The organism is Chloroflexota bacterium (genome assembly GCA_018648225.1).
In the GTDB taxonomy this organism is placed as follows: domain Bacteria; phylum Chloroflexota; class Anaerolineae; order Anaerolineales; family UBA11858; genus NIOZ-UU35.
In genome coordinates, this window is sequence record JABGRQ010000099.1 from 1 (window position 1) to 42812 (window position 42812).

At 52.8% G+C, this 42812-nt stretch carries 34 protein-coding genes and 1 tRNA gene; 19 read left to right on the forward strand and 16 right to left on the reverse strand.

All coding sequences use genetic code 11. The annotated features are described in order from the left end of the window. Nucleotides 1-187: 187 nt before the first annotated feature. From mrdA to HN413_09055, 4 genes are read right to left on the reverse strand one after another with little or no spacing between them, the layout of a single operon-like run. Entirely contained in the window at nt 188-2278 is a 2091-nt protein-coding gene (gene mrdA, locus HN413_09040; GenBank protein MBT3390544.1) for a penicillin-binding protein 2, read from the reverse strand. Beyond that, entirely contained in the window at nt 2275-2778 is a 504-nt protein-coding gene (locus HN413_09045) for a hypothetical protein (protein ID MBT3390545.1), read from the reverse strand. Before HN413_09045 ends, mrdA begins: the two co-directional genes overlap by 4 nt. 59 nt (nt 2779-2837) lie before the next feature. Further along, nucleotides 2838-3686 (reverse strand): rod shape-determining protein MreC, encoded by an 849-nt coding sequence (mreC, locus tag HN413_09050; protein ID MBT3390546.1) that lies wholly within the window; start codon nt 3684-3686, stop codon nt 2838-2840. Between the two features lie 14 nt (nt 3687-3700). After that, nucleotides 3701-4762: a rod shape-determining protein gene (locus tag HN413_09055; protein ID MBT3390547.1), complete on the reverse strand. Its 1062-nt coding sequence runs from the start codon at nt 4760-4762 to the stop codon at nt 3701-3703. 560 nt (nt 4763-5322) lie between these two features. On the opposite strand from HN413_09055, the gene glmS reads away from it, so the two are divergent. The 4 genes from glmS (at nt 5323) to HN413_09075 (ending at nt 11164) form a co-directional block, all read left to right on the forward strand. Beyond that, on the forward strand, nt 5323-7164 hold the full coding sequence (gene glmS, locus HN413_09060) for a glutamine--fructose-6-phosphate transaminase (isomerizing) (protein ID MBT3390548.1): 1842 nt from the start codon (nt 5323-5325) through the stop codon (nt 7162-7164). A 281-nt stretch (nt 7165-7445) separates the two neighbouring features. Then, complete coding sequence (gene deoC, locus HN413_09065; GenBank protein ID MBT3390549.1) at nt 7446-8405, forward strand: deoxyribose-phosphate aldolase; 960 nt, start codon at nt 7446-7448, stop codon at nt 8403-8405. A gap of 17 nt (nt 8406-8422) precedes the next feature. Then, nucleotides 8423-10852: an aldehyde dehydrogenase family protein gene (locus HN413_09070; GenBank protein MBT3390550.1), complete on the forward strand. Its 2430-nt coding sequence runs from the start codon at nt 8423-8425 to the stop codon at nt 10850-10852. A 108-nt stretch (nt 10853-10960) separates the two neighbouring features. Then, nucleotides 10961-11164 (forward strand): hypothetical protein, encoded by a 204-nt coding sequence (locus HN413_09075; protein ID MBT3390551.1) that lies wholly within the window; start codon nt 10961-10963, stop codon nt 11162-11164. A gap of 1 nt (nt 11165) precedes the next feature. Here HN413_09075 and HN413_09080 read toward each other — a convergent pair whose 3' ends face one another. After that, entirely contained in the window at nt 11166-12293 is a 1128-nt protein-coding gene (locus tag HN413_09080; GenBank protein MBT3390552.1) for a hypothetical protein, read from the reverse strand. Between the two features lie 64 nt (nt 12294-12357). On the opposite strand from HN413_09080, the gene HN413_09085 reads away from it, so the two are divergent. The 6 genes from HN413_09085 to HN413_09110 all read left to right on the forward strand — a co-directional run bounded on the left by HN413_09085 (nt 12358) and on the right by HN413_09110 (nt 17338). Then, nucleotides 12358-13104, forward strand: coding sequence for a Crp/Fnr family transcriptional regulator (locus HN413_09085; protein MBT3390553.1), 747 nt, complete (start codon nt 12358-12360; stop codon nt 13102-13104). A gap of 79 nt (nt 13105-13183) precedes the next feature. Beyond that, a complete protein-coding gene (locus tag HN413_09090) occupies nt 13184-15238 on the forward strand; it encodes a nitrite reductase (protein MBT3390554.1) in 2055 nt (684 codons plus the stop codon). Nucleotides 15239-15314: 76 nt separating this feature from the next. Further along, nucleotides 15315-15542, forward strand: a complete 228-nt coding sequence (locus tag HN413_09095; protein ID MBT3390555.1) for a DUF1858 domain-containing protein — start codon at nt 15315-15317, stop codon at nt 15540-15542. Nucleotides 15543-15545: 3 nt separating this feature from the next. Continuing rightward, nucleotides 15546-15845: a metal-sulfur cluster assembly factor gene (locus HN413_09100; GenBank protein ID MBT3390556.1), complete on the forward strand. Its 300-nt coding sequence runs from the start codon at nt 15546-15548 to the stop codon at nt 15843-15845. Between the two features lie 94 nt (nt 15846-15939). Then, entirely contained in the window at nt 15940-16254 is a 315-nt protein-coding gene (locus HN413_09105; GenBank protein MBT3390557.1) for a cupin domain-containing protein, read from the forward strand. A gap of 10 nt (nt 16255-16264) precedes the next feature. Beyond that, a complete protein-coding gene (locus HN413_09110) occupies nt 16265-17338 on the forward strand; it encodes a hypothetical protein (GenBank protein MBT3390558.1) in 1074 nt (357 codons plus the stop codon). 36 nt (nt 17339-17374) lie between these two features. On the opposite strand, the gene HN413_09115 is transcribed toward HN413_09110, so the two are convergent. Both HN413_09115 and HN413_09120 read right to left on the reverse strand, forming a co-directional pair. Beyond that, nucleotides 17375-17464 (reverse strand) — tRNA-Ser (locus tag HN413_09115). A gap of 54 nt (nt 17465-17518) precedes the next feature. Continuing rightward, nucleotides 17519-18844, reverse strand: a complete 1326-nt coding sequence (locus HN413_09120; GenBank protein ID MBT3390559.1) for a glycoside hydrolase family 1 protein — start codon at nt 18842-18844, stop codon at nt 17519-17521. Nucleotides 18845-18954: 110 nt separating this feature from the next. Between HN413_09120 and folK the strand changes: the two genes are divergently transcribed. The 9 genes from folK to HN413_09165 all read left to right on the forward strand — a co-directional run bounded on the left by folK (nt 18955) and on the right by HN413_09165 (nt 30491). Further along, complete coding sequence (gene folK, locus HN413_09125) at nt 18955-19437, forward strand: 2-amino-4-hydroxy-6-hydroxymethyldihydropteridine diphosphokinase (GenBank protein ID MBT3390560.1); 483 nt, start codon at nt 18955-18957, stop codon at nt 19435-19437. 54 nt (nt 19438-19491) lie between these two features. After that, nucleotides 19492-21060: a hypothetical protein gene (locus HN413_09130; GenBank protein MBT3390561.1), complete on the forward strand. Its 1569-nt coding sequence runs from the start codon at nt 19492-19494 to the stop codon at nt 21058-21060. 3 nt (nt 21061-21063) lie between these two features. Further along, nucleotides 21064-21660: a hypothetical protein gene (locus HN413_09135; GenBank protein MBT3390562.1), complete on the forward strand. Its 597-nt coding sequence runs from the start codon at nt 21064-21066 to the stop codon at nt 21658-21660. Then, entirely contained in the window at nt 21657-23057 is a 1401-nt protein-coding gene (locus tag HN413_09140) for a hypothetical protein (protein MBT3390563.1), read from the forward strand. Before HN413_09135 ends, HN413_09140 begins: the two co-directional genes overlap by 4 nt. Nucleotides 23058-23340: 283 nt before the next feature. Next, nucleotides 23341-24516, forward strand: coding sequence for a hypothetical protein (locus HN413_09145; protein MBT3390564.1), 1176 nt, complete (start codon nt 23341-23343; stop codon nt 24514-24516). Between the two features lie 7 nt (nt 24517-24523). Next, nucleotides 24524-26449: a selenocysteine-specific translation elongation factor gene (selB, locus tag HN413_09150; protein ID MBT3390565.1), complete on the forward strand. Its 1926-nt coding sequence runs from the start codon at nt 24524-24526 to the stop codon at nt 26447-26449. Next, nucleotides 26446-27543, forward strand: coding sequence for a peptidoglycan bridge formation glycyltransferase FemA/FemB family protein (locus tag HN413_09155; GenBank protein MBT3390566.1), 1098 nt, complete (start codon nt 26446-26448; stop codon nt 27541-27543). Before selB ends, HN413_09155 begins: the two co-directional genes overlap by 4 nt. A gap of 110 nt (nt 27544-27653) precedes the next feature. After that, complete coding sequence (locus HN413_09160; GenBank protein ID MBT3390567.1) at nt 27654-28625, forward strand: D-cysteine desulfhydrase family protein; 972 nt, start codon at nt 27654-27656, stop codon at nt 28623-28625. Nucleotides 28626-28835: 210 nt separating this feature from the next. Next, nucleotides 28836-30491: a DEAD/DEAH box helicase gene (locus tag HN413_09165; GenBank protein MBT3390568.1), complete on the forward strand. Its 1656-nt coding sequence runs from the start codon at nt 28836-28838 to the stop codon at nt 30489-30491. Nucleotides 30492-30588: 97 nt separating this feature from the next. On the opposite strand, the gene HN413_09170 is transcribed toward HN413_09165, so the two are convergent. The 9 genes from HN413_09170 to HN413_09210 form a co-directional block, all read right to left on the reverse strand. Next, the gene (locus tag HN413_09170) at nt 30589-32073 is read right to left on the reverse strand and encodes a glycosyltransferase (GenBank protein ID MBT3390569.1); all 1485 of its coding nucleotides are present in this window, start codon (nt 32071-32073) and stop codon (nt 30589-30591) included. Nucleotide 32074: 1 nt separating this feature from the next. After that, entirely contained in the window at nt 32075-32707 is a 633-nt protein-coding gene (locus HN413_09175) for a uridine kinase (GenBank protein ID MBT3390570.1), read from the reverse strand. Nucleotides 32708-32721: 14 nt separating this feature from the next. Continuing rightward, nucleotides 32722-33525: a trehalose-phosphatase gene (gene otsB, locus HN413_09180; GenBank protein ID MBT3390571.1), complete on the reverse strand. Its 804-nt coding sequence runs from the start codon at nt 33523-33525 to the stop codon at nt 32722-32724. Between the two features lie 59 nt (nt 33526-33584). Then, nucleotides 33585-36731: a beta-phosphoglucomutase family hydrolase gene (locus tag HN413_09185; protein MBT3390572.1), complete on the reverse strand. Its 3147-nt coding sequence runs from the start codon at nt 36729-36731 to the stop codon at nt 33585-33587. 35 nt (nt 36732-36766) lie between these two features. Next, a complete protein-coding gene (locus HN413_09190) occupies nt 36767-38449 on the reverse strand; it encodes a DUF3459 domain-containing protein (protein MBT3390573.1) in 1683 nt (560 codons plus the stop codon). Between the two features lie 82 nt (nt 38450-38531). Next, nucleotides 38532-39884 (reverse strand): beta-glucosidase, encoded by a 1353-nt coding sequence (locus HN413_09195; GenBank protein ID MBT3390574.1) that lies wholly within the window; start codon nt 39882-39884, stop codon nt 38532-38534. A gap of 2 nt (nt 39885-39886) precedes the next feature. Beyond that, the gene (locus tag HN413_09200; protein ID MBT3390575.1) at nt 39887-40372 is read right to left on the reverse strand and encodes a hypothetical protein; all 486 of its coding nucleotides are present in this window, start codon (nt 40370-40372) and stop codon (nt 39887-39889) included. 106 nt (nt 40373-40478) lie between these two features. Further along, nucleotides 40479-41591 (reverse strand): carbohydrate ABC transporter permease, encoded by a 1113-nt coding sequence (locus tag HN413_09205; GenBank protein MBT3390576.1) that lies wholly within the window; start codon nt 41589-41591, stop codon nt 40479-40481. Then, nucleotides 41591-42787: a sugar ABC transporter permease gene (locus tag HN413_09210; protein MBT3390577.1), complete on the reverse strand. Its 1197-nt coding sequence runs from the start codon at nt 42785-42787 to the stop codon at nt 41591-41593. Before HN413_09210 ends, HN413_09205 begins: the two co-directional genes overlap by 1 nt. Nucleotides 42788-42812 lie beyond the last annotated feature (25 nt).

Here is a 42812-nt window from a genome sequence, read left to right on the forward strand (position 1 = left end):
TCATAAATGATGAATAGAGTTGTTTCCAAACAACTACCATTTTGGCATCCCCCGCTTGCGGCGGGAAAAAGTCGCGAAAAAGAGTGTGCATTGGGTGCTGCACCCAATGCACACTCTTTTTCGCGAAATCTTGATTGCGAAGGCGTAAGCCTGTTCAATCAGTTTTTTAAGGAACAGGTCTAATATGCTATGGCGTGCCCAGGGCGACATCAATCGATTTAAGCTCAAAATACGCTTCGATGACACGCCGCACCACTGGCCCGGCAACACTGGCGCCTTCACCGCCGTTATAAACGAATGCGACGACGGCAATTTCTGGGTTGTCGTAGGGTGCGTAGGCCACCGTCCAGGCATGTGTGGGCCAGTTGCCCGGTTTGCAGAGATTTTTTTCAGCTGCGAATTCATCGCAATATTCGGCGGTGCCGGTTTTCCCTGCGGCGGCAATATCAAGCTTTTGGAAGCCGACCGCGTCAATGGAAAGTGTGCCCTGGGTTACAGCCAGTCGCATCCCTTCTTGCACCTTTTGAACAACCCAAGGGGCTACCGTGGTTTGCTCGCCGGTTAGTTTGGCTTCACACCCCCCCGGTTCTACAGGCTCATTGAAAATATCGATCACCGGGTCTTGGGTAATGTCCCAACGAACATCGGGTTCAAAGCTCTGTACTACTATGCCATTCGCGTCGATGATTTCGTGTACCAGAGTAGGACGCATAAGCACGCCGTCGTTGGCGATGGTTGCTGCCGACATAAGCACTTGCAAGGGGGTAGCAATGACAAAGCCCTGACCCACGCTGGCAATATAGGTATCGCCGATCGCCCAGTTTTCGCCGTGGGCAATACGCTTCCAGGTGGGGTCGGGGATGGTGCCATCCGATGCGTCGGGAAGTTCAATGCCAGGGTATGAACCGTAACCCAGGGCGCGGGCATAGGTTCCCAAACGGCAGATACCAAGACCTTCGGGGATTTCGTCTTTGTAGCCACCACCGAGTTTATAGAAATAAACGTTGCTGGAATTTGAAATGCCGCCCAAAAAATCGAGTTGCCCAAACCCAGCCCGGTTCCAGTCTACAAATTCGCGCTGGTAACCGGGGTCGTTGGGGCTGAATTTCTCGGTGATGACAATCGTACCGGGTGTATCGATGACCTGCTCGGCAGTAACCACCCCCTCGTTGAGCGCGCCCACTGCTGTAGAAAGCTTGAAGACAGAACCCGCCGGGAGTTCGGCGCCCACCGCATGGTTCAGCAGCGGGTCGCGCACATCAGCCAGGAGTTGCTGGTAATAATAGGCTGGAATAATGCGCGCCATACGATTATTCTCATAAGTCGGGAATGAAACCATGGAGAGGATTTCCCCGGTTTGGGGATTCATGGCAATGGCTACACCGCTGGTAATTCTTAGCTCATTGAAATATGCGTTCCAACCACCGATTTCGCCCAGCAAAACCGCTTCGGTAGCTTCTTGCAGGCGCGTATCAATGGTCAGGGTGATATTTTGTCCGGGGATGGGTGCAATCGGGGGGTGAATATCGCGCACAATTTGTCCGGCAACATCCACCTCCACCACGCGTTTGCCCGGCTTGCCGCGCAGAATGGTCTCGAAATAACTTTCAATTCCCGCATAGCCGATCTTGTCCCGATTGGGGATGAAGCCGCGTTCGCGATAATAGGTTTCGGTGGCCTCCGAGATGGGGCCCAAAAAACCGATGATGGATGCGGTCAGTGAGCCAGTCGGATAATCGCGTATCGGTTCAATTTCAATGAGAACGCCAGGCCAGTCTACGGCGTTTTCTTCGATGATCATTGCCAGCGTGCGATCAACATTGCACTTGATTTTCACTGTGCGGTAGGGCGTGCTGGTGATGCCATAGTCGGCCAGTTGAGCAATGCCGTGCTCAGAAACACACGGTACATAGGGCGTTTCGATAGAGATTTCTCCCTGGTTGACTGGCACGTCAATGATTTCGGAGAGTTCGCGAAAGATTTCCTGAATTTCCCCCGGATCATCGGGAAGTTCTGCGGGCAGGATTGAGACATCGTATGAAGCGATATTGCGTGCCAACACAATTCCATTTCGGTCGTAGATCACGCCGCGCAGGGTGGGTAAGCTGATCTCGCTGATGCGGTTTTCTTCGGCCAGGGCAATATGCTCTTCGTAGCTAACCACCTGAAGATTGACCAGCCGCACAATATACAGGGAAAATATCAACGCAATCGCGATAATAAACGCTAAAATACGCCATCCCGTGACTTGATTTTTGAGAATACCTGATTCGTTCATATTTGAATAATTTCTGGATGCAACCAACCTGCAAAATCTCGCACAATCGCATAAACTGGCGCGGCGAGCAAAATATTTAGAAACAAGCTGGGCAAGGTGATAATCTCCAGAGTTTCCAGCCAGGGCAGGGGTGTCCCGGCAAGGCTCAATGACAAGGCAGTGGTGATGTGACTGATAAGTGTGCCCAGCAATGTGAGCGCAAACATGGCTAATAACGGTGTTTGCCAAATGCGTCTGCGCAGCAAGAGCGCCAGCGCCGTGGTAGCAAGATACCCGATCAACGGAATATAAAAATTAAGCGCCGATGCCAACCCGATGAATGCGCTGCCAATCAAGGCCCAGTGCCAGGCTGTGCGCACGCGTTCTTGCAGCGACCAGGCGATAATTACCAATAATACCAGATCGGCGCTGCCTTGCAGTAGCGGTATGCGGCTAACAATCGCGGTTTGGAAAATTGCCAAAAGAGCAAAGACAGGAAAGGCAGCGAGTACAGGAATCATGATTTGGGGGCAGGAGACGATAAAGGGCGCAGGATTGAAAAAGTGGGGATACCCGAACTTTAGGGTGCGCCAGGCGTGGGGATGAGTGGGGAAAGATCAACCGGTTGGAAATTGGTGATTACCAGAACGATTTCCAGGTTGGAGAAATCGACCACGGGTTGCATGGATGCACTTTGGAAGAGGTCATAATCCTGGCTGCGGACGCCAGTGACTTGCCCGATGAGGATATTAGGTGGGTAGTTGCCACCCAACCCCGAGGTGAGTACCAACTCTCCGGGTTCAATGGTTACAGCCTGAGGAATCAAATCCAGGCCAATATCGCCGGTAATCGAGCCAGAGAGAATTGCTTCAGCGCGTGTAGGCTCCAGACGCACATTCACAGTAACGGATGGATCGGTAATTAATTGCACAAGCGCAGCCGAAGCCGTGACTTGCGAAATTCGCCCCACCAGGCCTTGTTGCGTTACCACGGGCATGCCGCGGCGCAACCCGTCATCGGAGCCGCGGTTGATATGAATATATTTTACAAAGGGGCTGGGATCACGCCCAATAACGCTGGCACCAACGTATTGATATTCGGGATACGCGCGGGCGAAATCAAGCAATGCCGATAAGATACGAAATTCGCCAAGTTGTTGTTGCAGTTCGATAATTTGGGTTTGTAAATGGGCGACTTCGGCGTTAAGAGCTTCGTTTTCACGGGTGAGTTGGGCTACATCGCGCGGCGCACTCAGATAAAACTGCACCGCCTGGAAGCGTTCCGAAACCCAGGTTTGCACAGCGATAACCGGAGAGAGTGTCAACCGTGACAGTGGTGTAAGATAACCACCCAAAGCCAATATCACCAGGCCAACCGCGATCAACGAAAGTGTAATCGTTGGCCACGGTATTCTTGATTTGGGGTTCATAATCGAAGCGGCAATTATCCTCTGCCGTCGCGCCCCAGCCCAACGAAGAGCGAATTCCACATGGGGAGATTTTCAAGTGCAATGCCGGCACCGCGGGCTACACAACTCATGGGGTCTTCAGCTACCCAGGCACGGATATTCAACTCGCTCGTCAGGCGCTCATCCAGGCCCTGTAGCAAACTGCCGCCGCCAGCCATACAGATGCCCATATCCATCAGATCGGCCACAATTTCGGGGGGGGCTTCATCCAGCGCATCTTTAACAGTATCAACAATAATTTGTACCGAACTCGACATGGCTTCGCGTAATTCAACTGATGAAACTTCGATAGCTTCAGGCAGCCCGGAGAGCAAATTGCGTCCGCGCAGGCGCACCGTTTTTTCTTTGGGTAAATGGTACGCAGAACCGGCCGCTATTTTTGCATGTTCAGCCATACGCTGTCCAATCAGCAGGTTATATTTATTTCGCACATATTGGATGATGTCTTCATCCAATTCGTCGCCAGCCACACGCAGCGAGCGCGATACAACCACGCCTTTCATGGAGAGAATTGCCACATCGGATGTGCCGCCGCCAATATCGACCACCATGCTGCCGCGTGTTTCGCTAATTGGCAAACCGGCACCCAAGGCCGCGGCTACCGGCTCTTCAATCAGGTAGACTTCGCGCGCGCCAGCTGAAATTGCGGCATCGTAGACGGCGCGCTTTTCAACTTTGGTGACGCCCGCGGGAATACCGATCACCACCCTGGGGCGGGGAACCGGTACAATGCTTTGCTGGTGCACTTTACCAATAAAATATTCCAGCATAGCCTGAGTGATCTCGAACTCTGAAATTACACCATCACGAACTGGACGAACGGTGAGTACGTTCGCCGGAGTTCGGCCAACCATTTCTTTTGCTTCTGCGCCAATCGCTAACGGCTCACGGGTGCGTTTGTCGATCGCCACCCACGAAGGTTCGCTAATTACAATCCCTTTTCCGCTAACATTGACCATAGTATTGGCAGTACCCAGATCAATGCCAATATCTAGCGAAAAGAATCCGAGTAGCCAGTTGAGTGGATTAAATGCCAACTTAGGCTCCTTGCTTTTTAGGGGAAATTTCCCGAAATACTGGGGCGATTATACCAAGCTTTGTGAATTAAGTGCTAATAAGGGATGAGAACCAGATGTGGATCAAATTGCGCATAGACATCTTGAGTAGGTGTTGTAGCCCTGTCTGCAACTCTCACATCCCTTTGCGAGTTGCCATTCTCTGGGTATAATTCGCGCCTACATTCGAGTAGGGAAAGACAGCGCATGGACCAAGTTCGCCAGATAATTGTTTCTCATCGAGATTATCATTGGTCGAACTTGGTTGACGAGGATGAGGGTTCCCCATTGCAAGATGGGGCTAACCCCGGCGAGAGTCGGGGGAAAATCGAAAGATCAGCGGAAGCCCTCCGGGAGTGCCACAGCCCGTTATCCTTTCCCTCCAACGAACGCCGTAAAAAAATCTTTGGGTAACCGAAGCGACAAAGCCGCGGCGAGTGGCGATTTCAGTGATCAGCTTTCAGTATCCGGTGACAGCAAGTTGTTTTGGTGTCCATTGGATACTGTATACTACTCACTGATAACGGATACGGAGGAACCCTATGTGTGGAATCGTTGGATATATTGGCCCGCAAGATGCTACCCCTATCATCTTGAGCGGCCTTAAACGGCTGGAATACCGCGGCTATGACTCCGCGGGGTTAGCCGTTTTGCAGGACAATCAGATCGAAGTGCGCCGCGATGCTGGCAAATTGGCGCGGCTGACTGCGTTGGTGGGAGAAGCCCCTTTGCATGGCAATATCGGCATTGGGCATACGCGCTGGGCTACCCACGGCGAACCCAATGCTCGCAATGCCCACCCGCACATGGGTATGACCGGCGATGTGGTGCTGGTGCATAATGGCATCGTTGAGAATTTCATCGAATTGCGTAGCGAGTTGGAAGCCGAAGGGGTTGAATTTAAGTCAGATACCGATACGGAGGTCATCGTTCATCTCGTCGAGCGGTATCTCTCCGCAGAACATGGTATTACCGAAGCTGTGCGTAAATCACTCAATCATTTGCGCGGGGCGCATGGCGTAGTTGTCATGTCTCGGCTGGAACCAGACAAGATTGTTGCCGCGCGCATTGGCAATGCTGGCGGTGTCGTGATTGGCCTGGGCGAAGGGGAGACCTACGTGGCCTCAGACCTACCCGCAATTTTGGAGCACACGCGGCGTATGATTTTTCTGGAATCACGCCAGATGGCGGTGGTCACGCGCCAGGGAGCACAGATCACCACCTTGGAGGGGCTGCCGCTCCCCCTGGATGTGCAGAATGTCCCCTGGGATCCGGTATCCGCTGAAAAGGGCGAATACCGCCATTTCATGCACAAAGAAATCCACGAGCAGGTGCGTTCGCTCACCGATACGATCGCTGGTCGGGTTGATTTTGAGGCCGGGCGCATCCGCCTGCCCGATCTCAATCTGACCCCGGAGTTGGCGCGCCGAATCAATAAAATTGTGATTACCGCCTGTGGAACGGCGGCTTATGCCGGGATGGTTGGCAAAGTACTCATCGAGCGCATCGCCCGCGTGCCCGTTGATGTAGAAATTGGCTCGGAGTTTCGCTATAGTGAGCCGATTGTCGGGCCGGATGATGTCGTGCTGGCGATCAGCCAATCGGGCGAGACGGCGGATACGCTGGCGGCGATGGAAGAAGGCCGCAAAAATGGGGCTATTTTATGGTCGATTGTGAATGCGATTGGCTCACAGGCCATGCGCATCGCTGATGGCTTTATCTCGATGCAAACCGGCCCAGAGATCGGCGTAGCCTCGACGAAAGCCTATACCGCGCCCCTGGTCGATTTGTATATGCTGGCAATTCTATTGGCCGATTTACGCGGCGTGATCGATGCGGACACGCGCAAAAAATTGGTCGCGGATTTACGCCTGATCCCCGATCTGGCCGGAAAATGCCTGGATCGGGAAGCGCAGGTTGAAAAAGTGGCTCAGGCGCTGGTTGACGCGCGTCACGCGCTTTATTTGGGGCGCGGCATTAATATGCCCACAGCCTATGAAGGCGCTTTGAAACTCAAAGAAATATCCTATATCCACGCCGAAGGGTATCCGGCGGGCGAGATGAAGCACGGCCCGATTGCGCTGATTGACAGCGAGATGCCGGTGGTGGTGATTGCGCCGCGCGACCCGTGGTATGAAAAGATGTTCAGCCAGATTGAGCAATCCAAAGCCCGCGGGGGGCGCGTGATTGCCGTGGCGACTGAAGGCGATGAACTTATTCCCCCGGTGGCGGATCAGGTGCTTTGGGTACCCGAAACCCCCTGGATGCTCAGCCCGGTGACCACCGTGATTCCGCTGCAAATGCTAGCCTACCATATCGCAGCTTTGCGCGGCCTGGATGTGGATCAGCCGCGTAATTTAGCCAAATCGGTGACAGTCGAGTAATTTTTCTTCTTCTAGATGCCGCCAGCAGTGAGCCTGGATAATGCGATTGTGTCAAGACGAAACAAGCCAGCTTTATATAGTTGGCTTGTTTCGATTCTGGCCGAAGCTGGATTGCGGGTAAGATGATTTCCCCGATATAATAGATAGGATAGGACTTGCGCAAAACGATGAAAAATATACCGAAAATAGAAGTGTCTTTTGCGAAAGTGCCTAAGCCCTGCAAAAGACATGAGAGTTCTTGTTTTTACAAATGAAAGCACTATCACAAAGGATTGTAGTGTATGGTAACAGAACATGAACGTAACCCCGGCGTAAAGCTGGATTTAGACTGGATCACTGGGACACAGGTCAATCGCAGCGCGGTAGAGCGGCGTACAGCCACGCTGCCCACGCGCCGCTCGGTGAAGAAAACCTGGCAGGCGGCCTGGTTATTGCGCGCAGTCACCTGTATCGACTTGACCACCCTGGCCGGTGATGATTCCCCGGGGCGTGTGCGCCGCCTGTGTGCCAAAGCGCGTCAACCCTTGCGCCCTGATTTGATCAAAGCGTTAGGCGTCGAAGATATGAATATCACCACCGGGGCTGTGTGTGTGTACCCGGCGATGGTGCCTTATGCTGTCGAGGCCTTGGACGGCACACAAATCCCGGTTGCTTCTGTGGCAACCGGATTCCCCACCGGCCTGACTCCGCTGCCGCAGCGAATCGCTGAAATCGAGCAGGCGGTGGTCGATGGCGCGCATGAGATTGATATTGTCATCACCCGTCATCATGTGCTGACCGGAAATTGGGCCGCGCTCTATGATGAGATTCAACAGTTCCGCGCCGCGTGCGGTGAAGCGCATATAAAAGCCATTTTGGGGGTTGGCGATCTGGCCACCTTGCAGCAAGTCTATCGCGCCAGCATGGTCGCCATGATGGCAGGCGCCGATTTTATCAAAACATCCACGGGCAAAGAAGGCGTCAACGCCACGCTCGAAAACAGCCTGGTGATGGTTCGCGCGGCACGTGATTATCTGGAGCGCACCGGCTACAAGATCGGTTTTAAGCCCGCTGGAGGCATCCAAACCGCCAAGCAGGCGCTGGCCTGGCAATTTCTGATGAAAGAAGAACTCGGCAACGATTGGCTCAAACCAGACCTGTTCCGCTTTGGCGCCAGCAGTCTGCTGACGGATCTTGAACGCCAACTTTCGCATTATGTCACCGGACGCTACGCCGCCCGCCACCACATGCCGATGGGCTAGGATAGGAGTACGCATTTATGGAACTCAAAGAGGTATTTGAAACAATGGCTTATGGTCCTGCTCCCGAATCGCCAGCCGCGGTCAACCAATGGTTGGATGACCATGAGCGGAAATTTGGTCTATTCATCAACAATCAATGGCTGACCTCCGAAGGGGCTGATTATTACCCCAGCTACAATCCGGCAACCGGCGAAAAACTGGCCGATACCATGCAAGCTGGTCAATCTGAGGTCGATGCCGCCGTCGCCGCGGCGCGCAAAGCCTACACAACCTGGAGTCAGACTCCGGGGGTAGCGCGCGCCCGCTATATGTATGCCATCGCCCGCAATATTCAAAAACACCATCGCTTGCTGGCGGTACTCGAAAGTATGGATAATGGCAAACCGATTCGTGAATCACGCGATATTGATGTGCCCCTGTTGGCGCGCCACTTTTACTACCATGCAGGCTGGGCGCAGCTTATGGAGAAAGAACTGCGCGACTACCAATCGGTAGGTGTCATCGGCCAAATTATCCCCTGGAATTTCCCGTTGCTCATGCTAGCCTGGAAGATTGCCCCGGCGATTGCGCTGGGCAACACCGTAGTGCTCAAACCAGCTTCGTACACCCGGCTTTCGGCGCTGCTATTTGCCGAAATCGTCGCCGAATCGGGCCTGCCGCCCGGTGTCGTCAATGTGGTCACAGGCAGTAGCAAGGCGGGCAGTATGCTCGTCGAACATCCCGATGTCGATAAAATTGCCTTCACCGGTTCAACTGATGTTGGCCGCATCCTGCGCCGCCAGACGGCAGGCACGGGCAAGAAAATATCACTGGAACTGGGCGGCAAGTCGCCGTTCCTGGTCTTTGATGATGCCGATCTGGATGGAGCTATCGAAGGCGTGGTCGATGCCATCTGGTTCAATCAGGGGCAGGTTTGCTGTGCCGGTTCACGCCTGTTGGTGCAAGAGAATATCGCCGAAGACTTCCTTACCCGTTTGAAAGCGCGCATGAATAAATTGCGTGTTGGCGATCCGCTGGATAAAGCCATTGATATGGGCGCGATTGTGCATCAATCGCAGTGGGATACAGTCGACGAGTGGGTGAAGGTTGGTGCCGCTGAAGGGGGCGACGTGTACCACGCCCAGGTGGATCTGCCCGAACAGGGCTGTTTCTACCCCCCCACATTGATCACCGGCCTCGACCCCGCGGCGGAGATTATGCAAGAAGAGATCTTTGGCCCGGTGCTGGTCTCAACGACTTTCCGCTCACCATCCGAAGCCATCGCCTTGGCGAACAACACCCGCTATGGTCTGGCGGCCAGCGTCTGGAGCGATAATATCAATCTGGCGCTGGATGTTGCCAGCAAGATCAAAGCTGGCTCGGTTTGGGTCAATTCGACCAATCTATTCGATGCCGCTTCGGGGTTTGGCGGCTACCGTGAGAGCGGTTTTGGCCGCGAAGGTGGCGAAGAAGGTCTGTACGAGTATCTACGCCCGGCCTGGCAAGCGCGTCCACAGCCCGCGGAAGAATTTGATGTTGAAACTGAGTGGGGCGGCACAACCCCTGCCCACCCCTTGATCCCCACAGGGAAAACCAGCAAAGCCACCCCCGGCATCGACCGTACCCCCAAGATGTATATCGGCGGGGCGCAAAAACGTCCCGATGGAGCCTATACCCGCGCGGTATTTGATCCGAAAGGCAAACTCATTGGGCAAGTTGGCGACGGCAATCGCAAAGACATCCGCAACGCCGTTGAAGCCGCTCACGCCGCCCATAGCGCCAAACCCGGCTGGGCGATGCGCCACGGGCACAACCGCGCGCAAATCCTGTACTTCATTGCCGAAAACCTGCACGCCCGCGCCGATGAATTTGCTGCTCGCCTGCGCGCAACGACCGGGCAAAGCGAAAAAGCAGCCCGCGCTGAAGTCGAAAAATCGATGGATCGTCTGTTTACCTACGCTGCTTGGGCCGACAAATATGGCGGCAGTGTGCAGGAAACCACGCTGCGTGGCATCACGGTGGGGGTCAATGGTCCGGTTGGTGTCATCGGTATCGCCTGCCCGGACGAATACCCGCTTTTAGGTTTCATCTCGTTGATGGCTCCGGCGATTGCCCGCGGCAACACTGTGGTCATGATCCCCAGCCAAAAATACCCCCTGAGCGCTGTAGACTTCTATCAGGTACTGGATACCTCTGATGTACCTGGCGGCGTGGTCAATATCGTCACCGGCGATTGCAATCATCTGACGAAAACCTTGATGGCGCATGAAGATGTGGACGCGTTGTGGTATTTTGGCACTGCCGCGGGCAGCTACCATGTGGAGCATGAATCCGCAACCAATATGAAACGCACCTGGACGAACTACGGCCAGCCGCGCGATTGGCTGAACGATGAACAGAGTGCGGGGCACGACTTCTTACACCACGCCACTCAGGTCAAAAATATCTGGGTGCCAACGGGGATGTAGAATTCCGTAACAGATTAAAAGTCCCCCGGTGTTGGTTGCCGGGGGATTCTCGAATACGATTTGGTAGGTGGTTAAATATCAGAAGCTCATTTCAGCCAAGAAATTGTAATGCCCTTTATTGAACAAGTTAATCACCATGCTACGGAATTAGAAAAGCGCACCGAAGAACTACACCGCATGGTCAACCTGATGGCCGGAAGTGAAGTGCGTATGGCCGAGTTGAAGAAAGCCATTAAGTGCTTGCGAGTACAGTTATCGGATGCTGGAATGACCTCGGTGGCCAACGATCCGCTGCTTGAAGAGCTGCGCTAGTTCAATCACACGGCTGACCCTCGCCGCACTCCCAGGCCTCACACCAGGTTTCGCCTTCTGCATTCCCATCAAATTGATTGTCTTTCAATTGGATGATGCTTTTATCTTCAATAGGGCACTGTCCCCAATTCCAGATTGAAATCCCGACAATATTACTGCGAAGCACATTTTCCTCAACCACATAGCCAAATGAATCGTTGGGGTATTGCACATCCTCATCGCTGAGCACAATCCCGGGCCCATGATTATTGGCAATCTGATTGCCGCGCAGAGTGATAGTATGCCCGCCATCCACCCAGATGCCGCCATCCCAGTAGTCGCCATTGGCATCGAGTTCGTTATCCTCAATGCGATTGTTTTCGACCAGGATGTCAACGCTGTCTTCTACCAGAATCCCGCCGCCGACGGTATCATGCACGTAATTCTCGCGAATGATGACGCGGGTATTGCCATAGGTGTTAATCCCCGTTCCCAGGGTGAACTCCTCCCAGCGTTCCTGGTTGGGTCCGTTATTAGCCGATTCATTGCCTTCAATGAGAATATTTTGCGCACCCAGCACATTCACACCAAAACCCTCGCCATCATGATCGGGGTCTGTGGATGCACGCCCGTTGGCGAAGAATTTATTATCTCTGATTGTGATGTCGGAACCCAACAGCACCAGCAGCCCCTCATCGGTATAGTTTCGGAATTCCAGACCTTCGATGATGATATTTTCACTTTCTACCAGGGCGATGCCCATTGTGCGTTTCGATTCGCCCTCTAGCACAGGGCGGCTGACTCCCTCGGTGTGGGCGCGAATGATAATTGGTTTGGTGCTGTCTCCGAAATCCCCCAGTATGACAGATTCGCGATACTCCCCTGGTAGAATCTCCAAGATTTGCCCCGGTCGTAGATTGCACATCGCCACGGCCAGCGTCCCCAAGGGGGAATCAATTGTCCCGGGGTTGGCGTCAACACCTTCGGGCGAGACAAAGATCACCTCACCGGGCAACGGCTGCGCCTCCTCACCGAGACATTCCACCCCGTTTTTAAAATGAATCCCCACCAGTCCGCCATCCCCGTTACAGGCTGGCGTGAAGACCATCACCAAAAGAAGCATGAATTGTGTGAAAAGTTTTGCTTTCACCGCGCACCTCCTGATTGTCAACTTCATCTATGATCATACCTGATTTTTCGATTAGAATAAAGCCATGCAACTCACTGTAACCGAGAGAAACTACGCCCGCAGCGCTGCAATTTTCAACGGACTTTCTGAAGCAGAATTTGATCGGGTACTGAATGCGGCAAGCTGTAAGCCATTGAATGCAGACGCGTTTTTTTTCATGGAAGAAGACCCTGCCGAAGCAGCGTTCGTGTTGATTGAAGGCAAAGTAAAACTGGCACAGGTTACTGTGCATGGGCAGCAGGTGATATTGGGGTATCTGATCCCAGGCCGCGTGTTTGGCATAATTGCGGTACTGAAGCGCATGAGCTATCCGGTTTCGGCGCAAGCGGTGGGGAAGTGCAGGGCGTTGGTGTGGGACCGCAAAACATTGAATCAATTGATGGAAGATTCACCGCGCATCGCGTTAAATGCGATGCGGATCATGGCGGGGCAAATTCGCGAGTTTCAGAACCGTGTGCGCGAATTATCTACGCAACAAGTAGAGCAGCGTATTGCGCGAGCCGTTTTACGGCTGGCGCGTCAATCGGGGCGAAAAATAGATGCGGGCGTAGTGATCGATTTGCCGCTCTCCCGGCAAGATTTGGCTGAAATGACGGGCACAACCATGTACACAGTCAGCCGGGTACTGAAAGAATGGTCATTACGAGGAATTGTGGATAGCAAGCGTCAGCAAGTGACAATTCTGGCTCCGCATGGATTGGTAGTTATCGCAGAAGATATTCCTTCTGTTGAGGGGCCAGGCAAAGTGGATGATGATATTTGTGATCTCTAGGGGTGTAATGCTGCTAATCGGCCTGATTTGATCCGAATATTGCGCTAGCGCAAAGACAAAGTAACCTGGCTTCAGTAGAATGATAGAAGCTTTTAAAATACAAACTCTACTGGAGGTTTTTGCCGTGAAAAAATATCTTTTTATTTTAATTTTCATATTTAGTTTAGGTGTTTTTGTCAGCGCATGTAGCTCGTCTTCGGGTGAACTTGACCCGGAAGAAGTTGTCATTGCCTTTCAGAGCGGTGGGTGCATCGCGTGCCACGTGATCCCGGGTATTCCGAATGCGAAGGGGGCGATTGGCCCAGACCTTTCTCACGCAGGTGTTGTGGCTGCCGAACGCATCCTGGCCGCGGATTATACCGGCACCGCTGAGACCACTGAAGATTTCTTGCGTGAAGCTGTCTTGGAGCCAGATGCCTACATCCCGACAGATTGTCCGGCTGGCCCTTGCCAACCCGGGCAGATGCCGGCAACATTCGATGATTTGTTGTCGAAAAAACAGATCAATCTCATTGTTCAGTATCTGGCGAGTCTTCCAGAAGGTGTGTCGGTGATGGGCGATGTGGGCGATGTAGGCATTGCTATGGTGGTGCCGACCCTGTCTGAAGACGAGTTTGATCATGCCACGCAAATATTCTTTGAGCGTTGTGCGGGTTGCCACGGTGTGCTGCGTAATGGCGCTACAGGCCCGGCATTGACGCCCGATAAAACTTTGCCGCAAGGCACAACTGCGCTGGCTTCGATCATATTCAACGGTACGCCGCGCGGTATGCCCGACTGGGGAAAACAAGGCACACTAACGGAAGAAGAAACTGATTTGATGGCAAGATTTATCCAGAACGAGCCGCCGCAGCCGCCCGAAATGTCTTTGGAGCAAATGCTGGCGACCTGGAAAGTGTTCGTGGAGCCAGAAGATCGTCCAACTTCGCCGCAGCACAATCGCAATTGGGAGAACTTCTTCGCTGTGACCTTGCGTGACGCGGGGCAGGTGGCGATTATTGATGGTGATACCTATGAAGTTGTAAACTACGTTAATACCGGTTATGCCGTTCATATCTCGCGTATGTCGGCGACAGGGCGGTATGTATTTACCATCGGACGTGATGGCAAACTGGCTCTGATCGATCTGTGGATGGAAGTCCCCGACAAAGTTGCCGAAGTGCAAACCTGCTATGATGCCCGCTCCGTTGAAACCAGTAAATATAATGGCGAAGAGGGTGATTTCACCGATAAATATGCTGTAGTGGGTTGCTACTGGCCGCCGCACTTTGTTATGATGGATGGCGAGACGCTTGAACCCTTCAAGGTAGTTAGCACCCGTAGTTACACTTATGACACTGAGGAATATCATCCTGAACCGCGAGTTGCCAGCATTGTCGCCTCGCACTTCAAACCGGAATGGATTATCAATGTTAAAGAAACCGGTCAGGTTTGGATGGTGAACTATGCTGACCCTGTTAATCCTTCGATCAAGATGATTGAAGGAGAGCGATTCTTGCATGATGGCGGCTGGGATTCGACAAAACGCTATTTCATGGTGGCGGCGAATCAGGCGAATACGATTGTAGTAATTGATGCCTTGGACGGTGATCTGGAAGCTCTTGTGGGTACTCCGGCAGTGCCGCATCCTGGGCGTGGCGCCAACTGGATTGACCCTGAATTTGGGCCAGTGTGGAGCACATCCCATCTGGGCGAAGGTTCGCTGATTGCCATTGGCACAGACCCCGAAAACAACCCTGATAGCGCCTGGCAGGTCGTACGCAATATTCCATTGCTGGGCGGGGGTGGTTTGTTTATCAAAACACATCCCAACAGTCAATGGATATGGGTAGATCATGTCTTGAACTCGGACGAAGCCATTCAGCGCACGATCTGTGTGATTGCCAAGGCAAATCCCACCGAAACCCATAAGTGTTGGGAAGTGGCCGATTATGGGCGCGCGGTGCATTTTGAATATAATATGGATGGCACCGAAGTGTGGGTCAGCGTGTGGGGAACGGCGGATATCCCGGGCAAGACTGGTGAGATTGTGATTTACGATGATGCTACGCTGGAAGAGGTTGCCCGTATCCCCGATCTCGTCACCCCAACGGGCAAGTTCAATGTCTATAACACGATTCATGATATTTACTAGAAATATTAAAGATTGCTAGAATCAAAAAAAATGTGCGCAGATTACGACTGCGCACATTTTTTCTGTAGGGTATAAAATGAATGATGGCATGATAAACTTGGGTATGTTCGTCGCCGATATTATGAGTACATGGCCACAAACTGTAAAGGTATTTCTTAAATATCGTATGACCTGTGTAGGCTGCCAGCTTTCAGAATTTGATACGCTAAAAGATGTTTTATTGAATTATGGATATTCTCCGGATAAAATTCTGACAGAATTAAACGCAGCCCTTCGCGACAATACACCTTCATCGGAAAGATAATCTATGACAGAAGATCAAATTTTGGACACGCTACGAAGCGTGATGGACCCCGAGGTTGGTATCAATATCGTTGATATGGGGCTGGTGTATTCGGTTGAGATAAAGCCCGAAGAAGTGTATATCCAGATTACCATGACCTCCCCAACTTGCCCCCTGCATGGTGTGATTACGCGTAATATGGATAAAATACTGCGGAGCACGTTCCCGGAGCTTGGCGCAATGACGATTGAGTTGGTGTGGAAGCCGCCCTGGACGCCGGATCGATTGTCAGCGGATGCAAAAAAACAGCTTGGGTGGAATTGACCGAGCACAAATAAAAGATAGTTTTTTCTTTCCGATGTGTAGCTTCTGCCCTTCGTGGTGATCATTTACTATTTTGTCTACAGGAGTATCGATGATGAATCCATTTTTTTATACTGAAGACCTGCGTGCGCTGTTGAACGAAATTCCCGCTGATAGTATCGTCAGCCGCACATATTATGAGAATGATGAAATAAAAGCGATCTTGTTCGGATTTGCGCCAGGGCAAGAACTTTCGGAGCATACTGCCGCACGACCTGCAATTTTGCATTTTTTGGAAGGCCAGGCCGACTTGACTCTGGGCGATGAGAAAAAGCTTGCCAGAGCGGGAACCTGGGTTCATATGCAACCCCATCTCCCCCATAGTATTGTTGCTAAGGAGCGTCTGGTGATGCTCTTGCTGCTGTTGTAATACAAGGCGCATGATGAAAACAAACTTATATCGTCTTCCCTTGATGCTAATTGCGCTGGTGATCTTGACCGCCGCGGCCTGGGCTGGGTTGATTCGTTTGGGGTGGCGTTTGCCCGCACTTCAACCTACCCTCGCGCTTAACCACGGCCCCTTGATGGTGGCGGGCTTCTTTGGGACGCTGATAAGTCTGGAACGTGCCGTTGCGATGGGCAAACGCTGGACGTATCTAAGCCCGTTGATGAGCGGTCTGGGTGGTTTGTTAGTAGCCTTTGGTGTGGATGGATTGGCCGGGCCAGTGTTGATTACATTGGGGAGTGTATGGCTGGTGTTGATCTTTGTGGTTGTGCTTCAACAACACTGGGCTGGATATACCGTGGTCATGGCCGGAGGCGCATTGGCTTTGTTTATTGGCAATCTGCTGTGGTTGCTGGGCTGGCCGGTGCATCAATTTGTACTGTGGTGGGCCGCTTTTCTCATCCTGACGATTGCTGGTGAGCGCCTGGAATTGAGCCGCATGGTTCAACTTTCGCGTCGTCGGCAGATTGGCTTTGCAGTTGTGACATTGATTTATGTGGCTGGTTTACTGGTGCTGCTCCCTGCCTGGGATTTAGGAGTCCGCATCACAGGGGTAGGAATGATTGGCCTGGCGCTTTGGCTACTGTTATATGATATTGCGCGCCGGACTGTCAAACAAACTGGCCTGACGCGTTTTATTGCCGTTTGCTTACTCAGTGGTTATGTCTGGCTGGGGGTATCGGGTGTTGTCGGCCTAATATATGGCGGTTTGCAGGCCGGACCTATTTACGATACGATGCTGCACGCCATCTTTTTGGGCTTTGTATTTGTGATGGTCTTCGGCCACGCGCCGATTATTTTCCCGGCTGTATTGGGTTTCGATATTGACTATAAGTCCTATTTCTATCTCCCGCTGATTTTGCTCCATGCTTCGTTGATACTGAGATTGGGAGGTGAAATGCTTGGCTGGGGCTGGGCGCGCGTGTGGGGTGGCTTGATGAATGAAATTGCAGTGCTACTGTATTTGGGGATGATCGCCCCGATAAAAATAGTCCGAAAAAAGGCATAGAGAATTTTTTACTCTATGCCTTTTTCGGACTTCTTCTGGCGGAGAGGGAGGGATTCGAACCCTCGATACCTTGCGGTATACGCGCTCTCCAGGCGCGCGCACTAGGCCAGACTATGCGACCTCTCCATATTTTTTTGTGATTGTGATCCCCTTTCAGCGGGCGGCATTATACCATAAACGCTACCCTGGGAATAGGATTTCTGAAAGCCCTGGAGCGAATTCCGCGACCATCTCTGATGAGAGCGCATTTTGTGAACAGATGGCTGCGTAGAGATCGGCGCTGGGGCGTTTGCGTCGTGCCTGGGTCTCGATATCCAGTTCCCATAGTCCAAAGCGCTGTGTCCAGCCGCGCTCCCACTCGAAGTTGTCCACCAGGCTCCAGTGATAGTATCCCTCGATGGGCCAGTTGAAATTGATGCCTCGCCAGAGTTGATGAACATGCTGGATTAAATAGCGGCGGCGCATCGCATCTTCGGGGTCTTCTACACCGTTTTCGGTCACGAAGATCGGTACCTTATACTGTAAACCCCAATGTAGCGCCTGATAAAAACCCTCCGGCTGGTTGGCAATAAACCCCGTTGGACTGACCTCGGCGCCGGGCTCGTAGTAGCGTTTGCTGAATAATTCGTTCGTCGCGAAAAGATTGAAGGCCACCAGTTCGCGCGTATAGTAATTGATCCCTAGAAAATCCTGCGTACCTTTGGCCTCCGGCACACGCTGTCGGCGACCGATGAACTGCAAAACCCCATCAGATGCCGCTCGCGGGAAGAAATCGTTATACAGGCGCGAGAGCAACCCGGCAATCCAGCGGTCTGGGGGCATCCATTGGCGTGCTGGTAACATACCGCGATAATTGACCGCCATTCCGACGCGCGCCTCAGGTTGTAACTCGTGAATGGCGTGATAAGCTGCTGCGTGGCCGCGTACCAGATTTTCCATTACTTTGAAGGCGGCGCCCATATCCTGTTTGCCGGGGGGAAATTCGCCAAAAATATAACCGATCGTAGCGTAAACATTGGGCTCGTTAATCGTACACCAGAGGTTTACATAATCGCCCAACGCGTCAACAACTTTGCGCACATAGGCCTCGAAATAAGCAACCACTTTCTCATATTCCCAGCCGCCGAAATGCATCAGCCATAAAGGATCGCTAAAATGGTGTAGCGTTACCATGGGGGTCATACCGCGCTCTTTCAGTCCGCGCAACATCTGCCGATAATGCTCAAGTGCATCTTCATTCCAGCGATCCACCGCAGGCTGCACGCGGCTCCATTCAATGGACAAGCGATGGGTGTTATGCCCAGCCTCGGCGGCGCGGTCAAAATCTTCTCGCCAGCGTCCGCCCCACCAATCGCAGGCCAGACCACACGAATGCCCCTCAACAACATGGCCTTCTTGCTCCCAGTAATGCCAGTTGTTATTGGTGTTATTGCCTTCTACCTGATGTGAAGCCGTCGCGGTTCCCCAGAGAAATCCTTTTGGAAAGTGAAAAGTTGCCTGAGCCATAGTTTTTCCTATTCGATCACGCATTCTGGAATTCAGTTTTGGATTATGGCTATTGTAGTCTGCCGCACAAATTTTGACAATCTTGCGCGCGGTTATGGTATCTTTAAGCTATGCAAAAATCAATCTACCTGGCATTGGGAACCAATTTGGGGGATCGGGCGCTGAATCTGCAAGCCGCGCGGGACGCGCTGCCGCCGACTGTAAAGTTGGTTGCTGCTTCCCCGGTGTATGAGACACCTCCCTGGGGGGTCAGTGACCAACCCGCTTTTTTGAATCAGGTCGTCCACGTCGAGACCGAGTTATCCCCATTGGAATTATTACACTATCTCAAAGAACTCGAAAATCGTCTGGGACGCGAGCCATCCATCCGTTATGGCCCCCGTCAAATTGATTTGGATATTCTTTTTTACGGTCATGAGGTTATTTCATACGAAAATCTGACTATTCCTCACGCGCGCCTGCACGAGCGCGCCTTTGTGCTTGTCCCCCTGGCCGATTTAGCCCCTGAGTTTCGACACCCGCGGTTGGGCGCAAGCGTGATTGAAATGCTCGCCAAAATGGATACAACCGGAGTGGAGAAAATATCATCGTAGCGCACTTGCCGAGATGTTGCCGGTAGGCTATTATTCTGTGTTATCTGAAATCCCATGCTATTACTGATTGCCTTATTACTTCTTTTCATTATTCCACTTGTGCTGCTGGTGCTGGAGAATACCAAACTCCGTGCCGGGTATCTTTGGTTTTTAGCGCTAGGCTCTGCATTGGCTGTCTGGGTGTTGGTGATGTTTTCACGCGTGCAATTTCCCATTCAAATTGTGTTGATGCGCTGGCAGCCCGATACCTTATTTATGTTTACGCCAACTTTGCTGCTGGATGAAATTTCCTGGACGTATGCAGCGGTATTAGCTGTGTATCCCCTGGCGATTCTGCTGACTGATATTATTCAAGTGGAGAATATTGACTCGCAGGCTTGGGCTGCTACGCTAGGAATTGCCGGACTAAGCCTGCTGGCGGTGTTGGCAGAAAACCCACTTACCCTGATGCTTGCCTGGACGATGATGGATTTGGCTGAAATGGTGATGCTATTACAGCGCGTGTCGCATAGCCAGCAGCGTGAGCGTGTGATTATTACGTTTTCGGTTCGACAAATGGGGGTTTTTATTTTACTAGCCGCGGCGATGGTAGCTCAGGTGCGTGGAGAATATCTCACATTTAAAAATATCCCCGCCGATATCAGTGGGATTTTGCTGTTGGCGGTGGGGTTGCGCCTGGGTGTGTTGCCCCCGCACCAGCCTTTCTTTCAGGAACCGCCGTTGCGCCGCGGTCTGGGGACAATGGTTCGGCTGGCTTCTGTTGCCAGCAGCCTGACCTTACTGGCGCGCCTCGCCGTTGTTGGTGTTCCAGTAAGCTGGCAACCCTATTTATTAGTGGTGGCTGTGCTGGCCGCTTTATATAGCGGTTTTGCCTGGATTCAGGCCAAAGACGAATTGGATGGGCGGCCATTCTGGATTTTAGGTCTGGCAACGTTTTCTCTTGTAGCTGCAGTTCGCAACATGCCTGCGGCGAGTATCGCCTGGGGAATTGCTTTGTTATCTGTGGGTGGAATCTCGTTCCTGGCCTCGTACCGGTCGCGTTCTATCTCTGTCATTACCATATTTGGATTATTGAGTATTTCCGCGCTGCCCTATACGCCGCTATGGCCTGGGGTCGGTTTATATGGACAGCTAAATGTCGGTTTTTTAGCAGCTTTCATAGTTTCGCATGTTTTGATGTTGGTGGGCTATTTACAACATTCGCGACGGCGTAATCCTGAAAATGAAAATATAGAACCTTGGATGAAAATACTCTATCCTTTAGGTTTGATACTACTTGTTATGAATCATTGGGGTATTGCCTGGATGTCTGCTGCGCTTCAGCCTGATGCATTGTTGCGTTCCAATTTCTGGTGGATTGGCTTTGTGGTGATTGGCATTGTGGGGATTGTTGTCTTACTGGCTTTACGGAGAATCTCTTTTCAGCAGCCAATTTTCTCGACATTGCGTAGTGTGCTTTCGCTAGAATGGATGTATCGATTGTTTTGGTGGCTTTATCGTACCCTGGCGCGCGGGTTTGGCATCCTATCGAAAATCTTTGAGGGCGAGGGGGGTATTCTATGGGCAATTCTAATCTTAATATTGCTGGTATCCATGATGCAGCAAAGCGGAGGCACTAGTTAGCCGATGAATATTGCATCTCTTGCTCCTTTTGCCGTAGCAATGGCTATACTAACATCCGTTCTGCTTCTGGTGAGCCGCGATTGGCGTGTAAGCATCAGCGCGTTAGGCGCGCAATACGTGGCGGTTTTCATTTTGATTATGATCTCCTGGCCGTTTGAATACGCGGTGATTAAACTCATCGCCGGGTGGATCGCTGCCGCCGTGTTGGGGGCGGGGCTTGCCGAACAAGTGGACGCCTGGGAAGATGAGCTGGGGCCGTATCTCAGCGGAATTTTATTTCGCATATTCTTGGCTGGGCTGGTATTATTTTTCGCTTTTTCGGCAGCTCCTGGAGTGTCGCGCTGGGCGTTGCGGGCGGCTAATTTTCAAATTCGCGCTGGTTTGATTCTAATGGGGATGGGATTACTGCACCTGGGGCTGACAGCCCAGCCGATTCGCAGCATATTAGGATTATTGACCGTACTGGCTGGCTTTGAAATCATCTACGCCACAATCGAAACTTCGCTGCTGGTGAATGCGATCCTGGCAGCAATTACGCTAAGCTTGGCATTTACGGGCGCGTATTTGCGGGTAGCCCCTCTTATGGAGAGAGAAGAATGAGCGCGCCGCTAATCTGGATTGTTTTTCCCATAGTTATTGCCGGCATAATGATTGCATTGTCGCGCCAGCGCAGATTGGTTTTCTTTAGCAGTATTTTCATGGCTGCTTTTTTGGCGCTTTTAGCCTGGCAGTTGAAAGTGGATGAAGTTATCATAGTCGGTTCGGGGGCATTCAAAATTCAACCAGACCTATCGGTGGCAGGGCGCCAGTTCGTGATTTTCAACACCGACCGGCCCAGGATCATGTTCTTTTACAGTATGTTGGTTTTCTGGTTTGTTGGCACAGCAGCAATTCGGGTGCCACGTTTATTTATCCCCTTAGGATTGTTGTCAACAACTGTCTTTATGGCTGCCTTGGCGGTAGAACCGCCACTCTTTGCTGCATTATTGAATGAAATTGCCGTTTTGATCACCGTGTTTATGCTCATAACCGTTGGAGAGCGCATCAATCGCGGCCTGGTTCGTTTTCTGATTTACCAGACCATCGGTATGTTATTGATTTTGATGGCTGGTTGGTTCCTTGAAGGGGTGCAGGTTGATTCTGGCAATATTGTGGATATTTTGCGTGCCGCGGTATTGTTGGGATTGGGGTTTGCGTTGCAGTTGGGACTTTTTCCGTTTCATAGTTGGATTCCAATGCTCTTTGAAAAAGCGCATCCCTATATAACAACGTTTGTTCTATCCCTATTATTGAGCGTCGAAACAATATATATTGCTGGTATGCTGTCGCGTAATCCCTGGTTGCAGGAAATGCTTGATATACGCGCCGTGCTCCACTTTGTTGGCATTACGATGCTCGTTATTGGTGGCTTATGGACAGCTTTCCAGAAGAATTTATCACGTATATTGGGTTTTACATTTCTTGTTGCGATCGGCCAGATCGTTTTGATGCTCAGCATTGATGATGGGATTCAATTCTTTTATGCCTTCTCAGCGCCTCGTATCCTTGCTCTGGGGATTTGGGCTGTTTCCCTCTCTCTATTACGAAATCATGTGTCGGATATGCGCTTTTCATCCGTTCAAGGGATAGCACGCCGTTTCCCTATGATCGCTGGCGCTGTCGTGGTTGCTCAGTTCTCTCTTGCGGGTATGCCATTATTAGCTGGATTCCCCATAGCCCTTATTCTGTGGGAACAATACGCTACATCCGAATACTGGCCTGTTTTATTGAGCATTTTGGGCAGTGCCAGCTTGATGATCAGCGGATTCCGTACATTGGCGGTCTTTGTGATGGGTTTGGATGAATTGAAGCATGAAGATAATTTTAATCAATTGTTTGTGCCACGCGCGATCTTATTGATAGGGGTGTCCTTCCTGTTTCTAATGGGATTGTTTCCGCAATGGTTTATACCGGCTCTTTTGTCAATCTCAACAATGACTGCCCCTTTAGTACCATAGGGCAGGTATTCGAGCACACTCTTTTTTGCGGATTTTTTTTACTGCGAGGTATCCGCCTGAGCTGTAATGTTCATGCTATAATTCTCCCGCGAATATAATTATAAAGAAATGATGACTGTTCAGCTTCGAACAGTAAGAGGCCGAAAAAGGGGTGTGCGTGGGGGGCGTACGCCCCCCACGCACACCCCTTTTTCGGAATTCTCTAAGGCTTTTGAACACGCCTAACGTCAAAGATGTGTTTTATATTGTTACAAGAATTCTGCAAAACCGGAGAAATCCACCTATGGACATATCACAACTTGAAAAGCGCATCGACTGGTTAGATGATGAGCGTCGCAAAGACAAGAATACGATTGCGCAACTCAAAGATCGCGTCGTTACGCTGGAAGGCAAATTAAGAGCCGCAGAGCATGAAAATAAAACCCTGTTGAGTGAAATGACTCATATCAAAACGGCAATGGGGCGTCTGGATCGTATGGATGATGCACTGACCAGCAATCGGGCTGATTTTACCCAGCTTGTTGCTCAACAAAAACAACAAGCTGAACAACGGGAAACCGAACTTAAGAAATTATTACGAGCAGATATTCAAGGGCTTGAGGCCAATTTGGCAGATGCGCAGAAAACTTTAAAAGGGCTACCTGCCATGCGTGAAAGTATTGATGCTCGCGAGGCCGAAGAAAAACGTCTGGCTGAAATTATGACTAATTTATCTCAGGCGTTTGACGAAATTCATATGCAAGCCGAGGATCAAACCCGTTCTTATCGCGTCATCGAAGATGGCCGCCGCCAAGACACCCAACGCCTCACCGATCTTCAGGGTGAAGTTACTGCGTTACGCAAACGCTCTGATGAGTATCGCGGTCGATTTGATGTTTTCGACGCCGAATTTCGCCGCATTGAATCGCGTTTGAAAGAAGTCGCCGCGCTCGAACGCGAAATTACAGAAACCCAGGCTGCTTTTATCGAAAAACACACCTCTACTGAAGCGGAGCGCGAAAAAAGCTGGAAAAGCTGGGCCTCCCGCTTCGAAATTATCGAATCACAGTCGGGCGAGATTGAAAATTATTTGCGCGATATCGAGCAAGCCCATCTTGAAATGCGGCGTGCGCAAGAAAATATTGACGAACTTTCCAAGAAAGTTGAGCGCCGTATCAACGAACTCACCGAAATGCAGCGCTTGTCCGAAGAACGTTTCCGCCAGGAGTGGAATACTTTTAAAGCGGACGATCAAAAACGTTGGACGAATTACCTGCTTTCGCACGATGAGCAGCAGAGCGACATTACTCGTCGAATTGATCGACTGACCGAACGCGCCACATTAATTGAAGATGGCCTGCAAGAAATGCAAGACTTTTTGCAAGAGGTGAACGAATTCTCTGCCAAACGGCTCCACGGCCTTTTAGAAGTGGTGCGCGATTGGGCCGTAGACTACGAACGCCTTCAGGGGACTTTGTAGGTCAGATATGCGCGTAATTGGAACCGCAGGCCACGTTGATCACGGAAAATCGGCCTTAATTGAGGCGCTCACCGGGACGCACCCTGACCGTTTGCATGAAGAGCAAGCACGCGGGTTAACGATTGTCTTGGGCTTTGCCTGGCTCACGCTTCCCAATGGCGACGACGTGGGCATCGTAGATGTGCCCGGCCACCGCGATTTTATTGAAAATATGCTTTCGGGTGTGGGGGCTATTGACGCGGCCCTCTTTGTGGTGGCGGCGGATGAGGGCGTTATGCCGCAAACCCGCGAACACCTGGCGATTTTAGATTTATTGCAAATTCAGGGGGGCGTGATTGTGCTGAGCAAAGTGGATTTGATTGATGACCCCGATTGGCTGGATTTGGTCGAAGCCGAAGTGCGCGAGACGCTTGCTGGCACGGTGCTGGATTCAGCGCCTCTGGTGCGTGTCTCGGCTCATCGTGGGGATGGCCTCCCGGAGCTATTAGCTGCCCTCGAAGGTGTGCTGGCTGAAAGGCCGCCGCGGCCCGATTTGGGACGTCCCCGCCTCTCAGCAGACCGCGTTTTCACCGTGGCCGGATTTGGCACCGTGGTTACCGGCACACTCACCGATGGTCAGATTAACGTTGGGGATGAAGTTGAAATCTTGCCCCAGGGCACGCGCGGCCGCGTCCGGGGGTTGCAAACCCATAAAAAGAAGAATCAACTCGCGGTTCCAGGCAGCCGTACCGCCATCAACATTTCGGGCGTAGATGTCGATCAAATCCAGCGCGGCAATGTGATTGCCCACCCTTCGGATTACAAACCGACCCGACGCCTGGATGTTAGCATCCGCCTGCTCGACGAAATCAGCCAACCGGTGCGCCACAACACCGAAGTTAAACTTTTTATTGGCGCGGCTGAGGTGATCGCGCGTCTGCGCTTGCTGGGCAGTGATGTGCTCAACCCCGGCGAAGAAGGTTGGTTGCAATTAGAACTGACCGAATCGGTAGCTGCCATGCGCGGCGACCGTTATATTTTGCGCCGCCCTTCCCCCGGCGAGACACTCGGCGGGGGGGCGGTGATTGACCCGCACCCCAAAGGCCGTCACAAACGCTTCGACCAGAAAATTCTCGACCGTATTGAGGCTTTGGCTGGCGGAACCCCGGCGGATGTACTCTTGCAGGCGCTTTTACCATTGGGGGCTGCGCCTTTCAAAGATGTGCTGGCGCGCGCCAGCCTGGAGCAGTTGGCTGTGGCGGATGCCTGGAAGGAATTGCTGGCCGATGGGCAGGCGCTCTCGCTGGGCGGCGATCCGCTGCAAAATAACAGCACACTCGTCACCAGCCAATCGTATTGGGGGCAGATCGGCCAACGCGCGCTGCGCGAAGTTGAGGTTTATCACCAGAATTTCCCCCTGCGTCATGGCGTGCCGCGCGAAGAACTCAAAAGCCGTTTGAAAGTTGCTGCGCGCATTTTTGATGCCCTGCTGAATGACCTGACCAGCACCGGGCAGCTCATCGAACAAGCCTTGCGCGCCAATTTGCCCGGCAGTAGTGTGCAGCCCGTCGTTAAGCGCCCGGCGCATCGCGTTGAATTCTCTTCGCTGCAGCAAAAAAATGTGGATGCTTTGTTGCGCAAGTTTAAAGCCCAACCCCATACCCCGCCGTCCGTCAAGGAGTGCGTTGAAGCGGTTGGAGAAGAAATTTACACCGCCATGATCGACCTGGGGAAGTTAATTCCGCTGAACGCGGAAGTCGTTTTTCGCTTAGAAGATTATCAAAAAATGGTTGCCGAAGTGCGCTCGATTTTGGCGCGCCAGGGCGAAATCAGCGTAGCGCAGGTGCGCGATCATTTCAACACCACCCGCCGCTATGTACTGGCCTTTTTGGAGCACCTTGACACCATCGGCGTGACCGTCCGTGTGGGGGATGTGCGCAAGCTAAAAACATGAATTCCGAAACCTGGAACGCCATCATCGCATCGTTCCCCCGGCCTCATATTCTGCAAACCTGGCAGTGGGGTGAAATCAAATCGTGCTTTGGCTGGACGCCTTCGTATCGCGTTTGGGGCGACGAACATAACCCGGATGCCGCTGCCCTGATCTTGCAGCGAGAAATTCCCATTGCCGGATTTGCGGCTCGTTTGCGAGTGTTGTATGCGCCTAAAGGGCCGTTGCTACGCGATTGGGGGAATGGCAGTTTACGCAAACAAGTTTTGAATGATCTACAAGAATTGGCGCGTCAACGCGGGGCGATTTTCCTAAAAATAGACCCGGATGTCGAACTTGGCTCGGGGGTGCCCGGCGAACCCGACGCTGAATCGAACCCCCTGGGCGGTGCGTTGCAAAGTGATCTTCAGGCCCGCGGCTGGCGCTACTCTGCCGAGCAGATTCAATTCCGTAACACTGTCCTCATCGATTTGACCGCATCCGAAGATGAGATATTGGCGCGCATGAAGCAGAAAGCGCGTTATAACATCCGCTACGCGGCTCGTAAGGGCGTCAACGTGCGCATCGGCACAGCAGACGATTTTGAATTGCTCTACCACATGTACGCCGAAACCTCGGCGCGCAATGGCTTTGTCATCCGCAGTAAAGATTATTATCAGGCTTTGTGGGGAACATTCTTCGATGCAGATATGCTCGATCCGTTGATTGCCGAGGTGGATGATGAACCGATTGGCGCGGTGATGCTCTTTCGTTATGCTGGGCGCTCATGGTATATCCACGGGATGTCGCGCGAACTTCACCGCAAGAAAATGCCCAATTATCTCTTGCAGTGGGAAGCCATGCGCCGTGCAAAGGAAATGGGCTGCTGTGAATATGATCTGTGGGGCGCGCCGGAAACCTTCGACGAATCCGATTCGATGTGGGGGGTCTTTCGTTTCAAGCACGGCCTGGGCGGGGAGGTTTCGCGCACCCTCGGCGCGTGGGATTACCCTGTGAAGCCGTTCTACTATAAACTCTATACCCAAACTCTGCCGGGCATTCTGGATCTCATGCGCCGTCGCGGGATAGCGCGCGTTGAAAATACGATAGAAGAGTGAACTGCCAAGCCGCAAAGAACGCGAAGAAATAGAGTAGAAATGCGAATATAAAAGAACTTCATTCAACCCCCCCATCTTCGTGCCCTTTGTGGATTTACCAGGAGCTTTGTATGAAAAATTTACCTCGATTAAAAATAGCCCATTTGCCGACCCCGGTTGAAGAACTGCCTCGCCTGAGCGCCCACCTCGGTGGGCCGCGGCTGCTGGTCAAGCGCGACGACCAGACCGGCCTGGCCTTAGGCGGTAACAAAACCCGCAAGCTGGAATTTTTACTCGCCGAAGCTCAGGCGCAAGGCGCTGAGATGGTTTTCACTACCGGCGCGCCGCAATCCAATCACTGCCGTCAGACCGCAGCGGCCGCGGCCCGCGTGGGGCTGGCCTGTACGTTGGTACTGGCCGGTGAACGCCCGGATGAGCTTTCGGCCAATTTTCTTTTGGATACCCTTCTGGGGGCGCAAATTATCTGGACACAGAAAGCCTTGCGCGATCAAACCTTGCAGATAGCCTTTGAGCAGGCGCAAAGTGATGGACGTAAACCCTATCTGGTGCCGTATGGCGGCTCCAGTTCGACCGGGGCGGCAGCCTATGCTTTTGCGCTTCAGGAGTTATTGGAACAGGGCATATCTCCCGATTGGATTGTCTTTGCTTCATCCTCGGGCGGGACGCAGGCAGGGCTGGTGGCTGGGGCGCATGTACTCGGTTTTGAAGGCCGCGTTTTGGGCATCAGCGTCGATGAGCCGGAAGCAGCCCTAAAGGCGCAGGTGGCAGCGCTGACCTCGGAGACAGTATCTCGCTTGGGCGTGCCGACCCACTTTGAGCCAAGTCAGATTCTCGTCAATACGAATTATATCGGGGCTGGCTATGGTATGGCTGGACCTCTTGAAGTCGAGGCGATGCAACTATTCGCTAAGAATGAAGGCGTGTTGGTAGACCCGGTATATACCGGGCGCGCCGCTGCCGGGCTGATTGACCTGATCCGCAAGGGCTTTTTCTCGCCGGATGAGAGCGTGCTTTTCTGGCATACTGGCGGAACCCCGGCATTATTTGCCAGCAAATATCGCGATCTGATTCAAAATGCATAAAGTTGGGGCTTGCCGTTATCGGAATGAGTGGTATACTCGCTCGGTCTATCCAGGTGGATAGCACGTTATCAAGTTTAGTGTTTTGAGTTTTTCCAAAAAGTACTCGCCAAATTTGGTCGAGTATTTTTGTTGCCACAGATGGCTCTTGTTTTCGGGATGAGTTGGCTGTCTAAGACAACTGGGACTGGCTTGAAATAGCCGATCAACATCATGAAACAGGAGTTTAAAGTGAATAGTACGTTTAGTGATTTAAACCTGCATCCGCAACTGGAGCAGGCCATAGCCGAGCTTGGCTATGTTTCCCCTACCCCAATTCAATCTGCAATAATCCCATTAATGCTGGCCGGTAAGGATATTATCGGGCAAGCTCAAACCGGGACCGGCAAAACCGCTGCTTTTGCGTTGCCTGTTTTGCATAATTTGGTGCAGGAAAAAAAGCAAGTAAAATGCCTGGTGATGGCGCCCACGCGTGAATTAGCCATGCAAGTTGCCAACGCTTTCTTTGATTATGGCAAACACCGTGGTATGCGCGTGTTGGCTGTTTATGGCGGCCAACCCTATGAGCGGCAAACTCGCCGCATCAAGAAGGGGGTCGATATCGTTGTTGGAACCCCGGGGCGTCTGCTGGATTTGATACGGCGGAAGGTGCTTGATCTCAGCCATGTGGACACCGTTGTGCTCGATGAAGCGGACGAAATGCTCAGTATGGGTTTTATTGAGGATATCGAGTCTATTTTGAATGAAACTCCAGCGAATCGGCAAACCGCGCTTTTCTCGGCGACGCTTCCGGCTGGAATCCGCCGTCTGGCGGGTAAGTATCTGCAAGACCCGCAATCCGTTACGATTGAACGCGAACATCTTACCGTGGCAACCACAGAACAGCGCTATTATCTGGTCAACGAAAAAGATAAACTGGCGGCTCTGACGCGTTTATTAGAAGTTGAGGAAGTTAGTAGCGCGCTTGTTTTTACAAAGACGCGTATTGGCAGCGGTTCATTGGCAAGCAAATTGTCCCAGCGTGGTTTCCCAACGGAAGCCTTGAATGGCGATTTAAGTCAGGACGCACGAATTCAGGTTTTGAATCGTTTTCGAGCCAACCAGACCAAAGTGTTAGCAGCCACCGATGTTGCTGCACGCGGTTTGGATATTGACGATATTTCGCATGTCTTCAACTTTGATATGCCGCACGACTCCGAATCTTATGTTCATCGTGTAGGCCGTACCGGGCGCGCGGGGAAGCCCGGCGTAGCCATCACCCTGACGACACCTTCTGAGCGGGGGCGTTTAGGAAGAATTGAGCGATACACCCGCCAACAGATTACCCCGGCCACGCTGCCTTCAACTGAGGAAATTATCCAACATCGCGAAGACGCGTTGTTGCGTAATGTCGCGGTCTGGCTTAAACGTGACCGTTATCAGCGTGAGCGCGAAATGGTAGAGACCCTGGTCGCGGCTGGTAATGACCCTCTGGAGATAGCGGCCGTAGCTTTAAAGCTGGCGCGCGCGGAAGAACGACAACGCCCAATTGGGACGATTAGCAAAGTGCGGAAAGCGTATTCTGGGAAAAACCCGCGTGAAACGAGACGAAACAGCCGTAGTCACAATTCTAACCCTGGGAAAGATTCTCATGAAGTTGGTATGGTGCGTTTGCGGCTGGATCGCGGCAAAAAACAGGGTGTGCGCCCGCAAGATATTGTGGGTACGATTGCATCTTTTGCAGACATCCCTGGAAGAACGATTGGCAAAATCTTTATTCAAGATCATACTACGTTGGTAGATATCCCCGAGCAGTTTGTGCCTAAGGTGATGAGCAGTGCAGAAAGCATTTTGCTGCATAATCGACCCGTGGCTGTAGAGCGTGCCTGATACTATCTGATACTGGATGCAAAAAATAGCGTGTGCTGGATGTTTTTTCCAGCACACGCTATTTTTTTGGAAAATATATCTTTGGGATGGTTTGAAATTAGAAATAGATGCTGGCTAAAGCATCCACAGGAATTTCGTACTTAACCGGTGCGGGGTCGCGGAAATAGGGGGGGATTTCAATCTCCCCGGCGCGGCGGCCTTCTTCCACAATTGCTTTGATGACTTTGAGATAGCCCTCGGCAGTGCGCTCCCAGGTGTATTTGGAGATCACTCGCTCGATGCCAGCCTGGTGCAGTTTCTCCCAGCTTTCAGGGGATTCTACTGCGCGCAGCAAGCCGCGGGCAATATCCGCCGGGTCGCTGGGGTCTACCAACACGCCGAATTTGCGTCCGCCCTCGATCATGCTTTCGGAGGGGCCGCCACTTTTTGTCACCACGGCGGGCAGGCCGCAACTCATCGCTTCGAGGGGTGCCAACCCAAAGGGTTCGTAGAGCGCTGTCAGGGCGAAGACCGAGCGCCGCCCGGCCAGCACGCGGTAGGCTGCGGCCAACTCTGCCTGGCTGTTGAGCGGGAAAGAGGTCACTTTGCCCCACAGAGCGTGCTTCTTGATGATGGCGACAATTTCATCCATCAGGGCGCGCTCCTCTTTACTCAGGGACGCGTAGCGCCGCAGAGGGTCATCCAGGCCGCGCATGGCGATGGCGAGATTGGCTTTGGCTTGCAGTTCTTCGCTTTCAGCGAAGGCGCGTACCAGCCCGATATGATTCTTTTTAGCATCCAAACGGCTGGAGGCCAGCACAATGGGCAAGGTATGGCGTGCGGGTTCAATATCGCGTTGCAGTACTTCGGCGAGCCGCGCGTTGATGAGTTCATCTGTTTCGTTGCTTTCGGGCGAGAAGACCACGCGGTTAACGCCCGGTGGGGTGACGGCGAAGCGGGTTTCATCAGCGGGGTCAATCGCCCCGTGATAGGCCTTGTGACCGTATTGCTCCATGCGCTCCTGTTGCGTGGATGTAATCACCCGGCTGGCATAGTTCATACTGATGCGCTCGGCGAAGATGCGCCGGGCGAAGTGATAGCGCCGGTCGAGGGTTTCGAGGTTGTCGGGCGCGGCGTGGAGCTTATCCATCTTTTGCGCCCCGAGCGAGTGTCCGGTGAAGGTATAAGGGATGCCAGTTTCTTGAGCGAAGAACGCCCCGGCCAGACCGCCATCGCCGTAGTGCGTGGTGACGGCGTCGGGCAGCGTGCCCTCTTGCTGGTAAAACTCAATCAAATTGGGTACCCACTGCGAGCCAAGTAAGGGCCACAACTCTTCTTTCGGTAGGAAAAACTCGGGGCCGCAGGCGATCCGCACAATGCGTACCCCTTTCACGCCAGGATAGCTGTCCAGCGTTCCGGCGAATTCCGGCCATTGAGTGTCTACGATCTTGCGGGTGATGATATCCACCTGATGACCAAGCGCGGCCATGGCAATGGCGATTTCCTTGACGTAAACAAGCTGCCCGCCAAAATCGGGATGCTCGGTCCAGTAGCTGTCGTTGGGATCAAAATTTCCCTGGGGGTTGAGAAAAGCGATATGCATATTAGGCCTCTATAACCTGATAATTTTTATCTACAATCAAGTTTGCCAGCGGACGCAGCGAGCTTACAACCTGATGTTCTTGCTCTAGCACCTCCATGCGCCACTTATCGACGTTTTCTTTACCGCGCAGCAATTGGGCTTTTTTGGTTTCGTGGTAGGTTAGATCAATGAAAACGCGTAAGTCAGCCTCGGCCTGGACGGCGTACAACCCTTCGATAACCATGTATCGAATTCCCTTGAAACTGGTGGTGAGGAAATCATCCTGATCGGTAAGCAGGTCTACGCAGGGCATCACGACGACGGGGGCATCTTCGCGGAATTTACGCAAATTGTGGTTGATAACATCCCAATCGTATTCGGAATAGCCGATCTGCTCTACGCCGTGGGCTTTGCGCCAGGGGTTGCGTTCCTGCGGTGAAGTTTTATAGTAGTTGTCAATGTGCATGATTTTGGCAGGCGTTCTTTGCTTTTTGAGCAAGTAGGCAACCTCATGCCCAAGTTCGGATTTCCCTGAACCAGATTCGCCACCAATGGCGATGACAATTTTATTGCCGTCCATGTGGTTAATATGTTCCATAATTTGCTGAGCGGCTTGTTTGTGTTTGTCAGTGATGAGCAAGATGTCGTGAAGCATAGTAGTGACCTTTTTTAGTTTCGATTTTCTAAAATCCAGGTGAATAGGTTTTCGACATCGGATACGCCCGAAACCAGTAGATCGGCTTCTTTGACGAGGCCCTCCGGGCTATTCTCGGACATGACACCGACACCAATCGCATAACAGGTTCTTTCCATCCGCAATTGCTGAGCCATTCTCAGCGCGGTGAGATCTGTGGTGTCGTCGCCAATATAGAGGGCGCTATCGAGCGAAAATTCATTCACCAATTCTTCAAATGCGCTGCCCTTATTGGCTTCTACGGGAGGACATAATTCGAAAATCATGCGTCCTTCAAAATATTCCAGATTGTGTTGGGCGGCAATTTTTTGCACAACGGGCAATAACTGGTCGCGAGTTTGTTGCGTATCTTCGGTTTGACGGTAATGGAGTGTGACGGTTGCGCCCTTGTCTTCCACTTGAATACCATCCAATTCGATTTTTTGAAGCTTCTCTGCCGATATTTTCAGCATCGGGCGAAATCGATCGATATTGAAGCTGTGACGCACCTGGCCGTCAATGCAGCGCTCCAGGCCGTGATTGCCAATATAAACGATTCCGGGCAAATCCAGGCGGGCGGTTACACTACGCACGGAGCGGCCTGAGACAACGGATACGAGGGTTAGTTTTTCACGCAATTGCTGTAGCAACTCATAATTTCGGGGCGTCACAACGGCGTCTTCTGGATTGGCAACAATATAGCTGATCGTGCCATCCATATCGGTGATCAGTCCCATGCGATTTTTGGTGACAAGTTTTTTTAAGGTAGTGGTTCGTGCTTCGATCCAGTTTTTACCCATTGTTGGGTGTTTTGCTCCTTAACAAAAACCCATAAAGTGGCAGTGGCGGGCCTTTGTGGTTATATGTGTTCAATTGATGTCCATTGACCGGGGGCCAGAATGATCTCCTCGCTGAAAATCGAGATGGCTTTTTCTTGCTGGCTTTCGAGCCTGACCTTTATTGTATCAGGCCGAATCTCAAACAGATAGCGATCGCCCTTGAAGCCTATGCTGAAGCACAACTCGCGCCAGGCCGCCGGGAGTTTGGGGTTGAGCTTGAGTGTCTCTCCATCGTAGTCCACCCCGGCAAAAGCGCGCAAGGAAAACAACACCGTGCCGGTCATCACCCCGGCGTGGATGCCCTCTTTCGTCGTCCCGCCTTGGATGTCTACATAATCGCTCTTCAGGGCTTCCATATAGAGCTGCCAGCTCAAATCTTCGTCGCCGATGATCTGCGCCAGATAGGCATGTACCAGACGGCTGAGCGTCGAGCCGTGCGAGGTGCGCTGGAGATAGTAGTCGAAATTCGCGCGCAGCAAGTCATCCGGGGGGGGGTAGCCCAACTGGTTCAAAATCGCTTTGACCTGTTTATCGCTGAGTACATAGAAAGTCATCAATGCGTCCGCCTGCTTGGCGACTTTGTAGGCATCCGGCGATTTGCCCTCAGCCTTGAGGATGCGATCCATGCGGTGGATGTTGTCATATTTCTGGCGATAGCTCTCCCAATCGAGTTCTTGCAGTTCGAAATAGCCGTCATATTGTTCGAGGATGCCATCTTTGGAGAGTGGGATGCTCAAATTGTGGGCGATCTCACCCCAGTTTTTCAGTTCAGCCTGTGTGAGGCGCATCTGACCACGGAGTTGTTCGCGTGCCTCGGGGGACATCCTATCGAGCAAGTTGAAGGCGCGCTGTAACGCCCACGCCATCAGGAGATTGGTGTAACTGTTATTCTTCAGGCCGCCTTCCTTCGCCCCGGGGTATTTCTCGTGGAACTCATCTGGCCCCATCACCCCGGCGATGGAATAGCGTTCGCTGGCTTCATCGAACTCGGCTTTCCCGGCCCAGAAGCGGCAAATCTCCAGAAATAGCTCCGCGCCGTACTTCTCCAGGAAATCCTGGTCGTCATTAATCCACAGATATTCCCAGACGTTGAAGGCTACTGCCAGGCTGACATGGCGTTGCAGCGTGCTGTAATCTTCGCCCCACTCGCCGGAGAGTGGATTGAGATGCAGGGTTTGGGTTTCTTCGCCGCCGCTGCTGCCACTCTGCCAGGGGAACATGGCGCCCTCAAAACCGTGTTGACGGGCGTATTCTCGCGCCGCTTCCAGGCGATTGTAGCGATACATCAGAATTGCGCGGGCAGTCTCTGGAAAGTGCAAATTCAGGAAGGGCAGGATATACAACTCGTCCCAGAAGATATGCCCGCGATAGGCTTCGCCGTGCAGCCCGCGGGCTGGAATCCCTGCATCGAGTTGGGCGTTGTGCGGGGAGGAGGTCACAAAGGTATGGTACAGGTGCAGGCGGATTAATTTTTGCGCAATGCGGTCGCCCGTAATTTGGATGTCGGCCTTTTCCCAGATCGTGGCCCAGGCGCTGGCGCTGGCTTCTTGTAATGCGTCAAAGGTTTCATCGGGCTTCAGGGCGGCCTGCGCCGCGCCCAGCGGATCGCTGACTCCGTGCTGGTGGGACGTGTAAATCGCCACGAGCTTATCCACGCTCAGGGAGGCGCCCTCGGGGACGGCTACACCAAAGGATGTCGCAATTTGTCCGGGGGCAGGATCAACTTCAAAGTCGGGTTGAACATCCTGCCCGTTCACGGCAATCCGCAATTGAGCTGCCTCACCAACTTTCACCGCAGATTGACTCGTCTGCACTAAAAGCGAACTGGTATTCCCACGGCCGCGGGTTTCAATCGGTTCCAGATGTTTGGAACTCAGCTCACGATAGCGCGCCACATTACCGTTGATGATGTCGCCGTCGAGCGTCGAGCGCACGGTGATGGTTTCGGCGTAGTTAAGCGGTGTGATGGTGTAGCGCAGGGCGGCGCGGTGGGGATCGTCCATGCTGGCAAAGCGTAATGACTCGATTTCCGTTTCATACCCGTTTTCGTCACGCACGAACAAATTGCGTTGCAAAACGCCCGTGCGGAAGTCCAGCCGCCGCTCGATGCGGGTGATCTCGACGGCATTGGGGTTAAACCACGCGCCCGCACCGATTTTGAAGGTAATCGGAAGCCAGTTAGGGGCGTTGACAAAATCTTCGTTGCCCACCATTCGCCCGCTGACTTCTGATTCCAGTCGATTGTACAATCCGGCGATGTAGGTTCCCGGATAATTAGTGTCGTTGGCGCGGGGTTCTTCGAGAGCGCCGCGCGTGCCGAAATAGCCATTACCGACCGTCAGCAGGGCCTCGCGGGTGCCTTCTTTGAGCGGGTCGTAATCGAAGTAACTGATGCTCCATTGTTCTTCGGGCAGTTGTTCGGTCAGCCATTTTTCGATACGCGGCATATCGATCTCGGCCATATCTTCAACAACAATATCCGCCCCGTTGCGTTGCAGGTCGTGGGCGTTATTTTCGCGGGCAATACCGATCACCAGCCCAAAGCCGCCGTTCTGCCCGGCTTGCACGCCCGAAATAGCATCTTCGACGACTACGGCGCGGTCGTAACTTACGCCCAGGTTGTCGCAGGCTGTGGTAAAGATGTCGGGCTCGGGTTTGCCTTTCAGCCCAATCTCGGCAGAGACTACGCCATCGACGCGCGTCTCAATTATATCCAGCAGTCCAGCGGCAGTTAGCACGCCTTCGGCGTTTTTGCTCGAGGAGGCCACCCCCACGCGGATTCCGGCGGCGCGCAGTTGGCGCATAAAATCAGCAGTGCTTTGATAGACGGTGACTCCGTCGGTAGCGATGACCCGGTTGAAATGTTCATTTTTGCGGTTGCCCAACCCGCAGACGCTTTCGCGCTCGGGCGGGTCATCCGGCTCACCGAAGGGGATAACCACCTCGCGCGATTCCAGGAATGAAGCCACACCCTTGTAGCGCGGTTTGCCGTCCACGTAGGGCAGGTAGTCGGCTTCGTGGGTAAATTCCCGGAAAGGTGCGCCGGTTTTGGCGGCGTGCGCCTGTAAAAATTCATCGAACATTTGCTTCCAGGCGCGGCTGTGAACCGAGGCCGTGTCGGTAATGACCCCATCGAGGTCGAAAATTACTGCGTCGAAATGATACATGATAATGATGAATTCTGAATGCAGAATATTTCATTCTACATTTGAATAATTACTCCTTCGTTTTCTCTCAGGATGAATGATGATAGGTTTTCAGCGCCAACCCGGTCGGGATGGGTGGATAGAGCGACGCGGCCTTTCCCGATGAGTGACAGGCGCTGCGGGACTGGCTCGAAGTTGAGTGCCACGGTGAAGGTTTGGCCTGCCTCCGAGCGCTGATACACGAAACAGCCCTCTGGCATTTCCTCGAGCGGGGTGTAACTCCCTTGGTGCAGGGCTGGATTTTCCCTTCGTATAGCCAGTAACTGGCGATAAAAAGTGAGTGTTGAGGTTGGGTCTTCGAGTTGGGCGGCGACGTTGTGGGTCGGCAAATTGTCGGCCAGGGGCAGCCAGGGTGTCGCGCCGCCCTCGGGGGCGAATCCCGCATTTGGCTCTGCCGACCACTGCATGGGTGTGCGGCAACGGTCGCGCCCCCAACCGGGTACGCGCAACCCAAAGGGGTCAAGTTGCTGCTCGATGGGAATATCCACATCACTCATGCCGATTTCTTCCCCGTAATAGAGCGTGGGTGTGCCGCGCAAGGTCAGTAGCAGCATAGCCGCCACACGGGCTTGCTCTGGGCCATACCGAGTGGCGATGCGGCCTTCGTCATGATTGCCGAGCACGTAATTAGGCCACGCCCAGAGCGGGATGGCGGCTTCGAGGTCATCTACAGCTTGCCGGATAGCGGCAGCCTCCCACGGAGTTTTTAGCAGCGAAAAATTGAATGGCAAGTGAAACTCGAGACCGGACTCCGGCGTGCCGTAGTACGTTGCCCATTCATCCCAATCGAAAATGTGAATCTCGCCCACGGCCATGCGCGGCGAAGTTCGGCTGTACTCGTCGAGCAGGGTGCGGAAACGGCGATAGATGATGTGTGTGTCGGGGTGGCCTTTGTCGTTTTCGTGGTGCAGCGAGTCATAATCCCCGTGGGGACGGTGAAAGGCCAGCCCGGATTTTGCCGGGGGATTGTCGCGTATTTGTGGGTCTTTCATAATGAAATGGGCTACATCCACGCGAAAACCATCCACGCCGCGCTCCAGCCAGAAGCGCACGGTGTTGAGCATGACTTCCTGAACTTCAGGGTTGCGCCAGTTGAAATCGGGCTGTTCTTTGAGGAACGAATGCAGATAATATTGCCCGGTGACTTCATCCCATTCCCAAGCCGAGCCGCCAAAGACAGCCACCCAGTTGTTGGGGAAATCGTCCTCACCCCCGGGCTCCCTCTCCTGCGGGGAGAGGGGCTGGGGGTGAGGGTTTGCATTCACCCAGACGTACCAGTCTCTTTTTGGATTATCGCGTGATGAACGCGATTCGAGGAACCAGGGATGCTGGTCAGATGAGTGGTTGGGCACCCAATCGACAATCACGCGCAGCCCGCGACGGTGTGCTTGCTCGATGAGTTCATCGAAATCGGCCAACGTGCCGAATATGGGGTCAATATTACAATAGTCGGCTACATCGTAGCCGAAATCTTTCATTGGGGATGGGTAAAAAGGCGAGAGCCAGAGCGCATCCACGCCCAGGGTTTGGCTGAGGTAATCGAGCTTTTCGATCACGCCGCGCAAATCGCCGATTCCGCTGCCGGAGGTGTCTTTATAGCTGCGCGGGTAAATCTGGTAGATTACGGCGGTTTGCCACCAGAGATAGTTGAAGGTCGAAGGTTGAAGGTTTGTTGTCATGAGTACTTTGTGAAACCGTTAGAAGGTTGGCAGGTTGGATCGTTTTTAAACATTCGACCAGCAACATTAAACCTGCTAACCGTTAAATGTAAATTGCATTTTGCGCAACAATATTTTTATACCAGTACGCGCTTTGTTTAGGCGTGCGTTCTAATGTATCATAATTCACGCGTACCAGACCAAAGCGCTGGCTGTAGCCGCGTTCCCATTCGAAGTTGTCGAAGAAACTCCACACGAAATAGCCGTGGACGTTAGCGCCTGCTTGAATGGCCTGATGCAATGCCAGTAGATGCGCCTGGATGTAGCGAATGCGATCAACGTCGGCGACGAAGCCCTTTTCATCGGGTTGGTCGGGCATGGCGCAGCCATTTTCGGTGAGATAGAGTTCGGGGTTGCCGTAATTCTCTTTAATGTTGAGCACTTCGGCTTTCAGCCCGGCGGGGTTGATGCCCCAGCCCATTTCGGTGTAGCCCCAACTGGGGGCGGCGTAGGGCGTCAGGCGGGCTTTGAGCCAGCCGCCGAAGACATCGTAGGTGACGGTGTCGGAGTTATAGTGATTCAGCCCCAGATAGTCCGCGGAGCCGCGCATCAACTCCAGGTCACCAGGTTCAACCTGCGGGCGGTGTGCCCCCAGCCACTTGAAGAACGGCTCCGGGTAGCTGCCTTTGTAAACCGGGTCGAGGAAGATGCTGTGGGTTTCATCGTAAACGCGCTGCGTGGCGGCCAGATCGGCTTCGCTCTGTGTCGCGGGAATGAGATGATTGAGGTTGAGGATCAACCCGATTTTGCCGCCGTAGTTGCCTTGGCGATAGACTTGCACAGCTTTGGCATGCGCCAGCATGAGATGGTGGGCGGTCTGATAGGCCTGCGTGGCGTCGCAGATGCCCGGGGCATGGAATCCGGCCCCGTAGCCCAGGAAGGCGGCTACCCAGGGTTCGTTGTGCGTGGCCCATATTTTGACGCGATCGGCGAGCGAGTCGAAGACGACGCGAGCGTAGTCGGCATACCAGTCGGCGCTGTCTCGATTAGGCCAACCCCCGAGGTCTTGCAACACCTGGGGGAAGTCCCAGTGATAGAGAGTCGCTTTGGGGGTAATCCCGGCCTCGAGCAGAGTATCTACCAGACGGTTGTAGAAGTCCAGCCCCTTGGGGTTCACGGCTCCACGCCCCTCGGGCAGGATGCGCGTCCACGAGATGGTAAAGCTGTACCACGGGATTCCCATTTCTTTCATCAAGGCCACATCTTGCGGCATACGGTGATAGTGATCGCAGGCCACGTTGCCGGTATCGCCGTTGAGAATACGGTCGGGCTGGCGTACGAGGGTATCCCAAATGCTGCGGCCTTTGCCGTCTTCGTTCCAGGCGCCTTCGATCTGGTAAGCAGATGCAGATGTGCCCCAGAGAAAGTTTTCGGGGAAACGATAACCGGTTTTCATGTTTAGAAATTTCCTTTTGAGTAGCGAAGTAATAATTCGAGCCCGATGCCCGTAACCGAGCCGATGATCGCGCCGACAAACGGGCTGCCGACCAGGCCACTGAAACCAATTGCCCAGCTCAGGGCGCTGATGGCAAGCCACCAGCCGCTGAGGGGTACCCATTTGCGCAGGACGATCCATTGGGCCAAGCCGATCCACGCCCCGAAGATGGCTCCAGTGACGGTCTCGAGGGTGGGCGGTGTGATAATGAGCAGATTCAACCCCCCGATGAACCAACCGGCCATGCTGGCGACGATCCACCAGCCCGCGTTGGAAACCAGGGGCCGTAGAATGAGCCATTGGGCGATCCCTATGGTTGCCCCAATACTGAATTCTGGAATCAGGGCATTGCCGAGCAGCCAACCGAGGGTGCTAGCGAGTACCCATTGTATCCAGAATTTCCAGTTGAAGAGACGTTCGTGAGATGGCATATTGATGAAATTTAGCATAAAGCCACGAAGACATAAAAAACAGCGTGTTCACTGTTGTTTTTCTTCGTGGCTTTGTGCCTTTGTGGTGAAAGTATTTTTTGTCGGCAGTTGTTCGTCTGAATGCTTAGCCTTTGACGGATCCAGCCAGCAGACCGCGCACGAAGAAGCGTTGCAATGAGAAGAAGACGATCAACGGCAATAGCATGGATATAAATGCGCCCGCTGTGAGCAGATGCCAGTCGGAGCCGCGCGAGCCAACCATTTCGGCAATACGCATGGTGAGCACCTGTACATCGGGTTTTGCGCCGATGAAGACCAGCGCGATCAGGTAATCGTTCCAGACCCACAGGAACTGGAAGATGGCAAAGGATGCCAGCGCCGGGATGGAGAGCGGCAAGATCAGGCGGACGAAGATGGTGAAGTGAGATGCGCCATCAATAAAGGCTGATTCCAGAATGTCGCGCGGCAGCCCTTTGATGTAGTTGAACAACAGGTAGGTTGCCAGTGGCAGGCCAAAGCCGGTATGTGCCAGCCAGACGGCGAGGAAGGTGCCATTTAGGTCCAAGCGCACATAGTCTTTCAGGATAGGGACAAGTGCAATTTGCAACGGAACCACCATGAGGGCGACGACCATCGTGAAGAGGGGTTTGCGCCCGGGGAAACTCATCCAGGCGAAGCCATAGGCAGCAAACGCGGCGATGAGGATGGGGATGACTGTAGCAGGTATGGCGATGGTCAGGCTGTTTAAAAACGAACCGGTGAAGTTATCGCCCTGAACGGTTTTTATGCTGCCATCCGAGCTCTGGATTTCGTAGGCTTTTCCGGCGAGCACCTGGCCATAGTTCTCCATAGTGAAATCGGTGCGCATCACCCATTTGCGTTCCTGAATCTGGATGGTGGCGAGGCGTTTATTGCCAACCCAAGTTACTTTGGTGCCATCCGCGGCCTTAACGCCTTCGCGGAATTCTTCGAAAGTGCCACTCACCCCGGAAATTTCCATGATTCCATCCGGGTCGAGATTGTCGTCAGGTTGCATCTCTTCAACGGTAACCCATTCTCGGTGCGGCAGAATCCACCACCAGCCCGAGGTTTGAATGTCGAAGCGGGTTCGGAACGATGAGACCAACAGCCCCAGGGTAGGAATTGTCCAGACGAGAACAATCAACAGTAGTACACCATTGACGATAATATCGCTGACAAGTCGCTTGCGTGTGATGCTCTGAGTTTTGCTGCTCATTAGAATGCCTCCTCTTCCGCAAATTGTCGTAAGTTGTAGATCATTACCGGGATGACGGTAATCAGCAACACGATGGCGATGGCGGCAGCCAGGCCTTTGTTATTGCTGGTAAAGGCCTGGCGATAAAACTGCGTGGCGATCACATGCGTTGAGAATTGTCCACCGGTCATCACCATGACAATGTCGAAGATTTTCAGCGTGAAGATTACGACGGTTGTGCTGACCGTGATGATGGTTCCCATGATATAGGGGATCATAATGCGGAAGAAAATTTGCGGCTCCGTGGCGCCATCCACACGGGCAGCCTCGATCAGTTCGTCGGGAATGCCTTTGATGGCTGCGGAGAAAATCACCATGGCGTAACCGGTTTGCAGCCAGATCATAATGATGATCAGGAAGATATTATTCCAGGGTTGCGTGATTAACGCAGTCCAGGCCTGGGGTTTATTACCAAAGGCAACCCAGATGGCATTGAGCAAGCCAATTTGCGGGTCGGCAATATCTTTAACTTCGTACATGAAGTTCCAGATCACACCGGCTCCGACCATGGAGATTGCCATCGGCAAGAAGATCAATGATTTGGCGATATTTTCAAAGCGGCTGCGATCTGCCAATACGGCAACCAACAAACCAAAGACAATCGCTAGGGAAGCGCCAAAAATAATCCATAAGAGATTATTACGAAAAGCAGTGATCATGGTTCGTTCGGTAAAGACAGAAATGTAGTTGCCGAGGCCAATGAAGTTTGTGGAGAGCTGAGCAAAATATTCTTTTGGCGCTGTGAACAACAAACCAAAAGGAACTTCAGTTGGGCCTGAGCGATCAAAGAGACTGATCCATAAACTTCGGAAGGTCGGCAGGGCTAAATACCATGTGAGAATAGCGATGGCCGGGCCAACAAAAATAAAGGGCTGTAATCTTTTTACCCAAACCGGAGAGAGTTTTTCAATCAGCCAGTTGGAAATAAGATACAGAATACCGGCACCGCCTACCCCCCAGAGAATTGCAACGAGTGAGACGGTGGTTTTCTCGGCGAGGCCACTGGGAACTGTGTCACGTAGCCATCGAAATCCCAAGATGAGAACCGTAAATGTAACGACAGGTACCACCAGTGAAACGAGTATTCGTCCAAAGGCAAGCGTCAGCCACTCGAAAAAACCGCCTGGGCGAATTTTTTCATCAGCTATGGGTTGCATTTTTTTCTCCTTTCCAGTGAGATTA

Bases quoted from the DNA above. Each gene is read 5' to 3' on its own strand.
- mrdA (MBT3390544.1), bottom strand. From the start codon at position 2,278: ATGAACGAATCAGGTATTCTCAAAAATCAAGTCACGGGATGGCGTATT.
- HN413_09045 (MBT3390545.1), bottom strand. From the start codon at position 2,778: ATGATTCCTGTACTCGCTGCCTTTCCTGTCTTTGCTCTTTTGGCAATT.
- mreC (MBT3390546.1), bottom strand. From the start codon at position 3,686: ATGAACCCCAAATCAAGAATACCGTGGCCAACGATTACACTTTCGTTG.
- glmS (MBT3390548.1), top strand. From the start codon at position 5,323: ATGTGTGGAATCGTTGGATATATTGGCCCGCAAGATGCTACCCCTATC.
- deoC (MBT3390549.1), top strand. From the start codon at position 7,446: ATGGTAACAGAACATGAACGTAACCCCGGCGTAAAGCTGGATTTAGAC.
- HN413_09070 (MBT3390550.1), top strand. From the start codon at position 8,423: ATGGAACTCAAAGAGGTATTTGAAACAATGGCTTATGGTCCTGCTCCC.
- HN413_09075 (MBT3390551.1), top strand. From the start codon at position 10,961: ATGCCCTTTATTGAACAAGTTAATCACCATGCTACGGAATTAGAAAAG.
- HN413_09085 (MBT3390553.1), top strand. From the start codon at position 12,358: ATGCAACTCACTGTAACCGAGAGAAACTACGCCCGCAGCGCTGCAATT.
- HN413_09090 (MBT3390554.1), top strand. From the start codon at position 13,184: ATGATAGAAGCTTTTAAAATACAAACTCTACTGGAGGTTTTTGCCGTG.
- HN413_09095 (MBT3390555.1), top strand. From the start codon at position 15,315: ATGAATGATGGCATGATAAACTTGGGTATGTTCGTCGCCGATATTATG.
- HN413_09100 (MBT3390556.1), top strand. From the start codon at position 15,546: ATGACAGAAGATCAAATTTTGGACACGCTACGAAGCGTGATGGACCCC.
- HN413_09105 (MBT3390557.1), top strand. From the start codon at position 15,940: ATGAATCCATTTTTTTATACTGAAGACCTGCGTGCGCTGTTGAACGAA.
- HN413_09110 (MBT3390558.1), top strand. From the start codon at position 16,265: ATGATGAAAACAAACTTATATCGTCTTCCCTTGATGCTAATTGCGCTG.
- HN413_09120 (MBT3390559.1), bottom strand. From the start codon at position 18,844: ATGGCTCAGGCAACTTTTCACTTTCCAAAAGGATTTCTCTGGGGAACC.
- folK (MBT3390560.1), top strand. From the start codon at position 18,955: ATGCAAAAATCAATCTACCTGGCATTGGGAACCAATTTGGGGGATCGG.
- HN413_09130 (MBT3390561.1), top strand. From the start codon at position 19,492: ATGCTATTACTGATTGCCTTATTACTTCTTTTCATTATTCCACTTGTG.
- HN413_09135 (MBT3390562.1), top strand. From the start codon at position 21,064: ATGAATATTGCATCTCTTGCTCCTTTTGCCGTAGCAATGGCTATACTA.
- HN413_09140 (MBT3390563.1), top strand. From the start codon at position 21,657: ATGAGCGCGCCGCTAATCTGGATTGTTTTTCCCATAGTTATTGCCGGC.
- HN413_09145 (MBT3390564.1), top strand. From the start codon at position 23,341: ATGGACATATCACAACTTGAAAAGCGCATCGACTGGTTAGATGATGAG.
- selB (MBT3390565.1), top strand. From the start codon at position 24,524: ATGCGCGTAATTGGAACCGCAGGCCACGTTGATCACGGAAAATCGGCC.
- HN413_09155 (MBT3390566.1), top strand. From the start codon at position 26,446: ATGAATTCCGAAACCTGGAACGCCATCATCGCATCGTTCCCCCGGCCT.
- HN413_09160 (MBT3390567.1), top strand. From the start codon at position 27,654: ATGAAAAATTTACCTCGATTAAAAATAGCCCATTTGCCGACCCCGGTT.
- HN413_09165 (MBT3390568.1), top strand. From the start codon at position 28,836: ATGAAACAGGAGTTTAAAGTGAATAGTACGTTTAGTGATTTAAACCTG.
- HN413_09170 (MBT3390569.1), bottom strand. From the start codon at position 32,073: ATGCATATCGCTTTTCTCAACCCCCAGGGAAATTTTGATCCCAACGAC.
- HN413_09175 (MBT3390570.1), bottom strand. From the start codon at position 32,707: ATGCTTCACGACATCTTGCTCATCACTGACAAACACAAACAAGCCGCT.
- otsB (MBT3390571.1), bottom strand. From the start codon at position 33,525: ATGGGTAAAAACTGGATCGAAGCACGAACCACTACCTTAAAAAAACTT.
- HN413_09185 (MBT3390572.1), bottom strand. From the start codon at position 36,731: ATGTATCATTTCGACGCAGTAATTTTCGACCTCGATGGGGTCATTACC.
- HN413_09190 (MBT3390573.1), bottom strand. From the start codon at position 38,449: ATGACAACAAACCTTCAACCTTCGACCTTCAACTATCTCTGGTGGCAA.
- HN413_09195 (MBT3390574.1), bottom strand. From the start codon at position 39,884: ATGAAAACCGGTTATCGTTTCCCCGAAAACTTTCTCTGGGGCACATCT.
- HN413_09200 (MBT3390575.1), bottom strand. From the start codon at position 40,372: ATGCTAAATTTCATCAATATGCCATCTCACGAACGTCTCTTCAACTGG.
- HN413_09205 (MBT3390576.1), bottom strand. From the start codon at position 41,591: ATGAGCAGCAAAACTCAGAGCATCACACGCAAGCGACTTGTCAGCGAT.
- HN413_09210 (MBT3390577.1), bottom strand. From the start codon at position 42,787: ATGCAACCCATAGCTGATGAAAAAATTCGCCCAGGCGGTTTTTTCGAG.